Consider the following 57,488-nt stretch of genomic DNA (forward strand, 5'->3'; position numbering starts at 1 on the left):
AGCGAAGGCGCTGCGTAAACTGCGCCATCCGAGCCGTTCTGAAGTGCTGCGTAGCTTCCTCGACGATTAATTATCGCCGCGTCCCCTGAAAAGCCAGTCACATGACTGGCTTTTTTTATGCCTAAGCAGAAACCATTTATTTAATAAATATTAAAACCCCAATATAAAACCCATCAATATATATCCAGGTCTTATTCTTATTATTTATTTATGTGCCATTAAACCGCTGGACTCATAGTTTTACGATTGTACTATTGGTTGGTTGATGGAGCGTATTTACGCCTAAAACCGCAGGCAAATCATAGGGAAATGAAATGAATAGCAAGCGTAAAATTCGGCTGGCTGATTTTAATAGAACGGTTATTTTAACCACCGCTAATACATTATTTCTAAGTCGTGGAATAGAAAGTACCACCATGGATGAGATCGCACATGAAGCCGGTTTTAGTAAAACCACGCTTTATACCTATTTCGACAATAAAAAGGATATTCTGGATCATCTTATCCTGGAGGTAATGGCGCGTTTCTATCAGGAGCTCATACCAATCGCCAATAGGCAAAATTCATTTCGCGAATTTTATCGCGAGCTGTGCCATGCGCTGATGGCTCTCCACGAAACAAGCCTTGCCTACTTTTCCGCGATAGCCGGGAAGATCGCCTGTTCTGAAAAAATCACTAAAAACAATAAAGCGTTGAAAAGTATCGCTATGACTGGAGAACAGATCCACCAGATTATCGCAAAGCGAATCACAGACGCCGCCGAAAAAAAAGAGATTGGATTAAGTGCTCCCGTCGCAGACGTCATGATGCTGTTCTGGCTCTGCCTGACCGGGCTAGTGGAAAAGTCCTCGTACAGAGAAGAATGTCTTTTACGTCGCCTTGAGAAAGACCGTAAAGCCTTTCTCGACTTCGCTTTTGACGCCCTCTTATTCATGATAGAAAAAGGAAATATTAGCGATTGCGAAAAAGCTGACTAAAGCCGCAGGCTTAAGCCAGCCGCCGACGACCGGGCTGAAAGCCGTAACCCCTTTGTCGTCGGAAATGCATTAAAGCCCTCGCGTGGCCAGCGCCTCGTCAAGCTCCCGGTAGGCCTCCACCAGTTTATCCAGCGTCGCCCGGTTGAGGCCGCTGGGATTCGGCAGCACCCACACTTCCGTCGCCCCAATGGTCACCTGCTGCTTGCCCCATTTTACGCCGCGCACCTGAAACGCTTTCTCGAAGGCCTGTTTACCCAGGATCGCCAGCGCGCGCGGCTGATACTCTTCCATTTTTCTGACCAGTTCACGACCACCGTCGCGGAGCTCCAGCAGCTCAACCTCGCTGGCCTGCACCGTCGGGCGTTCGACGAGCATCGTGATCCCGCAGCGGGTATCCAGCAGCTGGAGTTCCTCCTCGGGTTTCAGAAGACGGTCGGTAAAGCCGGCCTGGTGAATCACTTTCCAGAAGCGATTGCCCGGATGGGCGAAATGAAAACCGGTATGGGCGGAAGACTTCCCCGGATTGATACCGCAAAAGACCACCCGCAGGTCCGGCGCCAGAATATCGTTAATCATGTTTTCCCCAGCTCAATGCCTAAAAGGTAATTATAAAGGATTGAAAATGCGTTGTTTATAAAAACAGCAGGCGTGATTTTTAGGCTGGATTGCGGGGAACAGTTACTTTATAATCCCTCGCCACGGCCCCTTAGCTCAGTGGTTAGAGCAGGCGACTCATAATCGCTTGGTCGCTGGTTCAAGTCCAGCAGGGGCCACCAGATACAGCAAGGGCTGACGAAAAATCGTCGGCCCTTTTGCATTGTGCGGCCCCCTCGGGGCGCCGCAGCTTAACGTGAGGTTCGCGACAGGCGGCTTACACCAGCGCCTGCAGCTGTTCGCGCATATAGACGGTGAAGAATTCCGGGTTTTTAATGACGATCCGGTTACCGGAGGCAATTTTTTCCGCCCAGCCGGCCACTTTTTCCGTGAACCCGGCATCCCATCCCTCCTTTTCACCCCGGGCCATGACGTCGGCAGAATTTGCCGGTACGCCTAGTTCATGCAAATACTTCAAAATTCCCTTAGCGGTACTTTCATCCATAGTATTCGGCACCGACAACGATGTGTTCATACCACCAATAAAATCCAGGGCTTTATCGATTGCTGTTGGCATACTCTTATCCTTAAAATTAACCACGTAATGAACATGATGACACTATGGACCCATCTTCGGCGGGATATCAAAGAGATCGTTGCCTTTCTTTGATTCAGACCGCAGCTAAACGCTTGCGTGGTGCTTTTCTGCTCGACTATTTCGTACCATTCCTCACAGGAAACTACTCCATACGTCCGCGCTTAAACTGGCCGGCATCGATATCGTACTGTTTCATTTTTCGCCACAGCGTGGTGCGGCCAATATTCAGCAGCTGCGCCATCTCCTGCACCCGCCCGCTGGTCACGCGGGCGGCATGGATAATCGCTTCTTTCTCAATGGCGCTAAAGGTCAGGCTGGCGGGCAGCAGCGAGGAGCCCGCGTCGGCGCCGGGCCGCTCGGCAAACAGATATTCCGGCAAATTACTCAGCCGGATATGGCCGTTATCGCTGCTAATGGCGATATTTTCAATCACGCTGTTCAGCTCAAAATCGTTGCCCGGCCAGGAGTAGGCCACCAGCTGCGCCAGCGCATCTTCATCCATCTTCAGCCGCGAGGAAAAGCGCTTTTCCAGGCTCTTAAGGCGATTGTGCACCAGCGAAGGAATACTGTTACGCCGCGCGCGCAGCGGTGGGATAACGATTTCAAAGGAGTGCAGCGCGTAGTAAAGCTGGCGGCTAAAGCGGTTTTGCTCCACCAGATTGGCAAGATCGACGGTGGTGGTGGCGATCACTTTAACGTCTACCGGAATCAAGCGGCGGGCATCCAGACGGGTTAAAACCCCCTGCTTGATCACCTGCAGCAGCGCGGACTGCAGCTCCGGCGCCAGGTATTCGATTTTTTCCAGAAACAGCGTCCCGCCGTTGGCCAGCTCAAGGCGGCTAAGGCGGCCGTTTTCATCGTCCGTCGGCGCGCTGCCCATAAAATCCTGGCCCAGGACGCTGTCGGCATACAGCTGACAGTTGACCGCGATATACGGCCCGCCGCCCCGCTCGCTCTCATTGTGAATCGCCTGGCTGAGCAACTCCTTACCCACCCCTTCCTCACCGCACAGCAGCACCGGGAAAGCGCCGCGCGCCGCCTGGCGGCCAAAGTGAATCAGCCGCCGGGTTTCCGGGTCGTCCGCCGACATCTGTTCAAAGGTATGGCTCACTTTGCCAAGCTGGCTGGTCATCAGCTGGCGCATCTGCTCGACCGGATGCAGCAGCAGAATGAAACTGTTGCCCTGCTCTTCAACGATTGGCTTGAGCGTAATCACGGCGTCGACAAACTGATGCTGGCTTTCGAAGGTGACCTCCACATGGTTCAGCCCGCGCGCGTGCTTAATGGCCCGACGCAGCAGGGCCGGCAGCGTCACCAGCTCATTAATATTTTTCCCCTGGCTGGCCTGGGCATCAAGATGAAGCAGCGTCGCGGCCTGCACGTTAAGAAACTGCAAAATCCCCTGCTCGTTCCACGCCATCACCCCGTCATCCATGCTCTCCAGCAGACCGTACATCTGGTTAAGATGGCGATTCGACTCGGCCAGCAGGCTATCAGTGAGCAGCGAGTTGCCGACTTCCCGGGCGATAGCCAGGGTCAGGGAGAGGTCAGGCGAAGCCTGTTCTTCCGTCAGGCAGCACAGGGAAATGGAACCGAACAGACGCCCGTGGTTATCAAACACCGGCGTGGAGCTAAACGACCATCCGTGCAGCGCATGTTTAAAATGCTCCTCGCCCGTCGTTTTGACTGGCTGCCCGAGCATGGAGGCCAGCGAAAGCGCGCAGCTGCCGATAATGCTTTCCGCGCAGTAGCTGCCGTCACGAAATCCCAGCGCCGCCAGCTGGTCGAGGGTCTGCGGATCGCCGCAGCGGCTAAGAATACAGGCGGACTCATCGAGGATGAACAGCGCGCAGGGGCGGTTATCCATAAACTCCCAGGCATCCTCCAGCGCCGCCTGACCAATCGTCAACAGCGCGGTCTTGCGCCGACAAATCGATTCAAACGTCAGCCCCTGCGCCTGATGCGGCGTCTGCCAGGTTTCCCGCTGCATAAACTTGCTGCAGCGATGCCACGACTGGGTTATCACCAAAGGAAAGCTCTGAGTCTGCGCAGTCATATCCCTATCCGCTGTTTCATAAACGACAACCCCTCCGGCGGCTACCGCCAGAGGGGGAGAAAACGTCTCATCGCTTAAATGAGACGGGGCAGATCGACGCTAAATTAGCGCGCCAGCCACTGCTGTCCGAGCAGGTCGGCGGTCAGAATCGCCGCATGCACGCTCTGCGCGCTGACCGGGAACGGCATGTTATGAATGGTTTCACCTTCCGCGCAGGTCGCTTTGGCGACTGCCTGAATTTTCTCATCGATGCCCTCTTTAACGCCCATTTGCGCCAGCGTAACCGGCAGCCCGACGGTATGGCAGAAGTTCAGCACCGTTTCGATCTCTTCCATCGGGCTATTTTGCAGCACCAGCTGCGCCAGGGTACCAAACGCTACTTTCTCACCATGGTACAGATGGTGGCACTCTTCGAGGATGGTGAAACCGTTGTGAATGGCGTGCGCGGCGGCCAGACCGCTACTTTCAAAGCCGATACCGCTGAGGTAGGTATTCGCTTCAACGATACGTTCCAGCGCATCGGTCACCACGCCGGCCTGGGCGGCGAGGCGGGCTTTTTCGCCTTCCGCCAGCAGCGTATCATAGCACAGGCGCGCCAGGCTCAGCGCCGCTGCCGTCGACTGACCGCCCGCCATGCTGGTGGCTCTGGCGTCATAGCAGGCCCTGGCTTCAAACCAGGTTGAAAGCGCATCCCCCATCCCGGCTACCAGCAGGCGCACCGGCGCTTTAGCGATAATCGCCGTATCCATCACCACCATGTCCGGGTTTTTCGGGTAGATCAGATACTCTTCAAATTCGCCGGCTTCGGTGTAGATAACCGACAGCGCGCTGGTTGGCGCATCGGTGGAAGCGATCGTCGGGATCACCACCACCGGTAGCTTCTGGTAGTAGCCAATGGCTTTCGCCGTATCGAGCGTCTTGCCGCCGCCGATGCCCACCACGCCGCGGCAGCCGTGCTGTTTCAGAATGGCGATCAGGCGATTGATCTCAACGTGGCTGCATTCGCCGTTGAAGCGCTCCGCATGGCAGCTGATATTATGGCTGTGCAAACCTTCCAGCACTTTCTCTCCCGCCAGCTTCATCACGAAGTCATCGGCAATCACGAAAAAGCTATCCGCCAGGTTTTTGGCGTATTGCCCAAACAGCGTGGATGCATCTGGTCCCTGGAGATATTTGGCTGGAGATTGAATAACTTTTAGCATTCCGTTCACCCTCAAATAAGTGCATGTTTTGACATGATGAGCCCCGGTGTTTCTCCGTCCGGCCTTACATCAAAGGCGGGGACGAAAGCGCTACCTGAGCGATGCCATCACTGTAGGGCGAGCCGCGGGCAAAAAAATCTTTCCCCTTTTTGTCCCGATATGAAACAGGACATAAATTTTATTGTTTCATATTGGAACATGAATTCATGTGAAACGATGGGATTGCGATCTCGATCCGCCCCTTTGGCGCAAAAGAAGGTCACCAGCCGGACGATCGTCGACGTTTTTCACCACCACAGGCGGCAAGAAGGGGCAAAATTATTTCTCTGAGCGGGCTTTCCACGCTGATGAAGCGAGGTGAAAGAGGCGCCTTACTTCGCATTTTTCCCTTTCCTTGCGCAAAAATGTTTCATTAAGGAACAAAAATTAATAATTACGTTTCGTAATGAAACTCATTTTATGGCGATTTTTTTTCCCGCCAACTCAGCCAGAATCAATACATCGCCCGATATCGCATATCGTCAGGCGGTACCCCTACACGATGACCGCCTCCGTCAGCAGAGAGGCCGCATCAAAACTCCGACGGAGCATAAACAATGAAAAAACTGATTAACCGTGTCGAAGATGTCCTGAGTGAACAACTGGCTGGCCTGGCAAAAGCCCACCCTGAACTGACGCTGCACCAGGATCCGGTCTACGTCACCCGCGCCGATGCGCCGGTGGCCGGGAAAGTGGCGCTGCTCTCCGGCGGCGGCAGCGGCCACGAGCCGATGCACTGCGGCTATATTGGCCAGGGCATGCTTTCCGGGGCCTGCCCGGGAGAAATTTTCACCTCCCCGACGCCGGATAAAATGTTTGAGTGCGCCATGACCATCGACGGCGGCGAAGGCGTGCTGCTGATTATCAAAAACTACACCGGCGATATTCTTAACTTCGAAACCGCCACCGAGCTGCTGCACGAAAGCGGCGTCAAGGTTACCACCGTGGTAGTCGATGACGACGTGGCGGTGAAAGACAGCCTCTATACCGCCGGGCGGCGCGGCGTGGCGAATACCGTGCTGATTGAAAAACTGGTGGGCGCGGCCGCCGAACGCGGCGACTCGCTGGAAGCCTGCGCCGAACTGGGGCGCAAGCTCAACAACCTCGGCCACTCTATCGGCATCGCGCTCGGCGCCTGCACCGTTCCGGCCGCCGGGCAACCCTCATTCGAACTGCAGGACGATGAGATGGAGTTCGGCGTCGGCATTCACGGCGAACCGGGCATCGACCGCCGCCGCTTCACCTCTCTCGATCGCACCGTTGACGAAATGTTCGATACCCTGCAGGAAAACGGCGCCTATAGCCGCACGCTGCGCCACTGGGACAACGTGAAAGGCGCGTGGCAGGAGGTCACGCAGACCAAGCAGGCGCTGCAAAAAGGCGATCGGGTTATCGCGCTGGTCAACAACCTCGGCGCCACGCCGCTGTCCGAACTCTACGGCGTCTATAACCGTCTGACGCAGCGCTGCGAGGAGGCCGGTATCGTTATCGCGCGCAACCTTATCGGCAGCTACTGTACCTCTCTGGATATGGTGGGCTTTTCCATCACCCTGCTAAAGGCCGATGAAGAGACGCTGGCATTATGGGACGCCCCGGTCCACACCCCGGCGCTGAACTGGGGCAAATAAGGAGCAACGACATGTCATTAAGCAGAACGCAAATCGTAGACTGGCTCTATCGCTGCGGCGATATCTTCACCAAAGAGAGCGATTTTTTGACCGGTCTGGACCGGGAAATCGGCGATGCCGACCACGGCCTGAATATGCATCGCGGTTTTAGCAAGGTGGTGGAAAAGCTGCCGTCGATTGCCGATAAAGATATTGGTTTTATTCTTAAAAATACCGGTATGACGCTGCTCTCCAACGTCGGCGGGGCCAGCGGCCCGCTGTTCGGCACCTTCTTTATTCGCGCCGCTCAGGTGACCCAAGCCCACCAGAGCCTGACCCTGGAGGAGCTCTATCAGACCTTTCGCGAAGGCGCGGAAGGGGTGGTGAATCGCGGCAAAGCCGAGCCTGGCGATAAAACCATGTGCGACGTCTGGCTGCCGGTGGTGGAATCGTTGCGCCAGTCCAGCGAACAGCACCTGTCGATACCAGGCGCCCTTGATGCTGCCTGCGAACAGGCGCAAGCCGCCGTCCACGCCACGATCGCCATGCAGGCTCGCAAAGGGCGGGCCAGCTACCTGGGCGAACGCAGCATCGGGCACCAGGATCCGGGCGCGACCTCGGTGATGTTGATGGTTCAGATGCTGGCCGCAGCGGCCAAAGAGTAAGGAAAACGCGATGGTAAACCTGGTTATTGTTTCTCATAGCGCCCGTCTGGGCGAAGGTGTCGGAGAACTGGCCCGGCAGATGTTAATGAACGATGGCTGTAAGCTGGCGATCGCCGCCGGAATTGACGATCCCGCCAGTCCGATCGGCACCGATCCCATTAAGGTTATGGAAGCCATCGAGTCCGTCGCCGACGCCGATCATATCCTGGTGATGATGGATATCGGCAGCGCCCTGCTGAGCGCCGAAACCGCGCTGGATCTCCTCGATCCGGCCATTGCGGCTAAGGTTCGCCTGTGCGCGGCGCCGCTGGTAGAAGGGACTCTGGCGGCGACGGTGAGCGCCGCCGCCGGAGCCGGCATCGACAAGGTGATCGAAGACGCCATGAACGCGCTGGAGGCAAAACGCGTACAGCTGGGGTTACCATCGCAACCGCAACACGCTTCGCTGACCGCCGCGCCGGTCGACGACCGCGACGCGCGCTCGGTTTCCGTGGTGATTCAAAACCACAACGGACTGCACGTTCGCCCGGCGTCAAAGCTGGTCGCCGCGCTGGCGGGATTCAATGCCGACCTGGTGCTGGAGAAAGGGGGTAAATGCGTCACGCCGGACAGCCTCAACCAAATCGCCCTGCTTCAGGTGCGCCGAAACGATACCTTAAGGCTGCTTGCCCGCGGCCCGGACGCCGACGCCGCGCTGGCGGCGTTCCAGGCGCTGGCGGCGGAGAACTTCGGCGAGCCAACGGAGGCGGAGCCCGCGCGTCGGCCCGCCAGCGCCGACCGCGTTGAGGGTAAGGTCGTGCTTTATCCCCAGCCGCAGGACAGGATCTCGCGGGAAACGAGCGCCGCCATCGGCCAGCAGCAGCTGCGGCTGAAACGGGCCATCGACCGGACGCTGGAAGACCTTAGCGCGCTGACGACTCTGGCAGAGGCGACGTTTTCCGCCGACATCGCGGCGATCTTCTCCGGGCATCATACCCTGCTCGATGACCCTGATTTATACGCAGCGGCGTGCGACATCATACGCGACGAGCAGTGCAGCGCGGCGTGGGCCTGGCAACAGGTGCTGAGCGATTTAAGCCAACAATATCGCCATCTCGACGATGCTTACCTGCAGGCGCGCTATATTGATATTGAAGATATTTTGCACCGCACGCTGCGTCACCTTAACGAGCGCGATGAAGCGCTGCCGCAGTTTAGCGCGCCTTCGATCCTCGTTGCCGACGATATCTTCCCTTCTACCGTCCTGCAGCTTAACGCAGAGCAGGTGAAGGGGATCTGCCTGCAGGCCGGCAGCGAGCTCTCTCACGGCGCCATTATCGCCCGCCAGGCAGGTATCGCGATGCTGTGCCAGCAGAGCGATGCCCTGACGCTGCAAGATGGCGAGAACGTCATCCTTGATATTCCCGGCAAACGCGTGATTCGCGGCTAACCTGCCCTAACCTTTCCGCCCCGGAGGCTGTCCCCTCCGGGAACTCGCTTAACTTTCAGGATCCGTTATGTCTCAATTCTTTTTTAATCAGCGCGCCAACCTCGTCAACGAAGTGATTGAAGGGACCATTATCGCCAGCCCGTGGAACAACCTGGCGCGGCTGGAGAGCGATCCCGCCATTCGCGTGGTGGTGCGTCGCGATCTCGACAAAAACAACGTGGCGGTAATCTCCGGCGGCGGTTCCGGTCACGAACCGGCCCACGCGGGCTTTGTCGGTAAAGGCATGCTGACCGCCGCCGTCTGCGGCGATCTGTTTGCCTCGCCGAGCGTCGATGCGGTGCTGACCGCCATCCAGGCCGTGACCGGCGATGCCGGATGCCTGCTGATCGTCAAAAACTACACCGGCGATCGTCTGAACTTCGGCCTCGCCGCGGAGAAAGCGCGCCGTATGGGCTATAACGTCGAGATGCTGATCGTTGGCGATGATATTTCACTGCCGGATAACAAACATCCGCGCGGCATTGCCGGGACGATTCTGGTGCATAAAGTGGCCGGCTACTTCGCCGAACGCGGCCACAATCTGGCAACCGTGCTGCGCGAAGCGCAGTATGCCGCCAGACACACCTTCAGCCTCGGCCTGGCCCTTTCCAGTTGTCATCTGCCGCAGGATGCGGAAACGACTCCGCGCCATCATCCGGACCAGGCCGAGCTGGGGATGGGGATCCACGGCGAACCGGGCGCTTCGGTTATCGCTACGCAGAACAGCGCGGAAATCGTTACGCTGATGGTAGAGAAGCTCAGCGCCGCCCTGCCGGAAACCGGCCGCCTGGCGGTGATGATCAATAATCTCGGCGGCGTGTCGATTGCCGAAATGGCGATTTTGACCCGCGAGCTGGCCAATACTCCGCTGCATCAGCGTATCGACTGGCTGATAGGTCCGGCGTCGCTGGTCACCGCGCTGGATATGAAAGGCTTCTCCCTCACCGCCATCGTGCTGGAAGAGAGCATTGAGAAGGCGCTGCTTTCCGCGGTAGAAACCGCCGGCTGGCAGACGCCGGTACAGCCGCGCGCGGTCAGCGTGATGCCATCATCGCTGCGCAGTACGCGGGTGGAGTTTGCGCCCTCGGAGAACGGCGAAGTTGCGGGCTACGTGGAACGTGTGACCGGCACGCTGTCCGGGCTGGAAGCAGACCTTAACGCGCTGGATGCGAAAGTCGGCGACGGCGATACCGGCTCCACCTTCGCCGCCGGCGCGCGCGACATCGCCGACTTACTTCAGCGTCGTCAGCTGCCGCTGGCTAACCTCGCCACGCTGTTTGCCCTGATTGGCGAGCGTCTGACGGTTGTGATGGGCGGCTCCAGCGGCGTGCTGATGTCGATTTTCTTTACCGCCGCCGGGCAGAAGCTGGAACAGGGGGCAAGGGTCGCCGAAGCATTAAACGCCGGTCTGGCGCAGATGAAGTTTTACGGCGGTGCGGATGAAGGCGACCGGACCATGATTGACGCCCTGCAGCCGGCGCTAACGGCGCTGCTGGCCGAACCGGATAACCTGCAGGCGGCTTTCGCCGCGGCGCAGGCGGGCGCGGATCGTACGCTTCACGCCAGCAAAGCGGGCGCCGGGCGCGCATCGTATCTGAACAGCGATAGCCTGCGCGGCAATATGGACCCCGGCGCCCACGCGGTGGCCATGGTATTTAAAGCGCTGGCGCAGAAATAGTCTCCCCTGCTCGCGCTGCGCTTAGCAGGGCTACGGGTTCGCAGCCGTCTGCGGGCCGGTAGCCCGGACAGATGCGTAAGCATCGCCTCCGGGAAATTCTGCCACTCTGCGCTCTGCTCCCGGGGGCGGCGCTTAACGCGCCTTGCCCGGGCTACGGGTTCCCCCCCGTCTGCAAGCCGGTCACCCGGACAGATGCGCAGCATCGCCTCCGGGAAATTCAGCCACTCTGCGCTCTGCTCCCGGGGGCGGCGCTTAACGCGCCTTGCCCGGGATACGGGTTCCCCCCCGTCTGCAAGCCGGTCGCCCGGACAGATGCGTAAGCATCGCCTCCGGGAAATTCTGCCGCTCTGCGCTCTGCTCCCGGGGGCGGCGCTTAACGCGCCTTGCCCGGGCTACGGGTTCACCCCCGTCTGCAAGCCGGTCGCCCGGACAGATGCGCAGCATCGCCTCCGGGAAATTCTGCCACTCTGCGCTCTACTCCCGGGGGCGGCGCTTAACGCGCCTTGCCCGGGCTACGGGTTAATAGCCGTCTGCGGGCCGGTAGCCCGGACAGATGCGTAAGCATCGCCTCCGGGAAATTCTGCCGCTCTGCGCGCTGCTCCCGGGGGCGGCGCTTAACGCGCCTTGCCCGGTCTACAGGTTCACCACCGCCTGCGGGCCGGTAGCCCGGGTAAGGCGCCAGCCGCAACCCGGGGTTTCTCCGCGCTTATTTGCTGTGCCAGTAGGCCTGCGAACGCACCAGCTGCGGATCAATCTCCGGGCCTTCAAAGCGCGCCAGCAGCGATTTCACCACCGCGCCTTCCCCGGTCAGCCAGATAAAATAATCCTCAGCCGGCACCGCTATTCGCGCCAGGCGCTCGGCCGCGGCAGTGGAGTGATGTCCCACCACCCACTCGATATGAAAACCATCGAGATCGGCCAGGTAATCTTGATAAGACTCATCGCCAATGGTGACGATCGCCGTGACCTGCGGGCGCGTCGGAAGCTGCTGCAATCCCAGCAGACGGCGGCGCAGCGCGGGCATGCCTGACTCATCGGTCACATACAGCTGCCAGGCGTAATCTTCCGGCACCACCAGCGAACCTCGCGGCCCGCCGATCACCAGCTTATCGCCCGTTTTCGCCGCCAGCGCCCAGCTGCTGGCAATACCGCCATCGTGAATAAAAAAGTCGTACGCCAGCTCATGACGCCCGGCGTCGTATAGCGGCGTATAGTCGCGGGTCGCCGGACGCACGCCATCGCCCCAGTTAATGCCTTCATCCGTCACCTCCGGCGGCGTGAACGCAGCGCCCGCGGCCGGGAAAAAGAGCTTGGTGTGGTCGTCAAAACCCTGGGAAACAAAGCCTTCCAGCGCCTCTCCGCCCAGCACGACACGCTGGAATGCGCTGCCGATACGCTCGACGCGCAATACGGTTAACTCACGGAAGCGCAGTTCATTACGTACGCGCTGCGGGTATTTGGGGTGTCTGGTCGTTGTCATCTTTCATCGCCTTCGTGAACGGAATAGATATATCTAAAAATCTTGCAAATGATAATGATTGCCATTAAAAAAGAATGCAAGCGTTTTTTGATATAGTCATAGAAAAACGCCACAAAAGCCAAAATCAAAAATTAAAACGTTAAATATCAATTAAATAAAAAATACATTCACTACTTTGTTGCTACTTTATTATTTTTAGATATAAATTAGATATATCAAATAATCACAGGAGCAAAACATGAGACACCATCACGAAGAAGGCCGTGGCCCACGCGGACGCCACGGGGAACATAGCGAACACGGCGAGCACGGTCGCAGAGGCGGCGGACGCCGGCAGCGCTTCTTTGGTCACGGCGAGCTGCGCCTGGTGATTCTGGACATCCTCACCCGCAATGCCAGCCACGGTTACGAACTGATTAAAGAGATCGAAACCCTGACCCAGGGCAACTACAGCCCGAGCCCCGGCGTCATCTACCCGACGCTCGATTTACTTCAGGATCAGGGATTAATCAGCGTGGCTGACGAAAACGGCCGCAAAAAAATCGCCATTACCGCCGAAGGCAGTCAGCTGCACGCGGAAAACCTGGAGCAGCTGGAGCATATTCAGACCAGGCTGCAGGCGCGCATGGTGGGTTGTGAACTCCGTAAAAATCCGCAGATGAAGCGCGCGCTGGAGAATTTTAAGGCGGTACTGGATTTAAGGGTTAACCAGCAGGAAATAACCGAAGCTCAGCTAAAGCAGATCGTCGGCGTCATTGACCGCGCGGCAATGGAAATCTCCCAGCTCGACTAGCCCTCTGCTCCATCGCCGGGCAGCCTGCACCGCCGCGAAGCACGCGGCGGGACCCCTTCTGCGCATGGTTTCACGCCTTCAGGAGTAAAACATGCCAATAATTTCGCGATAAGATTAAATTTTGCTCAACCGCAATTTCACGTTGCGTTTATCCCGATTTTCCTGGCCCGCGCCGAAGTGGCGTAATCCCTGCAATACTTAATTCAGTATCATGTGATACGCCCCGCCCAGGAGCATATTTTGAACAGGTTACCTTCCAGCGCATCGGCTCTGGCCTGCAGCGCACACGCACTGAATCTCATTGAGAAGCGAACGCTCGATCATGAGGAGATGAAATCACTTAACCAGGAGGTCAGGGAATACTTTAAAGAGCATGTGAACCCGGGGTTTTTAGCGTATCGAAAATCGGTCACTGCTGGCGGGGATTACGGAGCCGTAGAGTGGCAAGCGGGAGGGTTAAATACGCTTGTCGACACTCAGGGACAGGAGTTTATCGACTGCCTGGGTGGGTTTGGGATTTTTAATGTAGGGCACCGTAATCCAGTTGTCGTTTCCGCCGTCGAAAATCAGCTCGCTAAACAACCCCTTCATAGTCAGGAACTGCTGGACCCGCTGCGGGCCATGCTGGCTAAAACCCTGGCGGCCTTAACGCCGGGCAAACTGAAATACAGCTTCTTTAGCAACAGCGGTACCGAATCGGTCGAAGCAGCGTTAAAGCTGGCGAAGGCTTATCAGTCTCCGCGCGGCAAGTTTACCTTCGTCGCCACCAGCGGCGCGTTTCACGGTAAGTCGCTGGGCGCGCTTTCGGCCACCGCGAAATCGACTTTCCGTAAGCCTTTTATGCCGCTGCTGCCGGGATTCCGTCACGTGCCTTTTGGCGATATCAACGCGATGCGCACCCTGCTGAGCGAGTGCAAAAAGACCGGTGATGACGTCGCGGCGGTGATCCTTGAGCCTATTCAGGGCGAAGGCGGGGTGATTCTGCCGCCGCCGGGCTATCTGCCCGCGGTGCGCAAGCTGTGCGACGAGTTTGGCGCGCTGCTGATCCTCGATGAAGTGCAAACCGGCATGGGGCGCACCGGCAAGATGTTCGCCTGCGAGCATGAAAACGTCCAGCCGGACATTCTGTGCCTTGCCAAAGCGTTGGGCGGCGGCGTCATGCCGATTGGCGCAACGGTCGCCACCGAAGAGGTATTCTCGGTGCTGTTCGATAACCCGTTCCTGCATACCACCACGTTCGGCGGCAACCCGCTGGCCTGCGCGGCGGCGCTGGCGACCATCAATGTGCTGCTGACGCAAAACCTGCCCGCGCAGGCGGAGCAGAAAGGCGACATGCTGCTGGACGGCTTCCGTCAGCTGGCCCGCGAATATCCGGATCTGGTGAATGACGTGCGCGGCAAAGGTATGCTGATGGCCATTGAGTTTGTCGATAACGAAATCGGCTATGACTTTGCCAGCGAGATGTTCCGCCAACGCGTACTGGTGGCAGGAACGCTCAACAACGCAAGGACGATCCGCATTGAACCGCCGCTGACGCTGACCCCTGAGCAGTGTGAACAGGTGCTAAAAGCGGCCCGCCTGGCGCTGGCGGCGCTGCGGGTTTCGGTGGAAGAGGCGTAGTGACCTGCCCTCTCCCTCACAGGGAGAGGGCATCGCGTTATACCACCCGCACGCCAGCAGGCATCGCCCTTTCCGGCGTAAGCAGTACGCTTTCGCTGCCATCGTCCGTTTCGGCGCAAAGCAGCATGCACTCCGAGGTTTCACCGCGCATTTTGGCTTTCGCCAGATTACACAGGACCACGACCGTTTTTCCCAGCAGCTCTTCTTCGCTGTAGTACGGCACGAGGCTGGTTACCGTCTGCAGCGTGCGATCGCCAACATCAATCCGGGCAATATAGAGCTTGTCGGCATTCTCATGTCGTTTTATCGCCACAATTTTTCCCGTACGCATTTCCAGTCTGGCAAAATCAGCATAAAGCACCGTTTCCATCTTGCACCTCTCAAGTAAAATTTTAGTAAAAGATAACAAATGTCGGCGAGGTTTCCGCATAATAGTGCGAAGAATGTTAGATTCATCACTCTTTTGCGCGCTGGAAACGCTGCGGTGGGGATGAATAATACGGCGGAAATTTACTGAAAAGAGATGCAGCTGCCCGCGCTTGCTTTACAATGGTTTGCGTCGATGGGGCAACGTCAGATAAGGAAAACAATGGCCACACTAAAAGATATCGCGACCGAAGCAGGCGTTTCACTGGCAACGGTTTCCCGCGTTTTAAACGACGACCCCACTCTGAACGTGAAAGAAGAGACAAAACATCGCATTCTTGAGGTGGCGGAAAAGCTGGAATATAAAAGTACCAGCTCGCGTAAGGCTCAGGTTCACACCGTCGGCCACCACCATATTCTGGCCATCTACAGCTACCAGCAGGATCTGGAAATCAACGATCCTTACTATCTGGCGATCCGCCACGGCATCGAAACGCAATGCGAAAAGCTCGGTATCGAGTTGACCAACTGCTACTTTAACAACGCGCTACCCGAGCTGAAAAAAGTGACCGGCGTTCTGATTGTCGGCCAGCCTTCGCGGGCGATTCGCGACGCCGCCACGGCGTTAACCGACAACGTCTGCTTTATTGATTTCCATGAACCCGGCAGCGGCTATGACGCCGTCGACATCGATCTGGTGCGCATCGCCAAAGAAGTTATCGACTTTTTTATCGCCCAGGGCGCGCGGCGCATCGGCTTTATTGGTGGCCAGGATGAGCCGGGTAAAGCCGACATCCGCGAAGTGGCCTTCGTCGAATATGGCCGCCTGAAGGGAGTGGTCTCGGAAGAAGATATCTGGCGCGGCGGGTTTTCCAGTTCCTCCGGCTATGAGCTGGCAAAAACGATGCTGGCAAAGGCGGATTTCCCCACCGCGCTGTTCGTCGCGTCAGACTCTATCGCCATCGGCGTGCTGCGCGCCATTCATGAACGCGGTCTCTCGATCCCGGAAGATATTTCGCTCATTAGCGTTAACGATATCCCCACCGCGCGTTTTACCTTTCCGCCGCTCTCCACGGTGCGCATTCATTCAGAAATGATGGGCAGCCAGGGCGTCAACCTGCTGGTTGAGAAAGCCCGCGATGGCCGCGCGCTGCCGCTAAACGTCTTTGTCCCCAGCGTGCTGAAGCTGCGCGGCACCACCCGCTAATCCCGTTTCTGACGCTAAATCCTCTGCGCCCGGCTCCCGGGGGCGGCGCTTATCGCGCCTTGCCCGGGCTACGGGTTCACCGCCGTTTGCCAAACGGTAGCCCGGACAGATGCGCAGCATCGCCTCCGGGAAATTCCCCCTCTCTGCGCCCGGCTCCCGGGGGCGGCGCTTATCGCGCCTTGCCCGGGCTACGGGTTCACCGCCGTCTGCCAAACAGTAGCCCGGACAGATGCGCCAGCATCGCCTCCGGGAAACTCCACCTCTCTGCGCTCTGCTCCCGGGACGGCGCTTACCGCGCCTTGCCCGGGCTACGGGTTCACCGCCGTCTGCCAAACGGTAGCCCGGACAGATGCGCCAGCATCGCCTCCGGGAAATTCCCCCTCTCTGCGCCCGGCTCCCGGGGGCGGCGCTTGACGCGCCTTGCCCGGGCTACGGGTTCACCGCCGTCTGCAAAACAAGCCCGGACAGATGCGCCAGCATCGCCTCCGGGAAACTCCACCTCTCTGCGCTCTGCTCCCGGGGGCGGCGCTTACCGCGCCTTGCCCGGGCTACGGGTTCACCGCCGCCTGCCAAACGGTAGCCCGGACAGATGCGCAGCATCGCCTCCGGGAATGTCCCCTTCCCGACGCTAACCGCAGGCGTCCGGTAACGCTCATTTTGTGATCGAGTTAAAGTAAATCGCTCCCGGTGATTTTATTTAGTAAAAATTTTACTAAAATAACCTCCATCCGTTTAGTCCGTTCAGGGAGGCGATATGAATCGCTGGGAAAATCTTCAACTCACTCATGAAAACCGGCTGCCTCCGCGCGCCTATTTCTTCTCTTACGATTCGCAGGCCCAGGCGCGAACCTTCGCCCGTGAAACCAGCAGCCGCTTTTTGTCCCTTAGCGGACAGTGGAACTTCTGCTTCTTTAACAACCCGCTGCGGGTGCCGGAAGCGTTCACCTCGCAATACATGAGCGACTGGGGGCCGATTACCGTACCGGGAATGTGGCAGATGGAAGGCCACGGCCAGCTACAGTACACCGACGAAGGCTTTCCTTTCCCGATTGACGTTCCCTACGTGCCGACCGACAACCCTACCGGCGCCTATCAGCGCATCTTTACCCTCAGCGAGGGCTGGCAGGGCCAGCAGACCCTGATTAAATTTGATGGCGCCGAAACCTATTTTGAAGTGTACGTTAACGGTCAGTACATCGGTTTCAGCAAAGGCAGCCGCCTGACGGCGGAGTTTGATATTAGTCACGCGGTAAAAACCGGCGACAACCTGCTTTGCGTGCGCGTCATGCAGTGGGCGGACTCCACCTATATAGAAGATCAAGATATGTGGTGGTCGGCGGGTATCTTCCGCGACGTGTATCTGATGGGCAAAAACCCGCTTCACGTCCAGGACTTCACTCTGCGCACCGATTTTAACGATGACTACGTCGACGCCACGCTCTCCTGCCAGCTGGTACTGGAAAATCTCGCCGCGCAGCCGGTCGCAGCGACGCTGGAATACGCGCTGTTCGACGGCGAAAAGGTGCTGTATGAAGGCGCAACGCCGCGCCTGAGCGTCAGCCATCTGCTGAACGTCGACTTTGCGATCGACGTGAAGGCGCCGCAGCAGTGGTCGGCAGAAAATCCCTGGCTCTATCACCTGGTGATGACGCTGAAAAACGCCGCCGGGGAGATTATCGAAGTTATCCCGCAGCGCGTCGGTTTTCGCGATATCAAAGTGCGCAACGGCCTGTTCTATATCAATAACCGCTACGTGATGCTCCACGGCGTTAACCGTCACGACAACGACCATCTGAAGGGCCGCGCCGTAGGAATGGATCGCGTTGAGAAAGATCTGCTGCTGATGAAGCAGCACAATATCAACTCGGTACGTACCGCCCACTACCCCAATGACCCGCGTTTCTATGAGATGTGCGACATTTACGGCCTGTTCGTGATGGCGGAAACCGATGTCGAATCCCACGGCTTCGCCAACGTCGGCAACCTTAGCGCCATCACCGATGACCCGGCATGGGAGCATATTTACGTTGAGCGAATCGTGCGCCACGTCCACGCGCAGAAAAACCATCCGTCGATCGTCATCTGGTCGCTGGGCAACGAGTCCGGCTACGGCTGCAACATTCGCGCAATGTATCACGCCGCTAAAGCGATCGATGATACCCGGCTGGTGCATTACGAAGAGGATCGCGACGCGGAGGTGGTGGATATCATCTCCACCATGTATACCCGCGTACCGCTGATGAACGAATTTGGGGAATATCCGCATGCCAAGCCGCGGATTATCTGCGAATACGCCCATGCGATGGGCAACGGTCCCGGCGGGCTGAGCGAATACCAGAACGTGTTCTATCAGCATGACAGTATTCAGGGCCACTACGTATGGGAGTGGTGCGATCACGGAATCCAGGCCACCGACGACAGCGGCGCGGTATGGTACAAATTCGGCGGCGACTACGGCGACTATCCCAATAACTACAACTTCTGCCTCGACGGGCTGATTTTCTCCGACCAGACGCCTGGACCCGGGCTCAGAGAGTACAAGCAGGTTATCGCCCCGGTAAAAGTTCAGGCGACCGACATCGCCCGCGGCGAGCTGCGCATCGACAATAAGCTCTGGTTCTCGACCCTCGATGACTACACCCTGCGCGTGGAAGTGCGCGCCGAGGGGGCTACGCTTGCCAGCCAGCAGCTTAAGGTGCGCGATCTTGCGCCAAACAGCGGCCGCGATATCACTATCGACCTGCCGGAGCTGGACGATCGCGAAACCTTCGTCAACATCATGGTAACCAAAGATTCCCGTACGCCGTACAGCGAGGCTAACCATCCGATCGCCATTTACCAGTTCCGGCTAAAAGAACAGACGGCAACGAAATCAACGCTGATAAATGCCAGCGCAACCCCGCTACGGATAGCTGATGAACGACTGAGCTACAGCATCACCGGGCATAACTTCCGCGTGGTCTTCTCTAAAATCAGCGGCAAACTGAGCGAATGGCAGGTGAACGGCGTAGACCAGGTGACCCGTGAGCCGAAGATTAACTTCTTCAAGCCAATGATTGATAACCACAAGCAGGAATATGAAGGGCTGTGGCAGCCCAATCATCTGCAAATCATGCAGGAGCATCTGCGTGAATTCAGCGCCGAGCAGCGCGGCGATACGGTGATTATCACCGCCCGCAGCATCATCGCCCCGCCGGTTTTCGATTTCGGCATGCGCTGCACCTATCGCTGGCAGATTACCCCGCAGGGGCATATTAACGTTGAGCTTGCGGGCGAACGTTACGGCGACTATCCGCACATCGTGCCGTGCATCGGTTTTATGCTGGGCATTAACGGCCAGTTTGAACAGGTGGATTACTACGGTCGCGGTCCCGGCGAAAACTACGCCGACAGCCAGCAGAGCAACATCATTGACCTCTGGCGCACCACCGTGGACGACATGTTCGTGAACTATCCGTTCCCGCAGAACAACGGCAACCGCCAGCACGTCCGCTGGGCCGCGTTTACCGACCGTCACGGCAGCGGTCTGATGGTGGTCCCGCGCGATCCGCTCAACATCAGCGCCTGGCACTATACGGCGGAGAATCTGCACGCCGCGCAGCACTGTAACGAACTGCGTCGCAGCGATGACATCACCCTGAATATCGATGCCCAACTGCTCGGCCTGGGCTCTAACTCCTGGGGGAGCGAGGTGCTGGATAGCTGGCGGGTGTGGCTCAAACCGTTCAACTATGGCTTTACGCTGCTGCCGCTGGAAGGCGGGAGCGCTTCCTCGCAGACGCTGGCGAATCATAGCTTTGGCGCCGGTTTCTTTTCCTCCGATTCACACAGCGAGGCTGAAAAATGAGAATTCTCGATAACTTAGAACAGTTTAAGCAAATTTATCACAGTGGGCGTAAATGGCAGCGCTGCGTAGAAGCGATTAATAACATCGACAATATTCGGCCCGGGGTGGCCCACTCTATCGGCGATTCGCTCTCCTATCGCGTGGCAAGCGACAGCACCACGGATGCGCTGTTCGTTGGCAACCGCCGCTATTTCGAGGTGCATTACTACCTTCAGGGTCAGCAAAAAATTGAGTTTGCCGCCAAAGAGCAGCTGCAGACCGTGGCCTGCTATCGCGATGAAACCGACCGTGAATATTTGAAAGGTATTGGTGAAACCGTGCAGGTTCACGAAGGACAAATGGTGATTTGCGACACCCATGAAGCCTATCGCTTTATCTGCGACTCGCCGGTCAAAAAGGTGGTGCTCAGAGTAACTATCGAAGACGGCTACTTCCTGAATAAGTAAGCCCGCGTGAAGCAAGATGAGGCCAGCGGATCGACTCGCTGGCCTTCCCGGCCCTAACCCTCAATGCGGGCCAGATAATTTTTCGGAGGACTTATGTCCGAATCAGTTCGTGCCAAAATAGGTAAATTCGCCCTGCTGTCGATGGCGTTTGCCGCCGTATTTAACGTACGAAATATTGTTAATAACAACATCGAGTTAGGGCTCAGCTCCGCCCCTATCTTTCTGTTTGCGACGGTGGTCTATTTTATTCCGTTTGTGTTTATCATCGCCGAATTCGTGTCAGCGAATAAGAATTCCGAATCAGGTATGTACGCCTGGCTGAAGCAGCCTTTAGGTACCCGCGCGGCCTATCTCGGCTCGTTCCTGTACTGGTTTGTGAACCTGTTCTTTTTCCTGTCGCTGCTGCCGAACGTGGTGGCCTACGCCTCGTACGCCATTATGGGTTACGCCATTCCTTTCTCGCCGATGGTCACGTCGCTGATCTCTATCGTCCTGTTCGCCATGGCCACCCACATTTCCACTAAAGGCGCGACCTGGCTGGGGAAAATCTCCGAATGCGTGGCGTATGGCGTCTTCGCGCTATTTGCGATTTACGTGGTCGGCGCTTTTACCGCGCTGGGCGCGGGCCATGTCCCCGCGCAGCCGATTACGCTGCACGCCATGGCGCCTACCATCAACTGGGCGACGCTGGGGATCATGTGCTGGATTTTCCAGGCGGCAGGCGGGGCTGAAACCGTCGCCGCGTACCTGAACGACACCAAAGGTGGGCAGAAATCGTTTATTAAAGTCATCATCACCGCCGGGATCCTGATTGGCGGCATGTACGCGCTGGGCTCTTTGCTGGTCAACGTCTTTGTGGCACGTGAAGATCTGACCTATGCGGCCGGCATGGTGGAAATCTTCACCGGCCTCGGCGCCTATTTCCATATTTCAGAAGCGCTGATGGGCCGCTTCGTCGGCATCATTCTGTTTATCGCCATTTTCGGCAGCATGATGATGTGGACCGCCGCACCGGTAAAAATTCACTTCTCTGAAATTCCTGCCGGCATCTATGGCAAAAAAACCACCGAGCTGAACGTCCACGGCGTGCCGGTGCGCGCCGCCTGGTGGCAATTTGTCTTCGTCTTTCTGATGCTCATCGTGAACGGTTTCGGCTCCGCCAGCGTTCAGCAAATGATGAACACCGCTATCAACCTGACCGCGGGTACCGCGATGCTACCGCCGCTGTTTATCATGGCCGCCTACTTTGTTTTCCGCTGGAAACACGACGACACGCCGCGCGACTTCCGCATGGGGTCACGAAAGGTTGGGATGGCCGTGGTGTCGATGCTGATGGTGATTTTCCTGGTCAGCATGACCGCCTCGGCTTTCCCACCGGGGGTCGATCTGGTGAATGCCTTCTTCATTAACGTCTTTATGACCGCAGTCTTCTCCGGACTCGCGTGGTGGTGGATAACCCGCTTTGAGAAAAAACAGCGCAAGAGCCAGCCATCGGTGCTGAAATCAGCGGTAAATCCGGTGAAATAAGCGACCGTTCCTCCCGCCAGCGTTAAATCGCCCGGCGGGATTTTTTTACCCGCCAGCCAGGATCTCACGCTCAACCATTTTCGTGATCGAGTTAAAGCAATTCATTTTTACCGCTTTTATTTACTAAAATTTTTACTAAAATTAACCACAATACTTAACTACCTCTACCCTACAAACAACACAATCCCCTTCGGCCATTCTCTGAAGGACAATGTGTGGAGATGTGTTATGTCTGATATCAAACGTAATACCATCGGCAAGTTCGGCCTGCTGTCGCTGACCTTCGCTGCCGTCTTCAGTTTTAACAACGTGATCAATAACAATATTGAGCTGGGACTGGCCTCTGCTCCGATGTTCTTCCTCGCCACCCTGCTCTATTTCGTTCCTTTCTGTCTGATCATCGCGGAATTCGTTTCGCTGAATAAAAACTCTGAAGCGGGCGTTTATGCCTGGGTGAAAAGCTCGCTGGGCGGACGTTGGGCTTTTATTACCGCCTATACCTACTGGTTTGTGAATCTGTTCTTTTTTACCTCACTGCTGCCGAGGGTCATCGCGTATGCCTCCTACGCCTTCCTCGGCTACGAGTACATTCTGACCCCCGTCGCCACCACGATGTTGAGCATGGCGCTGTTCGCCCTGTCGACCTGGGTGTCCACCAACGGCGCAAAAATGCTGGGTCCTATTACCTCGGTGACCTCGTCGTTAATGCTGCTGCTGACGCTCTCCTACATTCTGCTTTCCGGCAGCGCGCTGGTGGGCGGTATTCAGCCGGCGGATCCGATTACCGTGGATGCGATGATCCCGAACTTCAACTGGGCGTTCCTCGGCATCACCACCTGGATCTTTATGGCTGCCGGCGGGGCGGAGTCCGTCGCGGTGTACGTCAATGACGTGAAAGGCGGATCGAAATCATTTGTTAAGGTCATTATCCTCGCCGGGATCGTGATTGGCGTGCTGTACTCCATTTCTTCGGTGCTGATTAACGTGTTTATCAGCAGTAAAGAGCTGAAATATACCGGCGGATCGGTACAGGTCTTCCACGGCATGGCGGTCTGGTTTGGCCTGCCGGAAATCGTGGTCAACCGTTTTGTCGGCCTGGTCTCCTTTACCGCCATGTTTGGTTCGTTATTAATGTGGACCGCGACGCCGGTCAAAATCTTTTTCTCCGAAATCCCGGCCGGCATATTTGGTAAAAAAACCGTCGAGCTCAATCAAAACGGCGTACCGGCGCGCGCGGCGTGGATCCAGTTCCTGATTGTGATTCCGCTAATGATTATCCCGATGATGGGCTCCAGTACCGTGCAGGATTTAATGAACACCATCATCAACATGACCGCCGCCGCCTCGATGCTGCCGCCGCTGTTTATCATGCTGGCGTACCTCAACCTGCGCCGCAGGCTCGATCATCTGCCGCGCGATTTTAAAATGGGCTCACGTACCACCGGTATTACGGTGGTCTCGATGCTGATTGTTATTTTCGCTATCGGCTTCGTCGCCTCAACCTTTCCCACCGGCGGCAATATTCTGACCATTATTTTCTATAACGTCGGCGGCATTGTTATCTTCCTCGGATTTGCGTGGTGGAAATACAGCAAATACGTGAAGGGATTAACGATAGAACAAAAAAGAATTGAAGCGGCGCCGGCTTCCGACGCGTCATAAGCCATTTTCCCTAAAATAATAAATTACAATATCTCTTAATAATGCGATGAAAAAGAATAACTTGATTTACGGGGCGCTTGCCGCCCTGGCCTTGTGCACACCTGCCGTAGCGGCTGATGTTGCTCACCCGGCGGAACATGATGACATGAAAACGCCTGAACTGAGCGCCACTTCCTATCGTTTTTACGGTGAACTGGGGGTCGGCGGATATATGGATTTAGAAGGCGAGGATAAACATAAATATAGCGATGGCACCTATATTGAAGGCGGGCTGGAAATAAAGCACGGCAGCTGGTTTGGCTTAATTTATGGCGAAGGCTGGACTGTCCAGGCCGATCGTCAGGGGAATGCCTGGGTACCGGATCACGGCTGGGGCGGATTCGAAGGTGGAATAAACCGCCTCTACGGCGGATATAAAACCGATAGTAGCACCGAGATTATACTCAGCCTGCGCCAGGATTCATCGCTCGACGATCTGCAGTGGTGGGGCGATTTCACACCCGACCTCGGCTACGTGATCCCCAATACGCGCGATATTATGTACGCGCTCAAGGTGCAGAACCTGGCGGGAGATTTTCGCTACAGCGTGACTGCCACGCCCGCCGGGCACCACGATGAAAGCAAAGCGTGGCTCCATTTCGGCAAATACGACCGCTACGACGATAAATATACCTACCCGGCGATGGTCAACGGCTACGTCCAGTACGATATTGCCGAAAAGGTCACCTGGATGAACGGTCTTGAGCTGACCGACGGTACCGGTCAGCTCTTGTTAACCGGTATTCTCACCCCCAATCTCGCCGCCCGCGCCTGGCACCATACCGGGCGCGCCATGGGGCAAAACGTGCCGGGAACGGAGACCGGCTTTATGGCCAGCGCCATGTATGAAGCGCTCAAGGGCGTGTATCTCTCTACCGCCTATAGCTACGCCAAACACCGCCCGGATCGCGCCGCCGAGGAAACCACCTCGTTTATGCAGTTCGGCATCTGGTACGAATACGGCGGCGGACGGTTCGCGACCGCCGCGGACAGCCGCTTCTACATGAAAAACGCCTCCGGAGACCCGAGCGACCAGGTTTTCCTGATGCAATATTTCTATTGGTAAAAAGGGATATCAATACCGTGAAAATCATCACCACTCTGACGCCGCTGGCCTGCACCCTGCTGCTAAGCTTTTCCGCCCACGCGCTGACCGCGGATGACTTTAAAAATGTTATCAACCGCAGCGGCGCGCCGCAGGCGATGCAGGATTTCGATGGCGACGACCACCAGCGTTTCAACCCGTTTTTCGATTTGGGCGCATGGCATGGGCATCTGCTGCCGGACGGTCCAGCCACCATGGGCAGCTTTCCGGGGCCAGCGCTGCTCACCGAGGAGTACATCAACTTTATGGCGACCTATTTCGATCGCCTGACGGTGTACCAGAACGGCAAAAAAGTGGCCTTCACCATGCAGGCCTGGAGCCTGCCCGGGGCGCTGGTGCAAACGCTCTCCGCGCCCGGCGTACAGATCGAGATGACCCTGCGCTTTGCCAGCGCGCACACGTCTTTACTGGAGACTAAAATCACCAGCAGCGGTCCGCTTAAGCTGGTCTGGGACGGCGAGCTGCTGGAGACGCTCTCCGCCAAAGAGGGGAAACCGCAGTCAACGCAAACCATCGACCAGGCCTTCCCGGACTATCAGCGCCGCCTGAGCGCGACCCACGACGGACTGACGGTCAGCTTCGGTAAAGTCCGTTCCGCATCGGATTTAATGACCTCCGGCGAATCGCAGTATCAGATCCATCGCTCCCTGCCGACGGTCACCCAAATCGATGGCCATCGATTCACCAGCAGCGCGCAAATCAACGGCTCGACCACGCTCTATACCACCTACTCGCACCTGCTGAACGCCGAGCAGGTGCGCCTTGAGAAAGCGCAAATCCGCGATATTCTGGCGCGACCGGCGCACTATCTGCGCGCTTCCGAGGCGCGCTGGAACGGCTATCTGCAAAAGGGGCTGACCAATCCTGATGCCACGGCGCAGCAAACCCGGGTGGCGGTGAAAGCGATCGAAACCCTTAACGGCAACTGGCGCGCGCCGGGCGGCGCCGTTAAGCACAACACCGTCACGCCGTCGGTAACCGGGCGCTGGTTCTCCGGCAACCAGACCTGGCCGTGGGATACCTGGAAGCAGGCCTACGCCATGGCCCACTTCAACCCGGAGATCGCGAAAGAGAACATCCGCGCCGTCTTCTACTGGCAGATTGCCGCCGACGATAAAGTGCGGCCGCAGGATGCCGGGTTCATTCCGGATCTGATCGCCTGGAACCTGAGCCCGGAGCGCGGCGGCGACGGCAGCAACTGGAACGAGCGAAATACCAAACCGAGCCTGGCGGCCTGGTCGGTGATGGAAGTCTATAACGTCACGAAAGATAAAGCCTGGCTGGTGGAAATGTACCCGAAGCTGGTGGCCTACCATGACTGGTGGCTACGCAATCGCGACCACAACGGCAACGGCGTGCCGGAGTACGGTGCGACCCGCGATAAAGCGCACAACACCGCCGATGGCGCGATGCTGTTTACCGTGAAAAAGGGCGATAAAGAACGGACGCTTTCCGGCCTGAAAACCTACGAGCAGGTGACGGCGAAGGGCGATTACGACAGCCTGGAGATCCCGGCACAGGTGGCCGCCTCCTGGGAGTCGGGGCGCGACGACGCGGCGGTCTTCGGCTTTATCGATAAAGATCAGCTGGATAAATACATCGCCGACGGCGGCAAACGCAGCGACTGGACGGTGAAATTTGCTGAAAACCGGGATAAAAGCGGCAATCTGCTCGGCTATTCGCTGCTGCAGGAGTCGGTCGATCAGGCCAGCTATATGTACAGCGACAACCACTATCTGGCGGAGATGGCGACCCTTCTCGGCAAGCCGGAGGAGGCAAAACGCTACCGGGCGCTGGCGCAAAAGCTCGCCGACTATATCAACACCTGCATGTTCGACCCGCAGAGCAAATTCTATTACGACATTCGCATTGAAGCGCAGCCGCTGGCAAACGGCTGTGCCGGTAAGCCGATCGTCGAGCGCGGCAAAGGGCCGGAGGGCTGGTCGCCGCTGTTCAACGGCGCGGCCACTCAGGCGCATGCCGATGACGTCATTTCGGTGATGCTGGACAACAAAGAGTTCAATACTTTCGTACCGCTGGGTACCGCCGCATTAACGAATCCGGCGTTTGGCGCGGATATTTACTGGCGCGGCCGCGTGTGGGTGGACCAGTTCTGGTTCGGCCTGAAAGGGATGGAGCGCTACGGCCACCGCGAAGAGGCGCTGCAGCTGGCGGACGCCTTCTTCAGGCACGCCCGGGGGTTAACCTCCGATGGCCCGATTCAGGAGAACTACAATCCGCTCACCGGCGCTCAGCAGGGCGCGCCGAACTTCTCCTGGAGCGCGGCGCATCTGTACATGCTGTATAACGAGTTTTTCCGTAAGTAGCTACGATGTCCCCTCACCCCGCCGGGGTGAGGGCTCGTCTTACACCTCCGGCAGCAGGCCGATAAAGCTGCGCTTCTGCCGCGGCTGCGACATCAACGCCTCCAGCTTCGCCACGCAGGCCAGATAGTGCGGGGTTTTCTTGTGCGCCAGCACCGCGTCATCGTCGATATAGGCTTCATAGATAAAAAAGCGCGTCTTCACCTCCGGGTCCTGCAGGACGTCAAAGCGCAGATTGCCCGGCTCCTGCAGCGCCCCTTCGTGGTTGGCGCGGAACACCTCAAGAAACTCGTCGACCCGTTCCGGTTTGATATTGATTTCCACCAGCGTTACGTTCATTGCAGCTCTCCCTGTTTTTCCTCCTGCCAGAACTGATACGCCTCGCGGGCGCTCAGGTTCTCATGCACCACTTTTTTCACCGCCTTCAGCATCGCGCGCGGCGCGCTGGACTGGAAGATATTCCGCCCCATATCCACGCCGGAAGCCCCCTGGTCGATCGCCCGCCAGCACATCTCCAGCGCCTCCTGCTCCGGCAGCTTTTTGCCCCCGGCGATGACGATCGGCACCGGGCAGCTGGCGGTGACTTTCTCAAAGCCTTCCTCAACAAAGTAGGTTTTCACGAACTGCGCCCCCATTTCAGCGGCAATGCGGCTGGCCAGCGAGAAGTAGCGGGCGTCGCGGGTCATCTCTTTGCCCACGCCGGTTACCGCCAGCACCGGCATACCGTAGCGGTTGCCGGCGTCCACCAGCTTGATGATGTTGTTGATCGACTGATGCTCATGCTCGCTGCCGATATAGACCTGCGCCGCCACCGCGCAGACGTTCAGTCGCAGCGCGTCCTCCATCGCCACCGCCACGCACTCGTTGGAAAGCTCGCTGAGGATCGAGTTGCCGCCGGAAGCGCGCAGCACCACCGGTTTGTTGGTCGCCGCCGGCACCTGACTGCGCAGCACGCCGCGGGTGCACATCAGCACGTCGGTCTCTTCGAACAACGGCGCAATAGAGAGATCGATACGCTCCAGCCCGGTGGTCGGCCCCTGAAAATAGCCGTGGTCGAACGCCAGCATCACCGTACGGTTGCTCTGCGGGTTGAAGATACGCGCCAGCCGCGACTGCATCCCCCACTCCAGCGACCCGCAGCCCTTCAGCGTATAGAGCGTATTCTGCTGCGGACGGTCTAAGCCGAAGTTTTTTCCCTCTTTGATATCGTCTAAATCAGCCATCTCATTCTCCATCAGAAATCGTAGTTATTGATATTCTCTTTGGTGAACACCACCCGCTCCGGCAGCAGCACGATGCCGTTGCCTTTCGCTTCATACTGATAGCCCTGCACGCTGTTGGGCTCGACTTTCAGGGCGCCGAGATCTTTCACATCAACGCTGTCGCCGACGTTAAGATCGCCCTTTTTCAGCAGACGATCGGCGACGTTAACCGCGATCTTGCCCTGCTGCACCACGTCCCACAGGCCGAAGGCTTTTACCGTGCCGCGCTCCACGTAGGGGCGCATCACGTTCGGGGTACTAAAGCCGACAATCGCCACGCCCTGGCGCTTGAGGTTCTCTGCCGCCTGGGCGGCCGCCGGAAGCGCGTTGGCGTCCGGGGCGATAATGGCGTCGAGATCCGGGTACGCTTTTAAGATCCCCTCGGCGGTTTGCAGCGATTTAGTGGCGTCGTTATAGCCAAACTGCGTGGTCACCACTTCCCACTGCGGATGCGCTTTTTCGATTTTGGCCTTCGCCTCTTTTACCCACTGGTTCTGGTCGGTCACCGTCGGGCTGGAGTAGAAAAACGCCACTTTGGCGCCAGGCTTCGTCACCTGCTTTTCCGCCATCTCCACCAGCAGGCCGCCGAGCTGCTGCGGCGTCCCCTGGTTGATATAGATGCTGCGGCACTCTGGTTTGGTATCGGAGTCCCAGGTCAGGACCTTCACCCCGCGCTGCATCGCCCGCTTCAGCGCCGGGCACAGCCCGTCCGGCGATACGGCGGAGACGATAATCGCGTTGTAGCCCTGGTTGACGAAGTTGTTGATCAGCTGCACCTGGCCGGAGACGCTCGGTTCGGTCGGGCCGTCGTAGGTGACGTCCACGCCGAGCGCTTTGCCCGCCTCTTTCGCGCCGTTACCGCCGCTGGTAAAGAAGCCGACGCCAACCAGCTTAGGAATAAAGGCGATACGGTCCGCCGCCTGGGCCGATGCCATACCCAGCGCCATCGCCAGCACGATCAGTTTTGTTTTCATTTTATGCTCCGATTGTTTTACGCGAGAAAAGACGCCGCCAGCTCATCCGCACCCATTCACGGTGCAGGCTCAGCGAACGCCCCATCACCACCACAACCAACAGCGCCCCTGACAGCGCGCTCGACACCTGGTTGGGGATGCCGACCATTTGCAAACCTTGTTGTAAATAGCCCACCAGCAGCGCGGCCAGCGCCGTGCCGACGATCGAGCCGGAACCGCCGTAGATATTGGCCCCGCCGAGCACCGCGGCGGTCAGCGCCGGCATCAGCAGGTCGCGGCCTAAGTCCGAGCGCGCCGAGCCGAAATAGGAGACCATCACCAGCGCCGCTACCGCCGACGCCACGCCCACCAGGCCATACAGCGCGTAGGGCATCCCGTTAACGGAAAGCGCGGCGTAGCGCGCGGCGCGCGGGTTCTGCCCGAGCAGAAAAAGGTGCCGCCCAAAGCGCCCGCGGTGGGCCAGCAGCCAGAAGAAAAAGGTGATAACGGCGAACAGCACCAGCGGTATCGGCAGGCCGAACAGGGTCAGGTTGGCGAAGGCGGTAAAGCTATCCGGGAATCCGCCGATGCCTTCGTAGCCGGTTGCCCCAGCCATGCCAGAAAGCAGCAGCGCGCCGCCGCCGTAGAGGTAAAGGGTGCCAAGCGTAATCACCAGCGGGCTAATGCCGGTGTAATGAATCAGCGCCGCGTTCAGCAACCCGCACAGCAGGCCGAGCAGCAGCGTCAGGGGGATCGCGAGGCTCATGGGCCAGCCCGCCTGCATCATCACCCCCAGCGCGATGGCGCACAGGCCGATGGTGGAACCGAGCGAAATATCAATCCCGCCGCTGATAATTACCAGCGTCAGCGGCAGCGCCACGATGCCAATGCAGATAAAGTCGCTGGTACTGAACAGCAGCATATTGAGATCCAGCATGCGCGGATTCAGGGCGCCAAACAGCAGGATCTCCAGCACCAGTAGCGCCAGCAGCGCGCTTTCCCAGTTGAGCTTCATTTACGCCACCTCTTTGTTTTTGCGTTCGGGAAACGGGGCCACGCGCTTGCCCCCTTTATTACCGGGCTGAAAGCGGCTGTACTTCAGCGCCCGCTGATGGCGGGCCAGCGCCTGACGCAGCCGCCCGTCGAGCACCAGTACGCCGAGCAGCACCAGGCCGGCGATGAAGTCATTCCACCACGCCGGGAGACGGAACAGCACCAGCACGGTGTCAATTTGGGTGAGGAAGAAGGCGCCGAGAAAAGCGCCCAGCAGCGTGCCGGTACCGCCAAGCAGCGAGATCCCGCCGAGCACGCAGGCGGCGATGGCCTTCATCTCCAGGCCGCTGCCGGTCTGATTGGGCACAAAGCCAATCTGCGCGGCGAACACAATCCCGGCGCAGGCCGCCAGCATGCCGTTAAGGGTAAATGCCAGCATCCGCGTGCGGTTCACCGCCACCCCGAGCTGGCGGGCCGCGGCGAGGTTATCGCCGACGGCGTAAAAATCACGGCCAAAGGCGGTGCGCGACAGTATCCAGCCGCCCGCCAGCAGCAGCGCCAGCACCAGCCAGCCCAGCGGCGAAATACCGATGAACGCCGGTTCCGACAGCGCCTTCAGGCTATTCGGCAAGCCTTCAATCCACTTACCGCCGGTCCACAGCAGCATCACCCCGCGATAAAGCCCGAGGGTGCCGAGGGTGGCGACAATCGCCGGGATGCGCAGCCCCACCACCAGCAGGCCGTTAAAGGCGCCGGCCAGCGCGCCGATCGCCAGCGCGAAAGCGATGGCGGTCATCAGGCCATACCCGCTATTCAGCGCCACGCCTGTCGCGATAGCGCTCAGGCCGACGGTGGAGCCTACCGAAACGTCGATATTGCGGGTCAGCATCACCAGCGTTGCCCCCAGCGCCAGCAGGCAAAGGATTTGCGCGCTGGCAAAGATCATGGCCAGGGTTTGCAAACTGAAATAAGCCGGGTTGAGCGCCACCAGCCCGGCAAACAGCACCACGATGGCGAGAAAGGCGCTCAGTTCACGATTCTTTAATAACGTTTTCATGCCTGTCCTCCGAAGGCCAGGGTCATCATCCGGTCAACGCTGACCGCCTGCTGCGCCAGCTCGCCGCTCTGCCTGCCCTGATGCATCACCAGCACCCGATCGGCCAGGCCAACGAACTCGTCGAGATCGCTGGAGATCATTAATACCGCCACGTTCTGCGCGGCGACGCTTTTCAACAGCTGATAGATGTCGGCGCGGGCGGAAACGTCCACGCCGCGGGTCGGCTCATCGACGATCAGCAGCAGCGGGTTAGCCTCCAGGCAGCGCGCCAGCAGTACCTTCTGCTGGTTACCGCCGGAGAGCGTGCGCACCGGGCGATCGCCATCGGCCATTTTGATCCCCAGCGCCCGGTGATAGCGCTCCACCACCGCCGCTTCGCGCCTGTTCTGCTGCCACAGCGACGGCTGGTTAAACATCACCGTGTTCCAGCGCACCGGCGCATCGAGAAACAGCCCGGAAACCTGCCTGTCCTCCGGCAGATAGACCAGCCCGCAGGCCAGCCTGGCGCGCGTACTGTCGCGGCTGATATCGCGGTTTTCCAGCCATACCCGCCCGGCGCGCGCCGGTCGCAGACCGTAGAGCGTTTCGGCAAATTCGGTGCGCCCGGATCCGACCAGCCCGGCGAGGCCGACGATCTCCCCGGCGCGGATCTCCAGGTTGAGATCGATAAAACCTTCTCCGGTCAGATCTTCTACCCTAAGGACCGAGAAATCCTGCGCCTGAGTGCGGCGATTGCCCGGCAGCGCCAGCCACAGCTTTTGCGTGTCGCTCAGCGCACGATCGCGGCTGACGGGCGTCATTGCGCCGATCAGCTGGTTGTCGCCGTAGTGCGCGGTTTCCCCGCTCAGCACCACCGCGCCGTCGCGCATCACCGAGACGTGGCTGGCGACCTGGCGGATCTCCGGCAGCTTGTGCGAGATAAACACGATCCCGACGCCGAGCGCCTGCAAAGAGCGGATCTGGCGAAACAGGCGCTCGGTTTCCCCCGGCGTCAATGAGGCGGTGGGTTCATCAAGGATCAGGATCTGCGCGTCACGCATCAGCCCGCGCAGGATCTCCACCATTTGTTGGTCGGCGACTTCCAGGGTGCTGGCCGCCGCCTCAAGGTTAAGCTGGCAGCTAAGCTGCTGAAGCTTTTCCTGCAGGCGGGCCTCGGTATCCGCCCGCTTTGGCAGACGAAAAAGAATATTTTCCCGCACCGTCAGATTGGGGAATAACATCGGTTCCTGCGGCACCAGATACACGCCCTGCTGATGGGCCTGGGCGGGAGTAAGGCGCGCAAATGTACGTTCGCCGAGGATGAGCTCACCGCTGTCGGGGGTCTCTACCCCGGCGATAATCTTCATCAGCGTCGATTTTCCGGCGCCGTTACCGCCCATCAGCGCGTGCACCTGGCCGGAAAGCAGCGTGAAATCAATCTGCTTCAGCACGGTGACGCCGGAGAACTGTTTGCCGATTTGGCGAGCTTCAAGCAGTGGCTTCATCATCGCGCCTCATTTTGAACAAAAGATTTTTTAAATTAATAATGTTCAAAAGCGTAGACGGTGAACTATATTTACAACCGTGCAACGATCACAGTTTTATGCTTTCGATCGTTTGAAGAAAACCAGCGGACAACGAAAGATCCGTTTTGCCAGTCGGCTCACATTTTCCGACCGCGCAATAACGAACATATGATCTAAATTTTTATAAGAGTTCACTTTATGAGCGAAAAACGCATTACGGAAGAGAGCCGCTACGCCGGGCTGGCGTTAGCCGAGGAGGAGCTGGTGGCGCGGGTGGCGTGGTGTTACTACCACGACGGCCTGACGCAGAACGACATCGGCGAGCGTTTAGGGCTGCCGCGGTTAAAGATCTCCCGCCTGCTGGAGAAGGGCCGCCAGTCGGGGGTGATCCGCGTCCAGATTAATTCGCGTTATGAGGGCTGCCTGGCGCTGGAAACCGAACTTCAGCAGCGCTTCGGTCTGAAAATTGCCCGCGTGCTGCCGGCGCTGAATACCCCGCCGATGAACACCCGCCTGGGGATTGGCGCGGCGCAATCGTTAATGGGCGTGCTGGAGCCGGGACAGCTGCTGGCGGTGGGCTTTGGCGAAGCCACCATGAGCTGCCTGCAGCACCTGAGCGGGTTTATCGGCTCCCAGCAGGTTCGGCTGGTGACGCTTTCCGGCGGCGTGGGCCCGTATATGACCGGCATTGGCCAGCTGGATGCCGCCTGTAGCGTCAGCATGATCCCCGCGCCGCTGCGGGTGTCATCGGCGGATGTGGCGGAGATCCTGCGCCGGGAATCGAGCGTCCGCGACGTGATCCTGGCCGCGACGGCGGCGGATGCGGCGGTGGTAGGTATCGGCGCCATTGACCAGCGCCGGGACGCCACCATCCTGCGCTCCGGCTATATCAGCGAAGGCGAACAGCTGATGTACGCCCGCAAAGGCGCGGTCGGCGACATTTTAGGTTATTTCCTGCAGGCTGACGGCAAACCGGTTGAAGGGCTGGAGATCCATCGGGAACTGCTCGGCGTCACCCTTGATGAGCTGGCGCAGCTGCCGACCATCGTGGGCGTCGCCGGGGGCACAGAAAAAGCGCAGGCGATTTACGCGGCCCTTATCGGCAAGCGGATTAATGGCCTGGTAACGGAAGAGACAACAGCACGCGCGGTGCTGACGCTGGCCTCATAACGGCCCTGCGCCGCGCAACACGAGCGAGGCGCATGTCATGAGTTACCTGTTAGCGTTAGATGCCGGGACCGGCAGCATTCGGGCGGTCGTATTCGATCTCCAGGGCCGTCAGATAGCGGTCGGCCAGGCCGAATGGAAGCACCTGAGCGTGGACAATGTCCCCGGCTCGATGGAGTTCGACCTTGGCACCAACTGGCAGCTGGCCTGCCAGTGTATCCGTCAGGCGCTGGCCGCCGCCCATCTCTCTGCGGCAGATATTCAGTCCGTGGCCTGCTGCTCGATGCGTGAAGGCATCGTGCTTTACGACCGCAACGGCGAGGCCATCTGGGCCTGCGCCAACGTTGACGCCCGCGCCAGCCGCGAGGTGGCGGAGCTCAAAGAGATCCACGACGACCGTTTTGAATCCGAAGTGTACGGCGTGTCCGGGCAGACCCTGGCACTGAGCGCCATGCCGCGCCTGCTGTGGCTGGCCCATCATCGCCCGGATATCTACCGCAAAGCGGCGACCATCACCATGATCAGCGACTGGCTGGCGGCAAAGCTTTCCGGCGAACTGGCGGTTGACCCTTCTAACGCCGGAACGACCGGCATGCTCGATCTCTTCAGCCGCGACTGGCGCCCGGCGCTGCTGGATATGGCCGGGCTGCGGGCCGATATTCTCTCGCCGGTCAAAGAGACCGGCAGCGTACTGGGAGCGGTGACCGACGCGGCGGCGGCGCAAAGCGGGCTGCGCGCGGGCACGCCGGTGGTGATGGGCGGCGGCGACGTCCAGCTCGGCTGCCTGGGCCTCGGCGTGGTGCGCGCCGGGCAGACGGCGGTGCTCGGCGGCACTTTCTGGCAGCAGGTGGTTAATCTGCCGGAAGTCCGAACTGACCCGGAGATGAATATTCGCGTTAACCCGCACGTCATTCCCGGCATGGCGCAGGCGGAGTCCATCAGCTTCTTCACCGGCCTGACCATGCGCTGGTTCCGCGACGCGTTCTGCGCGGAGGAGAAGCTGATTGCCGGGCGCCTCGGCGTCGACGCCTACAGCCTGCTCGAAGAGATGGCCAGCCGCGTGCCGGCGGGTTCCCACGGGGTGATGCCGATCTTCTCTGACGCCATGCACTTTAAGCAGTGGTACCACGCCGCGCCGTCGTTTATTAACCTCTCCATCGATCCGGAAAAATGCAATAAGGCCACCCTCTTCCGCGCGCTGGAAGAGAACGCGGCGATTGTCTCTGCCTGTAATCTGGCGCAAATTTCGCAGTTTTCCGGCGTGCGGTTTGACAGCCTGGTCTTTGCCGGCGGGGGCTCAAAAGGCGCGCTGTGGAGCCAGATCCTCAGCGATGTCACCGGCCTCCCGGTGCGGGTGCCGGAGGTCCGCGAGGCGACGGCGCTGGGCTGCGCGATCGCCGCCGGCGCCGGCGCCGGGCTGTACGGCGATATGGCGGCGACGGGCGAGAAGCTGGTGAACTGGCACCGGGAATTTACGCCCAATCCGGCGCATCGCGAGCTGTATCACGAGATGATGATCAAATGGCAGTCGGTGTACGCCGAGCAGCTCGGTCTGGTGGACAGCGGATTAACGACCTCGATGTGGCAGGCGCCGGGGCTAACGCGCCGTGCCCCTGTTGCCCCCTCACCCTAAGCCTCTCCCCTACAGGAGAAGAAACCGTCCGGGCATAACTGGCCCCGGCGCCATTCCGCCCTTCTCCCTCTTCCGGTGGGAGAGGGCCGGGGTAAGGGAGAACCTTCCGCCGTTCTTTGAATCCCATCACAATCGCCGCACTCCCCTTTTCCCTTTTCGCCCGCGGCGGCTAAATTAGTAACTCATCCGACCACATAACAATAATTTTACACTGGAAGAGATTATGAGCCGCTACCCGTCGCTTTTCGCCCCGCTTGACCTGGGGTTCACAACGCTCAAAAACCGCGTGTTGATGGGCTCGATGCACACTGGCCTGGAGGAGCTGCCGGACGGCGCACAGCGGCTGGCGGCGTTTTACGCCGAGCGCGCCCGCCACGGGGTGGCGCTGATCGTCACCGGCGGGATTGCCCCGGCGCCTTCCGGCGTCACCATGGCGGGCGGCGCGGTGCTTAACGACGCCAGCCATCTCGCTCATCACCGCCATATCACCGATGCGGTACACGAGGAGGGCGGCAAAATCGCGCTGCAGATCCTGCATACCGGGCGCTACAGCTACCAGCCGAAGCTGGTGGCTCCTTCCGCGCTGCAGGCGCCAATCAACCCCTTTACGCCTCACGAACTGAGCCACGAAGAGATCTTACAGCTGATCGATGATTTTGCCCGCTGCGCCCAGCTGGCGCGGGAAGCCGGGTACGACGGCGTCGAAGTGATGGGCTCGGAAGGCTATCTGATTAACGAATTTCTTGCCGCGCGCACCAACCTGCGCGACGACCAGTGGGGCGGCGACTACGCCCGACGCATGCGTTTTGCCGTAGAGGTGGTCAGAGCCGTGCGGGAGCGCGCGAGCAGCGATTTTATTATTGTCTACCGCCTGTCGATGCTCGACCTGGTCAGCGGCGGCAGCACCCTGGCGGAGGTCACCGCGCTGGCGAAAGCGATTGAGGCCGCCGGGGCCACGATTATCAATACCGGCATCGGCTGGCACGAGGCGCGCATTCCCACCATCGCCACTCCGGTACCGCGCGGCGCGTTTAGCTGGGTCACCCGCAAGCTGAAAGGCGCGGTGTCGATCCCGCTGGTCACCACCAACCGGATTAACGATCCCGCCGTGGCGGAGGCGATCCTGGCCCGCGGAGACGCCGACATGGTATCGATGGCCCGCCCTTTCCTCGCCGACAGCGAATTTCTCTCTAAAGCACAGAGCGGGCGGGCGGATGAGATCAATACCTGTATTGGCTGCAACCAGGCCTGCCTCGATCGGATCTTCGCCGGTAAAGTCACCTCGTGTCTGGTCAACCCGCGCGCCTGCCATGAAACCCTGATGCCGATAGCGCCCGCGACCGCACCGAAGCGGCTGGCGGTAGTCGGCGCCGGTCCTGCCGGCCTGGCCTTTGCCGTTAACGCCGCCTCGCGCGGGCATCAGGTGACGCTCTTTGACGGGCACCATGAGATTGGCGGCCAGTTTACTATCGCCAAACAGATCCCCGGCAAAGAGGAGTTCCATGAAACTCTACGTTATTACCGCCGGATGCTGGATCTTACCGGCGTCGCGCTGCGGCTTGAAACCCGGGTGACGGCCGACGATCTGCGGGCATTTGATGAGATTATCCTCGCCACCGGGATCGCCCCGCGGATGCCGGATATCGCCGGGATCGATCATCCGAAGGTGCTGAGCTACCTCGATGTCCTGCGTGATAAAGCGCCGGTCGGCGAGAAGGTGGCGATTATCGGCTGCGGCGGGATCGGCTTTGATACCGCCATGTACCTCAGCCAGTCCGGCGTCGCCACCAGCCAGAATATCGACGAGTTCTGTGCGGAATGGGGGATCGATACCAGCCTGCAGAGCGCGGGCGGATTACGCCCGGAGGGGATGCAGCTGGCTAAAAGCCCGCGCCAGATCGTGATGCTGCAGCGCAAAACCAGCAAGCCCGGCGACGGGCTGGGGAAAACCACCGGCTGGATCCACCGCGCCACCCTGCTGGCCCGCGGCGTCAAAATGATCCCCGGCGTCAGCTATCAACGGATCGATGATGCCGGCCTACATGTGACGATCGGCGGCGAATCTCAGGTGCTTAACGTTGATCATGTGATTATCTGCGCCGGTCAGGATCCCCGCCGCGAGCTGGCCGATCCGCTGCAGGCAGCGGGTAAAACGGTGCATTTGATTGGCGGCTGCGACGTGGCGATGGAGCTGGACGCCCGGCGGGCAATCGCTCAGGGCACCCGGCTGGCGCTGTCGATTTAGGGAAAGAAAACCCGGCCGGTAGCCCAACTAAGGTATCAGCCGGTAGCCCGCCTAAGGCATCAGCTGGTAGCCCGGCTAAGGCGTCAGCCGGTAGCCCGGCTAAGGCGTCAGCCGGTAGCCCGGCTAAGGCGTCAGCCGCAAGCCGGGGAAACCGGGGAAACCGGGAAAGCCGATAACGCTCAGCGCTGTTTGCGCACCTTTGTCGCTTTCAACACCACAAATTTATTATTGGTGGCGATCGTCGTGCAGTTACCGAACGCGCGCTTCAGCTTGCGGAAATAATCGAGATGGCGGTTGCCGACGACATACAGCTCGCCGCCGTACTTCAGACTGCGGCGGGCGTCGTTAAACATCTGCCAGGCAATATGATCGGTGATCGCATGCTGCTGATGAAACGGCGGGTTGCAGAGGATGGCGGCGAAGCGGTCCGGCTCAATATCGGACAGCGCGTTATTCACCACAAACTCGCAGCGTTCGAGGTCATCCGGCATATTGGTTTCGACGTTCAGCCGGCTGGAAGCGACCGCCATATAGGACTCATCGGTAAACATCACCCGGGCGTCCGGGTTTAAAGCCAGCGCTTTCAGGCCAATCACGCCGTTGCCGCAGCCAAGATCGGCGATCTCGCCTTCAATATTTGCCGGCAGATGCTCCAGGAAGAAGCGCGCGCCAATATCAAGGCCGCTGCGGGCGAACACGTTGGCGTGGTTGTGAATCGTCCACGGCGTACCGTCCAGCGCCCAGCTGTAGGTTTGCGGCGCATCGGCCACCTCAGGCGCGGTAAAGGTACAGAAAATCAGCCGCGCCTTTTTCCATGCCAGCGATGTGGTGGTGGTGCCGAGGATCTTCTCAAACAGCGCCAGGGTGGAATTGTGGACATCCCGCGCTTTCGCGGCGGCGATGATGCGGGTTTCCGGCGTGACAACCTCGCGCAGCGCGCGCAGCTGCTGCTCCAGCAGCGCCAGCTGCTTCGGAACCTTAATGAGCACCAGCGCCGGCGCGGCAGGCAGTTCGCTCAGGGGATCCTGAAAACGTACGCTCTCTTCATCAATGCCGTTCATCCGCAGGTTGTAGCGGGTCGCCAGCTCAGATACGTAGGAATCGTTGATGCTGACCGGGTTGCGTTCCGCCAGCGCGCAGCCCAGCGCGCCAAAGCTGTCATTGAAAATGAGCGTCAGGCCGTCGACGTCATTCACCTGTTGCAGCAGATATTCATCCGCCGCTTCCCACGCCTGAAGCGCTTCCTCTTCAGCATTCGGCGGGAACCGCTCTAATGTGAATAACTCACCGTTTAACTCTACCTGGCTCATCGCCTTTGTGCCTCCGGAACACTAAAACCCGCGAGTTTATACGCAAACTTCGCCCAGTAGAATAGAGATGCGCCGATTATCTCCATCTGCCGGGCGACAGTCCGTTACGCCGGGAGGTCGTCCTGCGCCAGGCGCGACAGGCGTTTATCGTCCAGGCTGTACTTGCTCATGATAACAATCAGCAGCGCCACCAGCACCCCTGGGAAAACGGTGAACAGCAGCGCGATCATCTGCAGCGCGGAGTCGGTTTGCTGCGCTGCGCCGCCAACGTAGTCGCCCCATGCCAGCATATAGCCCACCAGCGCGCCGCCGATGGCGATCCCCAGCTTGATGGCAAACAGGTTTGTTGAAAAAACGATCCCGCTGAGTTTTTTACCGCTGCGTTTCTCTTCCGCATCGATAATATCGGACAGCATGCTCCACTGCAGCGGCGTGGCGGCCAGCTGAATAATATTGATGATAATCACCAGCGCAAAGATAGCGGCCACGTTCCCCGCCGGGACGAAGTACATGCCTATCAGCAGCGCCGCCTCAATGGCCATGGAGATTTTAAACCCTTTCACTTTATCAATATTTTTAAAGATAAACGGGGAGAGCATCGCCCCCAGCACGCCGGAAGCCAGGGTGGTGGTCAGCAGCAGACTGCCCAGATCCGCCCGCCCCATAATGTTGTTGACGTAATAGAGCGTGGTCCCGCCTTTAAACAGCACCGCAATCAGGTTAACGACGTTGAGCGCGAAGAGAATGCGCCAGTCCTTGTTGGCGAGCAGGGTTTTCAGATCGTCAAGAATGCTGCTTTGATTGTTGACCGCGATATCCGTGGTGTAGCGCTCTTTCGTCAGGCCGAAGCAGATAAAGAACAAAATGATGCTCAGGCACCCCATCACAATCATGGTGTAAAAATAGCCGTTTTGCACATTACCCTGACCCAGCCAGACCACCAGCGGCAGCGCGGTCAGCGAGACAATCAGACCGCCGAGCGTACTGAGCGCAAAGCGCCAGGACTGAAGCGAAACGCGCTCGCGGGAATCGTTAGAGATATTATTGATCATCGCGCAATACGGAACGTTAATCGCCGTATAGACCAGCGATAATAAGGTATAAGAAACATAGGCGTAAATCAGCTTGCCGGTATAGCCGAAATCCGGCGTATAAAACGTTAAGCAGCAAAGTACGCCAAAAGGAATCGCGAACCATAAAATATAAGGGCGGAATTGCCCATATTTAGTCCGGGTACGGTCCGCCACCGCCCCCATTAATACATCGGTGACCGCGTCTAATACCCTGACTGCGAGAAACATGGTCCCCATATGCGCCGGACTTAAACCAAATACGTCGGTATAAAACCAGGCCATAAACAGCATCACTGTCTGCCAGACTAAATTACAGCCGGTATCCCCTAACCCATAGCTAAATTTTTCTTTAATACTGATACGGGCAGTGTTCATCGCGCCTCCGCCAGAAAGATCGTTAATATTTGTCCTCTGTACGTTATTGCTTAGGGCTTACCGATTATGTATAAATCATCCTGTTAAATATAAGAGGAGTGTACCCGATGAGTGATGAATCTCCCGTTTTCGAAAAGATCCCCGTGGGCGCCGGCGAGCTATTTACCCTGCGGGTAGATAACATAAACGATTTCAATGGCATAAACGTAGTCCCCCATTTTCATATGATGGACGAACTGATGTGGTTCCGAGAGTCGGAGGGCAGCTATTCGATTGGTGATGAGAAATTTACGATAAAAAACAATACCCTGGTTTTCGTCCCCGCCTTACTGATCCATGAAATGACGCTCCCGGCCACCGCCAGCCACAAGCGTTATCTTATGCAATTCGAAAAAGAGTGGCTCGAGGGATACGACCTGTCGCTCCCCGCCGCCCACTGCGGCGCGGTCGCTTACCTTTCCGGCGAGGAAGCCGAGCGCCTGGAGCTGTTGCTGAGCTGGTGCGGCGAGTTCAGCGACTTTACCGATTCGCTGTTTCGCTCCCTGATGCAGAGCGTACTGCTGCACGCCTTTAATAGCCTGAAAGATTCCGTCCCCATTACCGAACGCACCAACCATCGCTATCTGAGCGAGCTGATCGAACTTCTGCAATCTATTGATGAAAATGAAAATTTTGAGATGACAACCGAAGAAGCCGCCCGCCGCTGCCGATGGTCGAAATCCTGGTTTTCCCGCACCTTTAAATCCGCCTTCGGCATCAGCTTCAAAAAATTTATGCTGCTGCGCAAACTGAATATCGCTATCAATCTACTGACCAACACCGACCTGAAGATTAGCGATATCTCGCAAAGCGCCGGCTTCACCGACAGCGCCTACTTCTGCCTCAAGTTTAAAGAGATGATGAACGACACCCCGCTGGCCTTCCGTCACAAAGTCAGAAGCACCGATGCCGTAGGGCGTCAGGCGGAGAAATAACGCGTTTTTGTGAGCCGCATCACCGGATAAGTAGACGTTTATTATATAAATAGCCAGAGTCTATATATCCCCGTCGCCATCGCCTATTTACAATCATCGCTATATTTTGCGCATTAAGGGTAAATACGATGATTCAGAATCCTGTTTTTAAAGGTTTTAATCCTGACCCCAGTATCTGTCGGCGCGGCGATGATTATTATGTGGCGGTCTCTTCCTTTGAATGGTTTCCCGGTCTGCCGGTTTATCATTCGAGGGATTTAAAACATTGGCAATTACTTACCCACGTTCTTACCGATGATAATAATCCGGATTTAAAAAAGCTGCCCTCCGCCAAAGGCATTTGGGCACCGAGCCTGACCTGGTGTGAAGAGGAAAAGCTGTTCTACGTTATTTATGGCGTGATGAATTCCATGAATTCACGTTATTTCGATGTAGATAACTATCTTATTACCGCCAGTGAAATCACCGGCCCGTGGAGTGAGCCGGTTTATCTCCACTCTGCCGGGTTCGATGCCTCCATTTTGCACGACACCGACGGAAAAAAATGGATCGTATCCCTGGAGTGGGAAACCCGCGAAGGTTACGAAAAACCGGGCGCCATTTGCCTGGTGGAGTATTCGCCGCAAACGCGAAGCGTTGTCGGCTATCCGCAGCGGATCTGGCGCGGCGGTACCGATCGCGGCTGTATTGAAGCACCGCATTTGACGCGCCGCGGCGACTATTACTACCTGATGGTCGCCGAAGGCGGCACCGGCTACGGCCATGCGGTCACTATGGCGCGCGCAACGCAGGTCGCCGGCCCCTATGAAGGCGATCCGCAAAACCCCATCGTCACCTCCTGGCCGGAGAACTATAACGCGCGCCACGACGCAGACCATCTCAAACCACACTACTTCAATCCGCAAACCTATCTGCAAAAAGCCGGGCACGGCAGCTACGTCGAGACCCCGACGGGCGAAGTCTGGTTAACCCATCTTTGCAGCAGGCCCTTCCGCCAGGTGCTGCGCTGCCCGCTGGGCCGCGAGACGGCGATACAAAAGATGGTATGGAGCGACGATGGCTGGCTGCGCATGGCGGCCGGGGGGAACCTCGCTCAGCACCAGGTGGAAGAGTCTAATCTGCCTTCTCAGCCGTTTCCGGCTAAACCAGACAGGGATGATTTTGATGGGCAGACGCTGGATAACGCCTTCTATGCGCCGCGGATCCGCCTTCAGCGCTTTACCAGCCTTGAACGTAAAGCAGGCTACCTTGCCTTACGCGGCCAGGAGTCGCTGAGCTCGCTCAATAAAGTCAGCCTGCTGGCGAAAAAGCTCACCTCGGTATACGCCACCATCGTCACGAAGATGGAGTTCAGCCCGGAGATTTATCAGCACAGCGCCGGCCTGACGCTCTATTACGACAACATGAACTATCTGTTTTTGCATAAAACCTGGGATGAAGCCTCCGGCGCAGCGCAGCTGGCCATCATTTATATGGATAACGGCGAGCGTCACGACGACCCGCAGAAAATCCGCCTTGCGGAGGGAGAAGTCTATCTGGCGATGGCGATTAACGGCCGGGAGATACAATGCTCGTGGTCCGCGGATGGCGAAAAATACCAAAACATCGGCGCGGTCTACGACACCTCGCATTTTTCCGATGAATACAGCCGCTACGGCGAGTTTACCGGCGCGTTTGTCGGCATGGCCTGCGTGGATAGCATGCTGCATCGTAAAGAGGCGCTGTTTGACTTCTTTAGCTACCGGGCGGTAGAAGACGCGATAATCGAGTAACGCCGCCTTTCTGGCATCCTGCCCGCGCGGGGTGCTAGAATCCCCGGCAGTTGTCGCTGAATGACCCAAACAGGCTGCATGAGCACTTTAACCTATCTCCAGGGCTACCCTGAATCCCTGCTTGCGCAGGTCACCGCGTTAATCGAACAGAACCGTCTCGGCGAGGTGCTGAAAAAGCGCTATCCGCAGGGCCACGATATCAACAACGATAAAGCGCTGTACCAGTATACCCAGGATCTGAAGTCCCGCTATCTGCGCGGCGCGGCGCCGATCAATAAGGTGATGTACGACAACAAGATCCACGTGCTCAACAACGCGCTCGGCCTGCATACCGCCATCTCCCGCGTTCAGGGCGGCAAGCTGAAGGCCAAAGCCGAAATTCGCGTCGCCACCGTCTTTCACGATGCGCCGGAGGATTTTCTGCGGATGATCGTGGTGCACGAGCTGGCGCACCTGAAGGAAAAAGAGCACAACAAAGCGTTCTATCAGCTGTGCTGCCATATGGAGCCACAGTACCATCAGCTGGAGTTTGATACCCGCCTGTGGCTGACCCAGCTTTCGTTAGAGCGTTCTGCGCCATAGCGCACTGGTTTTGTCATGATGGCGTGCTACAGTGACGAAAGGTCCCTTTTACGGAGTTCGTCAACGTTTATGATACGTTTCGCAGTTGTTGGCACAAACTGGATAACCAAGCAGTTTGTCGATGCCGCCCATGAAACCGGCAAATATAAACTCACCGCCATCTACTCCCGCAGCCTTGAGCAAGCCCAGGCCTTCGCCAGCGACTATCCCGTCGAACATCTGTTCACTTCGCTGGAAGATTTAGCGCAAAGCCCTGACGTTGACGCGATCTATATCGCCAGCCCAAACTCGCTGCACTTCCCGCAAACCCGCCTGTTTCTGCGCCATAAAAAGCACGTGATTTGCGAAAAACCGCTGGCCTCGAACCTGCAGGAAGTTGAAGCCGCGATCAAAACGGCGCGGGAAAATAACGTGGTGCTCTTCGAAGCGTTCAAAACCGCCAGCCTGCCAAACTTCCAGCTGCTTAAACAGTCGTTCGACAAGATCGGCAAGCTGCGCAAAGCCTTTATTAACTACTGCCAGTACTCTTCCCGCTATCAGCGCTATCTCGACGGTGAAAATCCCAACACCTTCAATCCGGCCTTCTCTAACGGCTCGATCATGGACATCGGCTTTTACTGTCTGGCCTCCGCGGTGGCGCTGTGGGGCGAGCCTCGCGCGGTGCACGCAACCGCCAGCCTGCTGGAAAGCGGCGTCGATGGCCTGGGCACGGTCGTTCTCAGCTACGGGGATTTTGATGTCACCCTGCACCACTCGAAGGTCAGCGATTCCGCCATCCCCAGCGAAATTCAGGGCGAAGCCGGCGCGCTGGTGATCGAAAAAATCTCCGAATGCCAGAAAGTGTGCTTCGTGCCGCGCGGCGGCAAGTCTCAGGATCTCACCCAGCCGCAGCATATCAATACGATGCTGTATGAAGCGGAGGAGTTCGCTCGTCTGGTCGAAGCCAACGAGGTGGCTCATCCGGGTCTGGAAGTGAGCCGCATCACGGCGAAGCTGCTGAGCGAAATTCGTCGCCAGACCGGCGTGGTCTTCCCGGCGGATAGTCAACCGGTGGCGTAAAGCTGTGTAAATGGTCCGTCGGCCTCCATTGACGCCATTTATAACCTGTAATACTTTGTTACGCGCAAAGGGGAGTAACTTCCTTGCCGGCCGATCGTCATTACGATGCGTGAAAAACCGCATCCGGTCGCCGGGCAACAGATTCTTGTTGTAAGTGAGACCTTGCCGGAAGGCGAGGTCTATGCATAAAAGCGCAGCGGCTGCCGTCTTCCGACGTCAGCCGTTTTGTTTTTATGTAAGGAAAATAGTAATGAATACTGTCGGCACACCGTTGTTATGGGGCGGATTCGCAGTGGTCGTGGTCATCATGCTGGCTATCGATCTGCTGCTGCAGGGACGGCGTGGTGCGCATAGCATGACCATGAAGCAGGCCGCTGGCTGGTCCATTCTCTGGGTTACCCTCTCGCTGCTGTTTAACGCCGCTTTCTGGTGGTATCTGGTGCAGACCGAAGGTCGCGCCGTGGCCGACCCGCAAGCGCTGGCGTTCCTCACCGGCTACCTGATCGAGAAAGCGCTGGCCGTGGATAACGTCTTCGTCTGGCTGATGCTGTTCAGCTACTTTGCCGTTCCTCCTGCGCTACAGCGCAGAGTGCTGGTTTACGGCGTACTGGGCGCGATCGTGCTGCGTACGATCATGATCTTCGCCGGCAGCTGGCTGATTTCTCAGTTTGAATGGCTGCTCTACGTCTTCGGCGCATTCCTGCTGTTTACCGGCGTGAAGATGGCGCTGGCGAAAGAGGACGATTCCGGGATCGGCGATAAACCGCTGGTACGCTGGATCCGCAATCATCTGCGCATGACGGATAAAATCGAGGGTGAACGCTTCTTTACCCGCAAAAACGGCGTTATCTACGCCACGCCGCTGCTGCTGGTGCTGATTCTGGTCGAGCTAAGCGACGTTATCTTTGCCGTCGACAGCATTCCGGCCATCTTCGCCGTGACCACCGATCCGTTTATCGTGCTGACCTCAAACCTGTTCGCGATTCTCGGCCTGCGTGCGATGTATTTCCTGCTGGCGGGCGTCGCGGAGCGTTTCTCCATGCTGAAGTACGGCCTGTCGGTGATTCTGGTGTTTATCGGCATCAAGATGCTGATTGTCGATTTTTACCATATTCCCATCGGCATTTCGCTGGGCGTGGTCGGCGGTATTCTGGTGCTGACGCTGCTGATCAACGCCTGGGTCAATAAGCACAACGATCGGAAAAAACAGCTGCAGTAAGACGTAAACGGCCGGGTGAAGACCCGTTTCACCCGGTCGGCAACGTTTGCCGCGCATTATTCTTACTCATGTCACAAAATAGTTAATACATAGTTAAAAAATAAGATCTCAGCGCGATAAACAGCATTTTACCCTTCCCCAGAAGCGTTCTTTCCGTATACTCAACCAGGCAAACATCTATTTACATCCGGACATAAACGTTACAAATAACACGTAGCCGGGACGGACCGCGACATCACTGGAAGGAATGAATTATGGCAACCCCATCACCCCGATCGACCCTGCTACGGCGACTGGCTCAGGGCAGTCTGGTCAAACAAATTTTAATTGGTCTGATACTCGGCGTGCTGCTGGCGACGGTCTCAAAACCGGCCGCCGTGGCGGTTGGGCTGCTGGGGACGCTGTTCGTCGGCGCGCTGAAAGCGGTGGCGCCGGTGCTGGTACTGATGCTGGTCATGGCCTCTATCGCCAACCATCAGCAGGGGCAGAAAACCAGCATTCGCCCGATTCTGTTCCTCTATCTGCTGGGGACTTTTGCCGCCGCGTTAACCGCGGTGCTGTTCAGCTTCCTCTTTCCGTCAACGCTGCACCTGAACGCGGCGGCAGAGAGCATCACCCCACCGTCGGGTATCGTCGAAGTCCTGCGCGGGCTGCTGATGAGCATGGTTTCTAACCCCATTGACGCGCTGCTGAACGCCAACTATATCGGGATTCTGGTATGGGCCGTCGGTTTAGGATTCGCGCTGCGCCACGGCAATGAAACCACCAAAAATCTGATTAACGACATGTCCCACGCGGTCACCTTTATCGTTAAAGTGGTGATTCGCTTTGCGCCGCTGGGTATCTTCGGCCTGGTCGCTTCCACGCTGGCGACGACCGGTTTTGAAACCCTGTGGGGCTATGCCCAGCTGCTGCTGGTGCTGGTTGGCTGTATGCTGCTGGTGGCGCTGGTGATTAACCCGCTGCTGGTGTTCTGGAAAATCCGCCGCAACCCGTATCCGCTGGTGATGACCTGCCTGCGCGAAAGCGGCGTATATGCCTTCTTTACCCGCAGCTCCGCCGCCAACATTCCGGTGAATATGGCCCTGTGCGAAAAGCTGAATCTGGATCGCGATACCTATTCGGTCTCTATTCCGCTGGGCGCGACCATAAACATGGCCGGCGCGGCGATTACCATCACGGTTCTGACCCTGGCGGCCGTACACACGCTTAATGTTCCGGTCGATCTGCCGACCGCGCTGCTGCTGAGCGTCGTCGCCTCGCTGTGCGCCTGCGGCGCCTCCGGCGTGGCGGGCGGGTCGCTGCTGCTGATCCCGCTGGCCTGTAATATGTTTGGTATCCCGAACGATATCGCCATGCAGGTGGTCGCCGTGGGCTTCATTATCGGCGTTCTGCAGGACTCCTGCGAAACCGCGCTGAACTCCTCGACCGATGCGCTGTTCACCGCCGCCGCCTGTATCGCTGAAGACGAACAGCTGGCGAAAAACGCCCTGCGCAGTTAATCTCACCTCTCCCCTCCGCTAACGCGCGGAGGGGTTCTCTTTCTGCCCCGCCTTTTCCGCTTTAAACGGATCGATACCGCGCTTTTGCATCCGCCGGAATCGGATGATATTCAGACCGTTCATCAACAGGAAGCTGCCTTCAATCAGGGTGCCGCCGATCGAGCCCAGCCAAAAGTTGTGGATCACCCAGCAGGCGGTCGAACACCACATGACGCAGCGGACGGTTAGACCCGAGCAGCGAAAGAGCGCCCAGGTACTGGCCAGGGTGCCAATAATCGGCAGCAGCTCCATGGCGTGCTGCAGCTTCGCCAGCCCCAGCACCAGGGTGAGCACGATAAACAGGGCCATCACCCACAGCCTGCGGGTGCGCATGGAGATCAGGGTGCGGACGGTATTCAGCTCGGCGCTCATTCCCGCCGGCCAGGCGCCCATCAAAAAGAAATGCACGCCAATGGTGGCGCTATAGACGGCCAGCTGTAGCTTAAAGCGACGCTCATCGCGGTTGAAAAAGGTCGTAATACCGATCAGAAAGGCGATAACGCCGACGCCCTGGGCAAGCCAGTATGCGGTCATGAAAAGTCCTTATATACCCGTCATACTTCAAGTTGCATGTGCGTTAGCTGCGTTCGTTCACCCCGGTCACTTACTTCAGTAAGCTCCCGGGGATTCGCTCACTTGCCGCGTTACTCGGCCTGCGGTCTCGCCCCTTCGGGGCCAGCGCCAGCGCTGTTCAAAGCACAAGTGCTTTGTCCTGCAACTCGAATTATTTAGGGTATAAGACAAAACGGCGCATCATTATCTGAAACGCCGCTTCCGGAATACCGCCCTTTTATTACTCTAAAGATTTCGCGCCACAGCAAGGCGGCAAGTTTAGACATCCCCGGGAGCTTACTGAAGTAAGTGACCGGGGTGGATAAATGCTGCCAACACAGCGGTGGTGCGAAAGATGACGAGTAATTAAAGGGTGACGCCGCTTTTGAAAATAGCCAGCTCACGGAAATCATTACGCTCATTGCAGGTCTGCTTACCGTTCGCAAAGGCCACAATGGTATCGACAAACTCCTCCAGCAGCTGCGGCATCGCTTTACCGTGAATCAGCTGACCGGCATCGAAGTCGATCCAGTGTTTTTTCTTTGCCGCCAGTTCGCTGTTGGTGGCAATTTTCACCGTTGGCACAAAACCGCCGTACGGCGTGCCGCGACCGGTGCTGAAGAGCACCATATGGCAGCCCGCGCCGGCCAGGGCGCTGGTCGCAACCGCATCGTTGCCCGGGGCGCTCAGCAGGTTCAGGCCGTGCACTTTTAGCCGCTCGCCGTAGCGCAGGACGTCGACCACCTGGCTGGAGCCCGCTTTCTGCGTACAGCCCAGCGACTTATCCTCCAGCGTCGTGATACCGCCCGCTTTGTTGCCCGGCGATGGATTCTCATAAATCGGCTGGTCATGAGCGATAAAGTACTGTTTGAAATCATTAACCATCGTCACCAGCTTGCCAAACGTCTCTTCATCGCGACAGTGGCTCATCAGCAGCTGCTCGGCACCGAACATTTCCGGCACTTCGGTCAGCACGGTGGTGCCGCCGTTGGCAATCAGATAATCCGAGAAGCGGCCCAGCATCGGGTTTGCGGTGATGCCGGACAAGCCGTCAGAGCCGCCGCACTCAAGACCAAACTTCAGTTCGCTCAGCTTACCCGGCTCGCGCTTGTCGTGGCGCATCACCTCATACAGCTGGCGCAGATGCTCCAGCCCGGCTTCCACTTCGTCATCCTGGTGCTGGCAGATCATAAAGTGGACGCGGTCAGGGTCGAACTCGCCCAGCGTTTCGCGGAAGGCATCAACCTGATTGTTTTCGCAGCCCAGGCCGACCACCAGTACCGCCCCGGCGTTCGGGTGGCGCACCATATTTTGCAGCATGGTACGGGTGTTGATGTGATCGTCACCGAGCTGTGAGCAGCCGTAGGTATGGCTGAAGAGATGAACGCCGTCGATACCTTCCGCGTCGTTGGTTTCCTTCAGAAAACGGTTCTGCATCTGGCGCGCCATGGCGTTGACGCAGCCGACGGTCGGCAGGATCCACAGCTCGTTGCGCACCCCGACTTCGCCGTTGGCGCGACGATAAATTTGGATGTCGCGATCCGCCGGCTGCGCGGCGGGTTCGATCAGATCCGGTTGATAGCTGTACGCGTCGAGATCGCTTAAGTTAGTACGCGTATTATGGGAGTGGATATGTTCCCCCGGCGCAATATCCGCCAGCGCATGCCCTATCGGCAGACCATACTTAATGACGTTGTCTCCCTTCGCAATGCCGCGCAGCGTAAACTTATGCCCGCGCGCAATATCCTGCGCCAACGTGACCGTATCGCCGTCAATGGTGACTACCGTGCCTGCCGCCATATCCGCCAACGCTACCGCGACGTTATCGTGCGAATGGATTTTAATGTATTGCATATCAACCGACCTCTGGTCTTAGTTCAGTTCAATGGCGAAGTAGTCACGCGCATTGTTAAAGCAAATGTTTTTCACCATCTTGCCCAGCAGCTGAATATCCGCCGGCGCTTCTCCCGCTTCAACCCAGCGGCCAATCATCTGGCACAGGATGCGGCGGAAGTATTCATGACGGGTGTAGGAGAGGAAGCTGCGGCTATCGGTCAGCATCCCGACAAAGCGGCTCAGCAGGCCAAGCTGCGCCAGCTGGGTCATCTGACGTTCCATACCGTCTTTCTGATCGTTGAACCACCAGCCGGAACCGAACTGCATCTTGCCCGGCATGCCTTCGCCCTGGAAGTTGCCGATCATGGTACCCAGCACTTCGTTGTCGCGCGGGTTCAGGCAGTAGAGGATCGTTTTCGGCAGCAGGTTTTCTTCGTTCTGTTTGCTGAGCAGTTTGGACAGCTCTTCCGCCATCGGGCGGTCGTTAATGGAGTCAAACCCTACATCCGGCCCTAACAGTTTGAACTGGCGCAGGTTGTTGTTGCGCAGCGCGCCGATGTGGTACTGCTGCACCCAGCCGCGACGGGCGTATTCCGCGCCGAGGAAGACCAGAACCGCCGTTTTGAACTGCGCGACTTCATGCTCGCTGAGGGCTTCACCCGCCAGACGACGCGCCAGGATGCTATCCAGTTCGCTTTCGTTGGCTTCGGCGAACAGCACCACGTCGAGCGCGTGGTCAGACACTTTACAACCGTGAGCGGCGAAGTGATCCAGACGTTTGGTCAGCGCGGACTGGAGGTCGGCAAAGCGGCGAATGTCGGTGTCAGACACTTCACCCAGCTTCGCCATGTAGTCGTTGAAGGTGGCCTGTTCGATGTTGAAGGCTTTGTCCGGGCGCCAGCTCGGCAGTACTTTCACGGAGAATGAACTGTCTTTAGCGACGGAGGCGTGATGCTCCAGCGAATCGACCGGATCGTCGGTGGTGCCGACCATTTTCACGTTCATCTGCTGCATGATGCCGCGAGCGGAAAAGCTATCCTGCGCCAGCAGATCGTTGCACTGATTCCAGATTTCATCCGCCGTCGCCGGAGAGAGAACCTTACCTGTAATACCAAAAGGACGGCGCAGCTCAAGATGCGTCCAGTGGTATAACGGGTTACCGATGGTATGCGGTACGGTGGCCGCCCAGGCGTCAAATTTCTCGCGATCGGAAGCATCGCCGGTGCACAAACGCTCGGCTACGCCGTTAGTACGCATCGCGCGCCATTTATAGTGATCGCCTTTCAGCCAGATGTCATACAGATTTTTGAAACGATAATTCTCCGCGATCTGCTGCGGCGGCAGGTGGCAGTGATAGTCAAAAATCGGCTGGTCTTTCGCGTAATCGTGGTACAGGCGGCGGGAAAACTCGGTATCAAGCAGAAAATCTTCGGTCATAAACGGTGTCATTTTCGTGTCCTCTTCGCCCCCTGGGGAGCCCATCAGATGATTGACTATAATGCTGACAAAGTTATCACACCAATTTCCACAGGCCGAAGTATTTTTCGTGAGTTAGATCAATAAACGATGACAAAAAAAGTACCATCAAAGGAGTAAACGCCCCGCCAGAGCGCGCCAGCTCTGGCCTTTTTCGCATGAACGAATGCCCACACAAACTTTCCCACTTTTGTGACGTCACTCAACTTTTGAAGTTGTATGACAAGTTATCTTGCTGCCGTCGAAACATATAAACCGACGGAATGCATTACCGACGAACTATCACGTCGGATTTACCGGTATGGACACCGAATTAGACACAACAGTTAATGGCAAGGTTCGGGCCATACGAGGTTTCCTCTCCTGAACCCTCCGTTTCACCTTCTTCGCCTCAGTTACAGGGCTGGAAGATAGCCGCACCCGCTGCGGATATATAACAAACGATGAGGTTTACATGCGTAAAATTAAAGGGTTACGTTGGTACATGATCGCACTGGTGACGTTAGGTACCGTGCTGGGGTACCTGACGCGTAACACTGTGGCGGCAGCTGCGCCGACTCTGATGGAAGAGTTACACATCTCCACCCAACAGTATTCCTATATCATCGCGGCCTATTCCGCTGCCTATACCGTTATGCAACCCGTTGCCGGCTACGTGCTGGATGTTTTAGGCACTAAAATCGGCTATGCCTTCTTTGCTATCGCATGGGCGGTGTTCTGCGGCTCTACGGCGCTGGCGGGAAGCTGGGGCGGTCTGGCGCTGGCGCGCGGCGCGGTGGGTGCCGCCGAAGCGGCAATGATCCCTGCGGGCCTGAAAGCCAGCTCCGAATGGTTCCCGGCAAAAGAGCGTTCAATCGCCGTTGGCTACTTCAACGTCGGCTCCTCGATCGGCGCCATGATTGCCCCACCGCTGGTGGTTTGGGCCATCGTGATGCACAGCTGGCAGATGGCGTTTATTATCTCCGGCGTTCTGAGCTTTGCCTGGGCGATGGCGTGGCTGATTTTCTACAAACACCCGCGCGATCAGAAAAAATTAACTGAAGAAGAACGCGACTACATTATCGGCGGCCAGGAATCTCAGCATCAGACCAACAACGGCAAGAAAATGTCGCCGTGGCAGATTCTGCGCAACCGTCAGTTCTGGGGTATCGCCCTGCCGCGCTTCCTTGCCGAGCCGGCGTGGGGGACCTTCAACGCCTGGATCCCGCTGTTCATGTTTAAAGTCTACGGCTTTAACCTGAAAGAGATCGCGATGTTTGCGTGGATGCCGATGCTGTTTGCCGATCTTGGCTGTATCGTTGGGGGCTATCTGCCGCCGCTGTTCCAGCGCTGGTTTGGCGTAAACCTCATCGTTTCGCGCAAAATGGTCGTCACCATGGGTGCGGTGCTGATGATTGGCCCGGGGATGATCGGTCTGTTCACCAGCCCGTTTGTCGCTATCGCCCTGCTGTGCGTCGGCGGCTTTGCTCACCAGGCGCTGTCCGGTGCGTTAATTACCCTCTCTTCCGACGTGTTTGGGCGTAACGAAGTGGCGACGGCGAACGGCATGACCGGTATGGCCGCCTGGCTGGCGAGCACGATGTTTGCCCTGGTGGTTGGCGCACTGGCGGACACTATCGGCTTTAGCCCGCTGTTCGCCGTGCTGGCGGTTTTCGATGTGCTGGGCGCCGTGGTTATCTGGACCGTGCTGAAAAATAAATCGGCGGATGACGACACGACACCGCTGGAAACGAGTAAACCCGCCACGCAAAGCTAGAGGCACGCGAGTTATCCCCTCCGAAAGCCGCCTTGATTAAGGCGGCTTTTTCGTCTCTTCTTATGGTGAGAAGCGCGTAAAAGTGGTATAACAAATCCAATATTGTCGCCATCTCCCGGGAGCGAATATGGAAATCACTGAATCGCGTCGTCTGTATCAGCAGCTTGCTGCTGAGCTTAAAACGCGCATTGAACAAGGTGTCTACCTTGTGGGCGATAAGCTACCCGCAGAGCGGTTTATCGCTGATGAAAAAAGCGTAAGTCGTACCGTGGTTCGCGAAGCCATCATTATGCTGGAAGTTGAAGGCTACGTTGAGGTCCGCAAAGGCTCCGGCATCCACGTCATCTCTAATCATCCAAAACATCAGCAAATTGCCGACGAATCGCTGGAATTTGCCAATTATGGTCCTTTTGAGCTGTTGCAGGCCCGTCAGCTGATAGAAAGCAATATTGCCGAATTCGCGGCGACTCAGGTGACCAAGCAGGACATCATGAAGCTGATGGAAATCCAGGAAAAAGCGCGTAAAGAGAAGTGCTTCCGCGATTCCGAATGGGATCTTCAGTTCCATGTGCAGGTCGCGCTGGCGACGCAAAATACGGCGTTAGCCGCTATCGTCGAAAAAATGTGGACCCAGCGCGTGCATAACCCGTACTGGAAAAAACTGCACGACCATATCGACTCACGTACCGTCGATAACTGGTGCGACGATCATGACCAAATTCTTAAAGCGCTGATTCGCAAAGATCCGCATGCGGCTAAGCTGGCGATGTGGCAGCATCTGGAAAATACCAAGCTGATGTTGTTCAACGAAACCAGCGACGACTTTGAATTCAATGCCGATCGCTACCTGTTTGCCGATAATCCCGTGGTTCATCTCGATACGGCCGCCAACGGCGTAAAATAGACGTTCTCCTTCTGCAGGGCAGCGATTCCTCCGCTGCCCGTAAAGCCTCAGGGTAAGCAAAGCATATATAGTGTCAGCCTGTGTAAATACACTCGCCACCCTCCTTCGCAATCAGCAAAATCAGAATGCAACAAACTGCAATTTCTATGACGTAAAGTCAGCGGGTTTGTTACAATTAGATGCATTTTGTCGTTCTGAGAGTTAGCTTTGGCTTACTTCACTTTTAAACAGGGAACCGTTCAGAGCGCAGTAGCGACCATAATCTAATAAAAAGCTATGTCGCCGTGCATATACCGCGTTCAGACGTGCCGTTAACCGATGTACCAGGAATCGTGAATGGAACTATTAACCCAATTATTGAACGCCTTGTGGGCTCAGGATTACGAAACTCTCGCTAATCCCTCCATGATTGGCATGCTGTACTTTGTCTTATTTATGATTTTGTTCCTTGAGAACGGTTTGCTACCCGCCGCCTTTTTGCCCGGCGATAGCCTGCTTGTGCTGGTCGGCGTCCTGATAGCCAAAGGCGCGATGGGCTTTCCGGAAACGCTGCTGCTGCTCACCGCGGCGGCAAGTCTCGGCTGCTGGCTGAGCTATATTCAGGGCCGATGGCTTGGCAATACGCGAATCGTACAAAACTGGCTATCGCACCTCCCTTCGCACTATCATCAGCGCGCGCATCACCTGTTCCATAAGCACGGGCTTTCCGCACTGCTGATTGGCCGCTTTATCGCTTTCGTTCGTACGCTGCTGCCGACCATCGCCGGGCTATCAGGCCTGAGCAGCGCACGCTTCCAGTTTTTTAACTGGATGAGCGGGCTGCTGTGGGTTCTGATTCTGACCTCGCTGGGATACCTGCTGGGGAAAACGCCGGTATTCCTGAAGTATGAAGATCAGCTGATGTCCTGCCTGATGCTGCTGCCCGTCGCGCTGCTGGTGTTTGGCCTGATAGGTTCGCTGATTGTCCTGTGGAAGAAAAAATACAGAAGCCGGGGCTAACGATGGAGATGACACGCTCCTCTCTGCGTCAGATAAGCTGGGTGCTGGGCGGTTCGCTACTCCTGTGCGGCCTGTTCTGGCTCTGGCTCACCGTGCAACAGCAGGAATCCACGCTGGCTATTCGTCCCGTTAGTCAGGGTATCAGCATGCCGGACGGTTTTTCCGTCTGGCACCATCTCGACGCTAACGGTATCCGTTTTAAAAGCATTACGCCGCAGAATGACGGTTTGCTTATCAAGTTTGACTCCAGCGCTCAGGGCGCTGCGGCAAAAGAAGTTTTGGGCCGCGCTCTACCGCATGGTTATATTATCGCTTTAGTGGAAGACGATGATTCGCCTACCGCATGGATTTCGCGCCTGCGCGATACGCCGCACAGATTCGGGTAATCCACGAAAATTCCGAATATATTCACCCTGTTTGGTGATTTCCCGGTTTACTTACTATCATTAAGTTTGCGGGCGTCACCAGACTCACGTTACTCAACTGGATAGGGGATATTCTGAGATATTCCCCCACACAATGGAAGGTCGTATCCATGAAACACCGCATCGCTTTGATCCTGGTTCTGTCATCACTGAGCGCCAGCGCCTTTGCCATCTCCCCTTGCCAGGAAAAAGAGCAGGATATCCAGCGGGAGATCAGCTACGCAGAAAAGCATCATAACCAGCACCGTATTGACGGTCTGAAAAAGGCGCTGAGCGAAGTAAAAGCGCACTGCAGCGACAGCCAGCTCAAAGCCGATCACCAGAAAAAAATCGCCAAACAGCAGGAAGAAATTACCGAACGTCGGAACGACCTGCGCGAAGCCGAACAGAAAGGCGATGCTGACAAAATCAGCAAGCGTCAACGTAAACTTGATGAAGCGCAGCAGGAACTGAAAGAGCTGCAGTCTCGCGAGTACTAATCGATTAAGCAAGACCAATATGGACCACTTTAACAGGAGATAAACATGGCTAAAGATAACGTTGCAGAAGACCTGCGTGCGGAACTGAAGACGCTGGCTGATACCCTGGAAGAAGTGCTGAACTCCTCCACGGATAAGTCGAAAGAAGAGATTGGTAAGCTGCGCAGTAAAGCCGAAAGCGCGCTGAAGGAAAGCCGTGCTCGACTGGGTGAAACCAGCGATGCTCTCCTGAAGCAAACGCGAGAAACCGCTGCGCGTGCAGATGAATACGTCCGTGAAAACCCCTGGACCGGCGTGGGAATTGGTGCTGCCGTCGGGCTGGTACTGGGTGTCCTGCTGACGCGTCGTTAATTATGGCGAACTCTAAAAGCACGCAAGGACCCGGGCAAAGCGTTTTCGGCATCGGTCAGCGAATAGTCACTTTGCTGGTCGAGATGGTGGAAACGCGCCTGCGCCTGGTCGTCGTGGAGCTGGAAGAGGAGAAAGCCAATCTCTTCCAGCTGTTCCTGATGCTCGGGCTGACGCTGCTGTTTGCCGCGTTCGGGCTGATGAGCATGCTGGTGCTCATCATCTGGGCCGTCGATGCGCAGTATCGGCTCAATGTGATGATCGCCACCACCGCTATCCTGCTGCTGGCAGCGCTCATTGGCGGTATCTGGACCTTACGCAAAGCCCGACGTTCAACGTTCCTGCGCTTCACGCGTCAGGAGCTGGCTAACGACCGCGCATTGCTGGAGGACGATAAGCCATGAGCCGCGAACAGCAGGAACGCGAACGACAAAAAGCGCTTTTGCTGCGCCTGATCCAACAGCAGCGGCTGGACCTTAGCGCCAGCCACCGCCACTGGATTGAAGCGACCGCGCCCATTGATCGCGGCTGGAACACCTTCCTCAATCTGCGTTCATGGGCGATGGTCGGCAGCGGCATCGTGGCAATATGGTCCGTTCGCCATCCGCGCTTTTTGATGCGCTGGGCAAAGCGCAGCCTCGGTATCTGGAGCACCTGGCGGATGGCACGCAATCTGCTGCGTCAGTCCACCTC

General features: G+C 57.6%; 49 protein-coding genes and 1 tRNA gene (2 of these 50 cut by a window edge). 33 read left to right on the top strand and 17 right to left on the bottom strand.

Annotated elements, in window-relative coordinates; translation table 11 throughout:
* Window positions 1-70 carry the end of an RNA polymerase sigma factor RpoD gene (rpoD, locus tag ACESQ2_RS16465; protein WP_004105908.1) on the top strand. It extends 1,775 nt beyond the left edge of the window, so only the last 70 of its 1,845 coding nucleotides appear in the window; the start codon falls outside the window, past its left edge; its stop codon occupies window positions 68-70.
* 244 nt (window positions 71-314) lie between these two features.
* The gene (locus tag ACESQ2_RS16470) at window positions 315-977 is read left to right on the top strand and encodes a TetR/AcrR family transcriptional regulator (protein WP_373170912.1); all 663 of its coding nucleotides are present in this window, start codon (window positions 315-317) and stop codon (window positions 975-977) included.
* A gap of 69 nt (window positions 978-1,046) precedes the next feature.
* On the opposite strand, the gene mug is transcribed toward ACESQ2_RS16470, so the two are convergent.
* Window positions 1,047-1,553 carry a G/U mismatch-specific DNA glycosylase gene (gene mug, locus ACESQ2_RS16475; protein WP_009651862.1) on the bottom strand — a complete coding sequence of 169 codons (507 nt, stop codon included), beginning with the start codon at window positions 1,551-1,553 and terminating at the stop codon, window positions 1,047-1,049.
* Window positions 1,554-1,677: 124 nt separating this feature from the next.
* Here mug and ACESQ2_RS16480 point away from each other — a divergent pair.
* A tRNA-Ile gene (locus ACESQ2_RS16480) sits at window positions 1,678-1,753 on the top strand.
* 95 nt (window positions 1,754-1,848) lie between these two features.
* On the opposite strand, the gene ACESQ2_RS16485 is transcribed toward ACESQ2_RS16480, so the two are convergent.
* The 3 genes from ACESQ2_RS16485 to ACESQ2_RS16495 all read right to left on the bottom strand — a co-directional run bounded on the left by ACESQ2_RS16485 (window position 1,849) and on the right by ACESQ2_RS16495 (window position 5,427).
* Window positions 1,849-2,172 (bottom strand): DUF1889 family protein, encoded by a 324-nt coding sequence (locus tag ACESQ2_RS16485; RefSeq protein WP_072057126.1) that lies wholly within the window; start codon window positions 2,170-2,172, stop codon window positions 1,849-1,851.
* A gap of 139 nt (window positions 2,173-2,311) precedes the next feature.
* A complete protein-coding gene (dhaR, locus tag ACESQ2_RS16490) occupies window positions 2,312-4,225 on the bottom strand; it encodes a dihydroxyacetone kinase operon transcriptional regulator DhaR (RefSeq protein ID WP_032692891.1) in 1,914 nt (637 codons plus the stop codon).
* A gap of 104 nt (window positions 4,226-4,329) precedes the next feature.
* Complete coding sequence (locus tag ACESQ2_RS16495) at window positions 4,330-5,427, bottom strand: glycerol dehydrogenase (RefSeq protein ID WP_009651847.1); 1,098 nt, start codon at window positions 5,425-5,427, stop codon at window positions 4,330-4,332.
* Window positions 5,428-6,023: 596 nt separating this feature from the next.
* Here ACESQ2_RS16495 and dhaK point away from each other — a divergent pair.
* From dhaK to ACESQ2_RS16515, 4 genes are all read left to right on the top strand, one after another.
* Complete coding sequence (gene dhaK, locus ACESQ2_RS16500) at window positions 6,024-7,094, top strand: dihydroxyacetone kinase subunit DhaK (RefSeq protein WP_049069754.1); 1,071 nt, start codon at window positions 6,024-6,026, stop codon at window positions 7,092-7,094.
* 11 nt (window positions 7,095-7,105) lie between these two features.
* Entirely contained in the window at window positions 7,106-7,738 is a 633-nt protein-coding gene (gene dhaL / locus ACESQ2_RS16505) for a dihydroxyacetone kinase subunit DhaL (RefSeq protein WP_014226902.1), read from the top strand.
* A 10-nt stretch (window positions 7,739-7,748) separates the two neighbouring features.
* Entirely contained in the window at window positions 7,749-9,167 is a 1,419-nt protein-coding gene (dhaM, locus tag ACESQ2_RS16510; protein ID WP_373170915.1) for a dihydroxyacetone kinase phosphoryl donor subunit DhaM, read from the top strand.
* A 67-nt stretch (window positions 9,168-9,234) separates the two neighbouring features.
* Window positions 9,235-10,884 carry a glycerone kinase gene (locus tag ACESQ2_RS16515; RefSeq protein WP_049069751.1) on the top strand — a complete coding sequence of 550 codons (1,650 nt, stop codon included), beginning with the start codon at window positions 9,235-9,237 and terminating at the stop codon, window positions 10,882-10,884.
* Between the two features lie 706 nt (window positions 10,885-11,590).
* Here the strand turns inward: ACESQ2_RS16515 and ACESQ2_RS16520 are convergent.
* Window positions 11,591-12,364 carry a siderophore-interacting protein gene (locus ACESQ2_RS16520; RefSeq protein ID WP_014839592.1) on the bottom strand — a complete coding sequence of 258 codons (774 nt, stop codon included), beginning with the start codon at window positions 12,362-12,364 and terminating at the stop codon, window positions 11,591-11,593.
* A 238-nt stretch (window positions 12,365-12,602) separates the two neighbouring features.
* On the opposite strand from ACESQ2_RS16520, the gene ACESQ2_RS16525 reads away from it, so the two are divergent.
* Together ACESQ2_RS16525 and ygjG are read left to right on the top strand one after the other, a co-directional pair.
* A complete protein-coding gene (locus ACESQ2_RS16525; RefSeq protein ID WP_004854392.1) occupies window positions 12,603-13,157 on the top strand; it encodes a PadR family transcriptional regulator in 555 nt (184 codons plus the stop codon).
* Between the two features lie 240 nt (window positions 13,158-13,397).
* Complete coding sequence (ygjG, locus tag ACESQ2_RS16530) at window positions 13,398-14,777, top strand: putrescine aminotransferase (RefSeq protein WP_004854393.1); 1,380 nt, start codon at window positions 13,398-13,400, stop codon at window positions 14,775-14,777.
* 37 nt (window positions 14,778-14,814) lie between these two features.
* Here ygjG and ACESQ2_RS16535 read toward each other — a convergent pair whose 3' ends face one another.
* Window positions 14,815-15,147 (bottom strand): tRNA-binding protein, encoded by a 333-nt coding sequence (locus tag ACESQ2_RS16535; RefSeq protein WP_014226909.1) that lies wholly within the window; start codon window positions 15,145-15,147, stop codon window positions 14,815-14,817.
* A 219-nt stretch (window positions 15,148-15,366) separates the two neighbouring features.
* Here ACESQ2_RS16535 and ebgR point away from each other — a divergent pair, with 219 nt between their 5' ends.
* From ebgR to ygjK, 7 genes are all read left to right on the top strand, one after another.
* A complete protein-coding gene (ebgR, locus tag ACESQ2_RS16540) occupies window positions 15,367-16,350 on the top strand; it encodes a transcriptional regulator EbgR (protein ID WP_014226910.1) in 984 nt (327 codons plus the stop codon).
* A 754-nt stretch (window positions 16,351-17,104) separates the two neighbouring features.
* Window positions 17,105-20,197: a beta-galactosidase subunit alpha gene (gene ebgA / locus ACESQ2_RS16545; protein WP_373170917.1), complete on the top strand. Its 3,093-nt coding sequence runs from the start codon at window positions 17,105-17,107 to the stop codon at window positions 20,195-20,197.
* The gene (locus ACESQ2_RS16550; RefSeq protein WP_014226912.1) at window positions 20,194-20,643 is read left to right on the top strand and encodes a beta-galactosidase subunit beta; all 450 of its coding nucleotides are present in this window, start codon (window positions 20,194-20,196) and stop codon (window positions 20,641-20,643) included. Before ebgA ends, ACESQ2_RS16550 begins: the two co-directional genes overlap by 4 nt.
* A gap of 93 nt (window positions 20,644-20,736) precedes the next feature.
* Window positions 20,737-22,170 (top strand): amino acid permease, encoded by a 1,434-nt coding sequence (locus tag ACESQ2_RS16555; protein WP_014226913.1) that lies wholly within the window; start codon window positions 20,737-20,739, stop codon window positions 22,168-22,170.
* A gap of 228 nt (window positions 22,171-22,398) precedes the next feature.
* Window positions 22,399-23,832 (top strand): amino acid permease, encoded by a 1,434-nt coding sequence (locus ACESQ2_RS16560; protein ID WP_032693228.1) that lies wholly within the window; start codon window positions 22,399-22,401, stop codon window positions 23,830-23,832.
* 46 nt (window positions 23,833-23,878) lie between these two features.
* On the top strand, window positions 23,879-24,937 hold the full coding sequence (ygjJ, locus tag ACESQ2_RS16565) for a protein YgjJ (protein WP_373170921.1): 1,059 nt from the start codon (window positions 23,879-23,881) through the stop codon (window positions 24,935-24,937).
* A gap of 17 nt (window positions 24,938-24,954) precedes the next feature.
* Entirely contained in the window at window positions 24,955-27,303 is a 2,349-nt protein-coding gene (gene ygjK, locus ACESQ2_RS16570; protein WP_373170923.1) for an alpha-glucosidase, read from the top strand.
* A gap of 39 nt (window positions 27,304-27,342) precedes the next feature.
* Here ygjK and lsrG read toward each other — a convergent pair whose 3' ends face one another.
* From lsrG to lsrA, 6 genes are read right to left on the bottom strand one after another with little or no spacing between them, the layout of a single operon-like run.
* Window positions 27,343-27,639, bottom strand: coding sequence for a (4S)-4-hydroxy-5-phosphonooxypentane-2,3-dione isomerase (gene lsrG / locus ACESQ2_RS16575; RefSeq protein ID WP_004854408.1), 297 nt, complete (start codon window positions 27,637-27,639; stop codon window positions 27,343-27,345).
* Window positions 27,636-28,523, bottom strand: a complete 888-nt coding sequence (gene lsrF, locus ACESQ2_RS16580) for a 3-hydroxy-5-phosphonooxypentane-2,4-dione thiolase (RefSeq protein WP_004125444.1) — start codon at window positions 28,521-28,523, stop codon at window positions 27,636-27,638. Before lsrF ends, lsrG begins: the two co-directional genes overlap by 4 nt.
* Before the next feature lie 11 nt (window positions 28,524-28,534).
* Window positions 28,535-29,536 carry an autoinducer 2 ABC transporter substrate-binding protein LsrB gene (gene lsrB / locus ACESQ2_RS16585; protein WP_014839604.1) on the bottom strand — a complete coding sequence of 334 codons (1,002 nt, stop codon included), beginning with the start codon at window positions 29,534-29,536 and terminating at the stop codon, window positions 28,535-28,537.
* 1 nt (window position 29,537) lies between these two features.
* Window positions 29,538-30,530, bottom strand: coding sequence for an autoinducer 2 ABC transporter permease LsrD (gene lsrD, locus ACESQ2_RS16590; RefSeq protein ID WP_014226923.1), 993 nt, complete (start codon window positions 30,528-30,530; stop codon window positions 29,538-29,540).
* Window positions 30,531-31,565: an autoinducer 2 ABC transporter permease LsrC gene (gene lsrC / locus ACESQ2_RS16595; protein ID WP_014226924.1), complete on the bottom strand. Its 1,035-nt coding sequence runs from the start codon at window positions 31,563-31,565 to the stop codon at window positions 30,531-30,533.
* Window positions 31,562-33,049 (bottom strand): autoinducer 2 ABC transporter ATP-binding protein LsrA, encoded by a 1,488-nt coding sequence (lsrA, locus tag ACESQ2_RS16600; RefSeq protein WP_373170980.1) that lies wholly within the window; start codon window positions 33,047-33,049, stop codon window positions 31,562-31,564. Before lsrA ends, lsrC begins: the two co-directional genes overlap by 4 nt.
* 219 nt (window positions 33,050-33,268) lie before the next feature.
* Here lsrA and lsrR point away from each other — a divergent pair, with 219 nt between their 5' ends.
* The 3 genes from lsrR (at window position 33,269) to ACESQ2_RS16615 (ending at window position 38,115) form a co-directional block, all read left to right on the top strand.
* On the top strand, window positions 33,269-34,240 hold the full coding sequence (lsrR, locus tag ACESQ2_RS16605; protein WP_004105944.1) for a transcriptional regulator LsrR: 972 nt from the start codon (window positions 33,269-33,271) through the stop codon (window positions 34,238-34,240).
* 37 nt (window positions 34,241-34,277) lie between these two features.
* Window positions 34,278-35,870 (top strand): autoinducer-2 kinase, encoded by a 1,593-nt coding sequence (lsrK, locus tag ACESQ2_RS16610; protein ID WP_154905608.1) that lies wholly within the window; start codon window positions 34,278-34,280, stop codon window positions 35,868-35,870.
* Window positions 35,871-36,093: 223 nt separating this feature from the next.
* Window positions 36,094-38,115: an FAD-dependent oxidoreductase gene (locus ACESQ2_RS16615; RefSeq protein WP_373170928.1), complete on the top strand. Its 2,022-nt coding sequence runs from the start codon at window positions 36,094-36,096 to the stop codon at window positions 38,113-38,115.
* A 179-nt stretch (window positions 38,116-38,294) separates the two neighbouring features.
* Here the strand turns inward: ACESQ2_RS16615 and rlmG are convergent, their stop codons facing one another.
* Both rlmG and ACESQ2_RS16625 read right to left on the bottom strand, forming a co-directional pair.
* Window positions 38,295-39,425 carry a 23S rRNA (guanine(1835)-N(2))-methyltransferase RlmG gene (rlmG, locus tag ACESQ2_RS16620; protein ID WP_046878298.1) on the bottom strand — a complete coding sequence of 377 codons (1,131 nt, stop codon included), beginning with the start codon at window positions 39,423-39,425 and terminating at the stop codon, window positions 38,295-38,297.
* Between the two features lie 104 nt (window positions 39,426-39,529).
* Window positions 39,530-40,873, bottom strand: coding sequence for a glycoside-pentoside-hexuronide (GPH):cation symporter (locus ACESQ2_RS16625; protein WP_049071579.1), 1,344 nt, complete (start codon window positions 40,871-40,873; stop codon window positions 39,530-39,532).
* A 107-nt stretch (window positions 40,874-40,980) separates the two neighbouring features.
* On the opposite strand from ACESQ2_RS16625, the gene ACESQ2_RS16630 reads away from it, so the two are divergent.
* From ACESQ2_RS16630 to sstT, 6 genes are all read left to right on the top strand, one after another.
* Window positions 40,981-41,847: an AraC family transcriptional regulator gene (locus ACESQ2_RS16630; RefSeq protein WP_348852324.1), complete on the top strand. Its 867-nt coding sequence runs from the start codon at window positions 40,981-40,983 to the stop codon at window positions 41,845-41,847.
* A 128-nt stretch (window positions 41,848-41,975) separates the two neighbouring features.
* Window positions 41,976-43,619 (top strand): glycoside hydrolase family 43 protein, encoded by a 1,644-nt coding sequence (locus ACESQ2_RS16635; protein ID WP_224266337.1) that lies wholly within the window; start codon window positions 41,976-41,978, stop codon window positions 43,617-43,619.
* Window positions 43,620-43,697: 78 nt separating this feature from the next.
* The gene (locus tag ACESQ2_RS16640) at window positions 43,698-44,201 is read left to right on the top strand and encodes a M48 family metallopeptidase (RefSeq protein WP_373170932.1); all 504 of its coding nucleotides are present in this window, start codon (window positions 43,698-43,700) and stop codon (window positions 44,199-44,201) included.
* A gap of 69 nt (window positions 44,202-44,270) precedes the next feature.
* A complete protein-coding gene (locus ACESQ2_RS16645; protein WP_373170933.1) occupies window positions 44,271-45,260 on the top strand; it encodes a Gfo/Idh/MocA family protein in 990 nt (329 codons plus the stop codon).
* A gap of 250 nt (window positions 45,261-45,510) precedes the next feature.
* Window positions 45,511-46,479 (top strand): TerC family protein, encoded by a 969-nt coding sequence (locus tag ACESQ2_RS16650; RefSeq protein ID WP_286115367.1) that lies wholly within the window; start codon window positions 45,511-45,513, stop codon window positions 46,477-46,479.
* Between the two features lie 254 nt (window positions 46,480-46,733).
* Complete coding sequence (sstT, locus tag ACESQ2_RS16655) at window positions 46,734-47,981, top strand: serine/threonine transporter SstT (RefSeq protein WP_014839615.1); 1,248 nt, start codon at window positions 46,734-46,736, stop codon at window positions 47,979-47,981.
* Between the two features lie 18 nt (window positions 47,982-47,999).
* On the opposite strand, the gene ACESQ2_RS16660 is transcribed toward sstT, so the two are convergent.
* From ACESQ2_RS16660 to uxaC, 3 genes are all read right to left on the bottom strand, one after another.
* Window positions 48,000-48,554, bottom strand: a complete 555-nt coding sequence (locus ACESQ2_RS16660; protein ID WP_014226934.1) for a YgjV family protein — start codon at window positions 48,552-48,554, stop codon at window positions 48,000-48,002.
* 384 nt (window positions 48,555-48,938) lie between these two features.
* A complete protein-coding gene (locus tag ACESQ2_RS16665; protein WP_014226935.1) occupies window positions 48,939-50,426 on the bottom strand; it encodes a UxaA family hydrolase in 1,488 nt (495 codons plus the stop codon).
* 18 nt (window positions 50,427-50,444) lie between these two features.
* A complete protein-coding gene (gene uxaC, locus ACESQ2_RS16670) occupies window positions 50,445-51,857 on the bottom strand; it encodes a glucuronate isomerase (protein WP_373170935.1) in 1,413 nt (470 codons plus the stop codon).
* 481 nt (window positions 51,858-52,338) lie between these two features.
* On the opposite strand from uxaC, the gene ACESQ2_RS16675 reads away from it, so the two are divergent.
* The 8 genes from ACESQ2_RS16675 to ACESQ2_RS16710 form a co-directional block, all read left to right on the top strand.
* Entirely contained in the window at window positions 52,339-53,640 is a 1,302-nt protein-coding gene (locus ACESQ2_RS16675) for an MFS transporter (protein WP_046878304.1), read from the top strand.
* Between the two features lie 127 nt (window positions 53,641-53,767).
* Complete coding sequence (gene exuR / locus ACESQ2_RS16680; RefSeq protein WP_004854448.1) at window positions 53,768-54,544, top strand: transcriptional regulator ExuR; 777 nt, start codon at window positions 53,768-53,770, stop codon at window positions 54,542-54,544.
* 336 nt (window positions 54,545-54,880) lie between these two features.
* Window positions 54,881-55,543, top strand: a complete 663-nt coding sequence (gene yqjA, locus ACESQ2_RS16685) for a DedA family general envelope maintenance protein YqjA (protein ID WP_004125499.1) — start codon at window positions 54,881-54,883, stop codon at window positions 55,541-55,543.
* Window positions 55,544-55,551: 8 nt separating this feature from the next.
* Entirely contained in the window at window positions 55,552-55,929 is a 378-nt protein-coding gene (gene mzrA, locus ACESQ2_RS16690) for an EnvZ/OmpR regulon moderator MzrA (RefSeq protein ID WP_161506366.1), read from the top strand.
* A gap of 149 nt (window positions 55,930-56,078) precedes the next feature.
* Complete coding sequence (locus tag ACESQ2_RS16695) at window positions 56,079-56,447, top strand: DUF1090 domain-containing protein (protein ID WP_014226939.1); 369 nt, start codon at window positions 56,079-56,081, stop codon at window positions 56,445-56,447.
* Between the two features lie 45 nt (window positions 56,448-56,492).
* A complete protein-coding gene (locus ACESQ2_RS16700; RefSeq protein ID WP_014226940.1) occupies window positions 56,493-56,798 on the top strand; it encodes a YqjD family protein in 306 nt (101 codons plus the stop codon).
* Window positions 56,799-56,800: 2 nt separating this feature from the next.
* On the top strand, window positions 56,801-57,199 hold the full coding sequence (locus ACESQ2_RS16705; RefSeq protein WP_004854455.1) for a phage holin family protein: 399 nt from the start codon (window positions 56,801-56,803) through the stop codon (window positions 57,197-57,199).
* Window positions 57,196-57,488, top strand: partial view of a YqjK-like family protein gene (locus ACESQ2_RS16710; protein ID WP_004854457.1) — the 5' portion only. It continues 7 nt past the right edge of the window; 293 of the gene's 300 nt are visible here — the first part of the coding sequence; its start codon is at window positions 57,196-57,198; its stop codon lies off the right edge, out of view. Before ACESQ2_RS16705 ends, ACESQ2_RS16710 begins: the two co-directional genes overlap by 4 nt.

The sequence above is a fragment of the Klebsiella sp. Q11 genome (genome assembly GCF_964241505.1).
Taxonomy (GTDB): Bacteria; Pseudomonadota; Gammaproteobacteria; order Enterobacterales; family Enterobacteriaceae; genus Klebsiella; species Klebsiella michiganensis.

What these genes read in the sequence shown, in the direction of transcription:
- ACESQ2_RS16470 (WP_373170912.1), top strand. Translation starts at nt 315, where the DNA reads ATGAATAGCAAGCGTAAAATTCGGCTGGCTGATTTTAATAGAACGGTT.
- mug (WP_009651862.1), bottom strand. Translation starts at nt 1,553, where the DNA reads ATGATTAACGATATTCTGGCGCCGGACCTGCGGGTGGTCTTTTGCGGT.
- dhaR (WP_032692891.1), bottom strand. Translation starts at nt 4,225, where the DNA reads ATGACTGCGCAGACTCAGAGCTTTCCTTTGGTGATAACCCAGTCGTGG.
- ACESQ2_RS16495 (WP_009651847.1), bottom strand. Translation starts at nt 5,427, where the DNA reads ATGCTAAAAGTTATTCAATCTCCAGCCAAATATCTCCAGGGACCAGAT.
- dhaK (WP_049069754.1), top strand. Translation starts at nt 6,024, where the DNA reads ATGAAAAAACTGATTAACCGTGTCGAAGATGTCCTGAGTGAACAACTG.
- dhaL (WP_014226902.1), top strand. Translation starts at nt 7,106, where the DNA reads ATGTCATTAAGCAGAACGCAAATCGTAGACTGGCTCTATCGCTGCGGC.
- dhaM (WP_373170915.1), top strand. Translation starts at nt 7,749, where the DNA reads ATGGTAAACCTGGTTATTGTTTCTCATAGCGCCCGTCTGGGCGAAGGT.
- ACESQ2_RS16515 (WP_049069751.1), top strand. Translation starts at nt 9,235, where the DNA reads ATGTCTCAATTCTTTTTTAATCAGCGCGCCAACCTCGTCAACGAAGTG.
- ACESQ2_RS16520 (WP_014839592.1), bottom strand. Translation starts at nt 12,364, where the DNA reads ATGACAACGACCAGACACCCCAAATACCCGCAGCGCGTACGTAATGAA.
- ACESQ2_RS16525 (WP_004854392.1), top strand. Translation starts at nt 12,603, where the DNA reads ATGAGACACCATCACGAAGAAGGCCGTGGCCCACGCGGACGCCACGGG.
- ACESQ2_RS16535 (WP_014226909.1), bottom strand. Translation starts at nt 15,147, where the DNA reads ATGGAAACGGTGCTTTATGCTGATTTTGCCAGACTGGAAATGCGTACG.
- ebgR (WP_014226910.1), top strand. Translation starts at nt 15,367, where the DNA reads ATGGCCACACTAAAAGATATCGCGACCGAAGCAGGCGTTTCACTGGCA.
- ebgA (WP_373170917.1), top strand. Translation starts at nt 17,105, where the DNA reads ATGAATCGCTGGGAAAATCTTCAACTCACTCATGAAAACCGGCTGCCT.
- ACESQ2_RS16550 (WP_014226912.1), top strand. Translation starts at nt 20,194, where the DNA reads ATGAGAATTCTCGATAACTTAGAACAGTTTAAGCAAATTTATCACAGT.
- ACESQ2_RS16555 (WP_014226913.1), top strand. Translation starts at nt 20,737, where the DNA reads ATGTCCGAATCAGTTCGTGCCAAAATAGGTAAATTCGCCCTGCTGTCG.
- ACESQ2_RS16560 (WP_032693228.1), top strand. Translation starts at nt 22,399, where the DNA reads ATGTCTGATATCAAACGTAATACCATCGGCAAGTTCGGCCTGCTGTCG.
- ygjJ (WP_373170921.1), top strand. Translation starts at nt 23,879, where the DNA reads ATGAAAAAGAATAACTTGATTTACGGGGCGCTTGCCGCCCTGGCCTTG.
- lsrG (WP_004854408.1), bottom strand. Translation starts at nt 27,639, where the DNA reads ATGAACGTAACGCTGGTGGAAATCAATATCAAACCGGAACGGGTCGAC.
- lsrF (WP_004125444.1), bottom strand. Translation starts at nt 28,523, where the DNA reads ATGGCTGATTTAGACGATATCAAAGAGGGAAAAAACTTCGGCTTAGAC.
- lsrB (WP_014839604.1), bottom strand. Translation starts at nt 29,536, where the DNA reads ATGAAAACAAAACTGATCGTGCTGGCGATGGCGCTGGGTATGGCATCG.
- lsrD (WP_014226923.1), bottom strand. Translation starts at nt 30,530, where the DNA reads ATGAAGCTCAACTGGGAAAGCGCGCTGCTGGCGCTACTGGTGCTGGAG.
- lsrC (WP_014226924.1), bottom strand. Translation starts at nt 31,565, where the DNA reads ATGAAAACGTTATTAAAGAATCGTGAACTGAGCGCCTTTCTCGCCATC.
- lsrA (WP_373170980.1), bottom strand. Translation starts at nt 33,049, where the DNA reads ATGAAGCCACTGCTTGAAGCTCGCCAAATCGGCAAACAGTTCTCCGGC.
- lsrR (WP_004105944.1), top strand. Translation starts at nt 33,269, where the DNA reads ATGAGCGAAAAACGCATTACGGAAGAGAGCCGCTACGCCGGGCTGGCG.
- lsrK (WP_154905608.1), top strand. Translation starts at nt 34,278, where the DNA reads ATGAGTTACCTGTTAGCGTTAGATGCCGGGACCGGCAGCATTCGGGCG.
- ACESQ2_RS16615 (WP_373170928.1), top strand. Translation starts at nt 36,094, where the DNA reads ATGAGCCGCTACCCGTCGCTTTTCGCCCCGCTTGACCTGGGGTTCACA.
- rlmG (WP_046878298.1), bottom strand. Translation starts at nt 39,425, where the DNA reads ATGAGCCAGGTAGAGTTAAACGGTGAGTTATTCACATTAGAGCGGTTC.
- ACESQ2_RS16625 (WP_049071579.1), bottom strand. Translation starts at nt 40,873, where the DNA reads ATGAACACTGCCCGTATCAGTATTAAAGAAAAATTTAGCTATGGGTTA.
- ACESQ2_RS16630 (WP_348852324.1), top strand. Translation starts at nt 40,981, where the DNA reads ATGAGTGATGAATCTCCCGTTTTCGAAAAGATCCCCGTGGGCGCCGGC.
- ACESQ2_RS16635 (WP_224266337.1), top strand. Translation starts at nt 41,976, where the DNA reads ATGATTCAGAATCCTGTTTTTAAAGGTTTTAATCCTGACCCCAGTATC.
- ACESQ2_RS16640 (WP_373170932.1), top strand. Translation starts at nt 43,698, where the DNA reads ATGAGCACTTTAACCTATCTCCAGGGCTACCCTGAATCCCTGCTTGCG.
- ACESQ2_RS16645 (WP_373170933.1), top strand. Translation starts at nt 44,271, where the DNA reads ATGATACGTTTCGCAGTTGTTGGCACAAACTGGATAACCAAGCAGTTT.
- ACESQ2_RS16650 (WP_286115367.1), top strand. Translation starts at nt 45,511, where the DNA reads ATGAATACTGTCGGCACACCGTTGTTATGGGGCGGATTCGCAGTGGTC.
- sstT (WP_014839615.1), top strand. Translation starts at nt 46,734, where the DNA reads ATGGCAACCCCATCACCCCGATCGACCCTGCTACGGCGACTGGCTCAG.
- ACESQ2_RS16660 (WP_014226934.1), bottom strand. Translation starts at nt 48,554, where the DNA reads ATGACCGCATACTGGCTTGCCCAGGGCGTCGGCGTTATCGCCTTTCTG.
- ACESQ2_RS16665 (WP_014226935.1), bottom strand. Translation starts at nt 50,426, where the DNA reads ATGCAATACATTAAAATCCATTCGCACGATAACGTCGCGGTAGCGTTG.
- uxaC (WP_373170935.1), bottom strand. Translation starts at nt 51,857, where the DNA reads ATGACACCGTTTATGACCGAAGATTTTCTGCTTGATACCGAGTTTTCC.
- ACESQ2_RS16675 (WP_046878304.1), top strand. Translation starts at nt 52,339, where the DNA reads ATGCGTAAAATTAAAGGGTTACGTTGGTACATGATCGCACTGGTGACG.
- exuR (WP_004854448.1), top strand. Translation starts at nt 53,768, where the DNA reads ATGGAAATCACTGAATCGCGTCGTCTGTATCAGCAGCTTGCTGCTGAG.
- yqjA (WP_004125499.1), top strand. Translation starts at nt 54,881, where the DNA reads ATGGAACTATTAACCCAATTATTGAACGCCTTGTGGGCTCAGGATTAC.
- mzrA (WP_161506366.1), top strand. Translation starts at nt 55,552, where the DNA reads ATGACACGCTCCTCTCTGCGTCAGATAAGCTGGGTGCTGGGCGGTTCG.
- ACESQ2_RS16695 (WP_014226939.1), top strand. Translation starts at nt 56,079, where the DNA reads ATGAAACACCGCATCGCTTTGATCCTGGTTCTGTCATCACTGAGCGCC.
- ACESQ2_RS16700 (WP_014226940.1), top strand. Translation starts at nt 56,493, where the DNA reads ATGGCTAAAGATAACGTTGCAGAAGACCTGCGTGCGGAACTGAAGACG.
- ACESQ2_RS16705 (WP_004854455.1), top strand. Translation starts at nt 56,801, where the DNA reads ATGGCGAACTCTAAAAGCACGCAAGGACCCGGGCAAAGCGTTTTCGGC.